General features: G+C 42.9%; 54 protein-coding genes (2 of these 54 running past the window's edge). 15 read left to right on the top strand and 39 right to left on the bottom strand.

From position 1 onward, the window contains the following. Positions 1-1302 carry the 5' portion of an NAD-dependent DNA ligase LigA gene (ligA, locus tag J5566_RS04975; RefSeq protein ID WP_208562358.1) on the bottom strand. 657 nt of this gene lie to the left of the window's left edge, so the window shows 1302 of its 1959 coding nt (coding positions 1-1302); the start codon lies at positions 1300-1302; its stop codon lies beyond the left edge, outside the window. A 124-nt stretch (positions 1303-1426) separates the two neighbouring features. Here ligA and J5566_RS10680 point away from each other — a divergent pair, with 124 nt between their 5' ends. From J5566_RS10680 to J5566_RS04950, 6 genes are all read left to right on the top strand, one after another. After that, a complete protein-coding gene (locus J5566_RS10680; RefSeq protein ID WP_279630949.1) occupies positions 1427-1558 on the top strand; it encodes an SPJ_0845 family protein in 132 nt (43 codons plus the stop codon). A gap of 5 nt (positions 1559-1563) precedes the next feature. After that, positions 1564-2469: a permease gene (locus J5566_RS04970; protein ID WP_208562357.1), complete on the top strand. Its 906-nt coding sequence runs from the start codon at positions 1564-1566 to the stop codon at positions 2467-2469. Further along, a complete protein-coding gene (locus tag J5566_RS04965; protein WP_208562356.1) occupies positions 2466-3281 on the top strand; it encodes a TIGR03943 family putative permease subunit in 816 nt (271 codons plus the stop codon). The genes J5566_RS04970 and J5566_RS04965 overlap by 4 nt, the downstream gene beginning before the upstream one ends. Positions 3282-3359: 78 nt before the next feature. After that, on the top strand, positions 3360-4847 hold the full coding sequence (gene zwf / locus J5566_RS04960) for a glucose-6-phosphate dehydrogenase (RefSeq protein WP_208562355.1): 1488 nt from the start codon (positions 3360-3362) through the stop codon (positions 4845-4847). Between the two features lie 42 nt (positions 4848-4889). Continuing rightward, entirely contained in the window at positions 4890-5564 is a 675-nt protein-coding gene (locus J5566_RS04955) for a DNA alkylation repair protein (protein WP_208562354.1), read from the top strand. Position 5565: 1 nt separating this feature from the next. Further along, positions 5566-6123 carry a GNAT family N-acetyltransferase gene (locus J5566_RS04950; protein ID WP_208562353.1) on the top strand — a complete coding sequence of 186 codons (558 nt, stop codon included), beginning with the start codon at positions 5566-5568 and terminating at the stop codon, positions 6121-6123. A 28-nt stretch (positions 6124-6151) separates the two neighbouring features. Here J5566_RS04950 and ftsY read toward each other — a convergent pair whose 3' ends face one another. From ftsY to rnc, 5 genes are all read right to left on the bottom strand, one after another. Further along, entirely contained in the window at positions 6152-7426 is a 1275-nt protein-coding gene (ftsY, locus tag J5566_RS04945) for a signal recognition particle-docking protein FtsY (protein ID WP_208562352.1), read from the bottom strand. A 1-nt stretch (position 7427) separates the two neighbouring features. Then, positions 7428-8240 carry a Cof-type HAD-IIB family hydrolase gene (locus tag J5566_RS04940; protein WP_208562351.1) on the bottom strand — a complete coding sequence of 271 codons (813 nt, stop codon included), beginning with the start codon at positions 8238-8240 and terminating at the stop codon, positions 7428-7430. Further along, the gene (locus tag J5566_RS04935) at positions 8230-9042 is read right to left on the bottom strand and encodes a Cof-type HAD-IIB family hydrolase (protein ID WP_208562350.1); all 813 of its coding nucleotides are present in this window, start codon (positions 9040-9042) and stop codon (positions 8230-8232) included. Before J5566_RS04935 ends, J5566_RS04940 begins: the two co-directional genes overlap by 11 nt. 79 nt (positions 9043-9121) lie before the next feature. After that, on the bottom strand, positions 9122-12661 hold the full coding sequence (gene smc / locus J5566_RS04930) for a chromosome segregation protein SMC (protein ID WP_208562349.1): 3540 nt from the start codon (positions 12659-12661) through the stop codon (positions 9122-9124). 2 nt (positions 12662-12663) lie between these two features. Further along, positions 12664-13350 (bottom strand): ribonuclease III, encoded by a 687-nt coding sequence (rnc, locus tag J5566_RS04925; RefSeq protein WP_208562348.1) that lies wholly within the window; start codon positions 13348-13350, stop codon positions 12664-12666. 175 nt (positions 13351-13525) lie between these two features. Between rnc and J5566_RS04920 the strand changes: the two genes are divergently transcribed. Beyond that, complete coding sequence (locus J5566_RS04920) at positions 13526-14524, top strand: acyltransferase family protein (protein ID WP_208562347.1); 999 nt, start codon at positions 13526-13528, stop codon at positions 14522-14524. A gap of 21 nt (positions 14525-14545) precedes the next feature. On the opposite strand, the gene J5566_RS04915 is transcribed toward J5566_RS04920, so the two are convergent. Next, positions 14546-15586 (bottom strand): ArsR/SmtB family transcription factor, encoded by a 1041-nt coding sequence (locus tag J5566_RS04915; RefSeq protein WP_208562346.1) that lies wholly within the window; start codon positions 15584-15586, stop codon positions 14546-14548. 11 nt (positions 15587-15597) lie between these two features. Beyond that, complete coding sequence (locus tag J5566_RS04910; protein WP_208562345.1) at positions 15598-16869, bottom strand: MFS transporter; 1272 nt, start codon at positions 16867-16869, stop codon at positions 15598-15600. Between the two features lie 273 nt (positions 16870-17142). On the opposite strand from J5566_RS04910, the gene J5566_RS04905 reads away from it, so the two are divergent. Next, on the top strand, positions 17143-18630 hold the full coding sequence (locus tag J5566_RS04905; RefSeq protein WP_208562344.1) for a DUF1846 domain-containing protein: 1488 nt from the start codon (positions 17143-17145) through the stop codon (positions 18628-18630). Positions 18631-18712: 82 nt separating this feature from the next. Here the strand turns inward: J5566_RS04905 and ptsP are convergent, their stop codons facing one another. The 5 genes from ptsP to acnA form a co-directional block, all read right to left on the bottom strand. Next, on the bottom strand, positions 18713-20446 hold the full coding sequence (ptsP, locus tag J5566_RS04900) for a phosphoenolpyruvate--protein phosphotransferase (protein WP_208562343.1): 1734 nt from the start codon (positions 20444-20446) through the stop codon (positions 18713-18715). Positions 20447-20450: 4 nt separating this feature from the next. Beyond that, positions 20451-20714, bottom strand: coding sequence for a phosphocarrier protein HPr (locus J5566_RS04895; protein WP_018378296.1), 264 nt, complete (start codon positions 20712-20714; stop codon positions 20451-20453). 142 nt (positions 20715-20856) lie between these two features. Next, complete coding sequence (gene icd, locus J5566_RS04890; RefSeq protein ID WP_208562342.1) at positions 20857-22050, bottom strand: NADP-dependent isocitrate dehydrogenase; 1194 nt, start codon at positions 22048-22050, stop codon at positions 20857-20859. 3 nt (positions 22051-22053) lie between these two features. Beyond that, positions 22054-23172 carry a citrate synthase gene (locus J5566_RS04885; protein ID WP_208562341.1) on the bottom strand — a complete coding sequence of 373 codons (1119 nt, stop codon included), beginning with the start codon at positions 23170-23172 and terminating at the stop codon, positions 22054-22056. Further along, on the bottom strand, positions 23169-25841 hold the full coding sequence (gene acnA, locus J5566_RS04880) for an aconitate hydratase AcnA (RefSeq protein WP_208562340.1): 2673 nt from the start codon (positions 25839-25841) through the stop codon (positions 23169-23171). The genes J5566_RS04885 and acnA overlap by 4 nt, the downstream gene beginning before the upstream one ends. 309 nt (positions 25842-26150) lie before the next feature. Here acnA and nrdH point away from each other — a divergent pair, with 309 nt between their 5' ends. The 3 genes from nrdH to nrdF all read left to right on the top strand — a co-directional run bounded on the left by nrdH (position 26151) and on the right by nrdF (position 29963). Next, a complete protein-coding gene (gene nrdH, locus J5566_RS04875) occupies positions 26151-26369 on the top strand; it encodes a glutaredoxin-like protein NrdH (RefSeq protein WP_208562339.1) in 219 nt (72 codons plus the stop codon). Positions 26370-26412: 43 nt separating this feature from the next. Next, a complete protein-coding gene (nrdE, locus tag J5566_RS04870) occupies positions 26413-28572 on the top strand; it encodes a class 1b ribonucleoside-diphosphate reductase subunit alpha (protein WP_208562338.1) in 2160 nt (719 codons plus the stop codon). Positions 28573-29003: 431 nt separating this feature from the next. Next, entirely contained in the window at positions 29004-29963 is a 960-nt protein-coding gene (gene nrdF, locus J5566_RS04865) for a class 1b ribonucleoside-diphosphate reductase subunit beta (protein WP_208562337.1), read from the top strand. Positions 29964-30078: 115 nt separating this feature from the next. On the opposite strand, the gene J5566_RS04860 is transcribed toward nrdF, so the two are convergent. From J5566_RS04860 to metG, 14 genes are all read right to left on the bottom strand, one after another. After that, positions 30079-30837 carry a DUF3169 family protein gene (locus tag J5566_RS04860; protein WP_208562336.1) on the bottom strand — a complete coding sequence of 253 codons (759 nt, stop codon included), beginning with the start codon at positions 30835-30837 and terminating at the stop codon, positions 30079-30081. A 54-nt stretch (positions 30838-30891) separates the two neighbouring features. Then, complete coding sequence (locus J5566_RS04855) at positions 30892-31110, bottom strand: helix-turn-helix domain-containing protein (protein WP_172043469.1); 219 nt, start codon at positions 31108-31110, stop codon at positions 30892-30894. 12 nt (positions 31111-31122) lie between these two features. Further along, positions 31123-31689 (bottom strand): DUF3267 domain-containing protein, encoded by a 567-nt coding sequence (locus tag J5566_RS04850; protein WP_208562335.1) that lies wholly within the window; start codon positions 31687-31689, stop codon positions 31123-31125. Further along, on the bottom strand, positions 31664-31897 hold the full coding sequence (locus J5566_RS04845) for a hypothetical protein (protein WP_208562334.1): 234 nt from the start codon (positions 31895-31897) through the stop codon (positions 31664-31666). Before J5566_RS04845 ends, J5566_RS04850 begins: the two co-directional genes overlap by 26 nt. Positions 31898-32107: 210 nt before the next feature. Beyond that, a complete protein-coding gene (locus J5566_RS04840) occupies positions 32108-33043 on the bottom strand; it encodes a carbohydrate kinase family protein (protein ID WP_208562333.1) in 936 nt (311 codons plus the stop codon). 126 nt (positions 33044-33169) lie between these two features. Next, the gene (gene alaS / locus J5566_RS04835) at positions 33170-35788 is read right to left on the bottom strand and encodes an alanine--tRNA ligase (protein ID WP_208562332.1); all 2619 of its coding nucleotides are present in this window, start codon (positions 35786-35788) and stop codon (positions 33170-33172) included. A 378-nt stretch (positions 35789-36166) separates the two neighbouring features. Then, positions 36167-36652, bottom strand: coding sequence for an LURP-one-related/scramblase family protein (locus tag J5566_RS04830; protein WP_208562331.1), 486 nt, complete (start codon positions 36650-36652; stop codon positions 36167-36169). 192 nt (positions 36653-36844) lie between these two features. After that, positions 36845-37849, bottom strand: coding sequence for a peptidylprolyl isomerase PrsA (gene prsA / locus J5566_RS04825; RefSeq protein WP_208562330.1), 1005 nt, complete (start codon positions 37847-37849; stop codon positions 36845-36847). Between the two features lie 60 nt (positions 37850-37909). After that, a complete protein-coding gene (locus J5566_RS04820) occupies positions 37910-38629 on the bottom strand; it encodes an O-methyltransferase (RefSeq protein WP_208562329.1) in 720 nt (239 codons plus the stop codon). Positions 38630-38705: 76 nt separating this feature from the next. Then, positions 38706-39248 (bottom strand): DUF6630 family protein, encoded by a 543-nt coding sequence (locus J5566_RS04815; protein WP_208562328.1) that lies wholly within the window; start codon positions 39246-39248, stop codon positions 38706-38708. A gap of 48 nt (positions 39249-39296) precedes the next feature. Further along, positions 39297-39773, bottom strand: a complete 477-nt coding sequence (locus J5566_RS04810) for a hypothetical protein (protein WP_208562327.1) — start codon at positions 39771-39773, stop codon at positions 39297-39299. 1 nt (position 39774) lies between these two features. Continuing rightward, positions 39775-41577 (bottom strand): oligoendopeptidase F, encoded by a 1803-nt coding sequence (gene pepF / locus J5566_RS04805; RefSeq protein ID WP_208562326.1) that lies wholly within the window; start codon positions 41575-41577, stop codon positions 39775-39777. Positions 41578-41649: 72 nt separating this feature from the next. Beyond that, the gene (locus J5566_RS04800) at positions 41650-42591 is read right to left on the bottom strand and encodes a competence protein CoiA (RefSeq protein WP_208562325.1); all 942 of its coding nucleotides are present in this window, start codon (positions 42589-42591) and stop codon (positions 41650-41652) included. Between the two features lie 61 nt (positions 42592-42652). Beyond that, the gene (gene metG, locus J5566_RS04795) at positions 42653-44710 is read right to left on the bottom strand and encodes a methionine--tRNA ligase (protein WP_208562418.1); all 2058 of its coding nucleotides are present in this window, start codon (positions 44708-44710) and stop codon (positions 42653-42655) included. Positions 44711-44809: 99 nt separating this feature from the next. Between metG and J5566_RS04790 the strand changes: the two genes are divergently transcribed. Further along, complete coding sequence (locus J5566_RS04790; protein WP_208562324.1) at positions 44810-45403, top strand: DUF1361 domain-containing protein; 594 nt, start codon at positions 44810-44812, stop codon at positions 45401-45403. A 133-nt stretch (positions 45404-45536) separates the two neighbouring features. After that, entirely contained in the window at positions 45537-46130 is a 594-nt protein-coding gene (locus tag J5566_RS04785; RefSeq protein ID WP_208562323.1) for a DUF1361 domain-containing protein, read from the top strand. Between the two features lie 38 nt (positions 46131-46168). Here J5566_RS04785 and J5566_RS04780 read toward each other — a convergent pair whose 3' ends face one another. The 9 genes from J5566_RS04780 to J5566_RS04745 form a co-directional block, all read right to left on the bottom strand. Beyond that, on the bottom strand, positions 46169-46627 hold the full coding sequence (locus tag J5566_RS04780) for a hypothetical protein (protein ID WP_244228953.1): 459 nt from the start codon (positions 46625-46627) through the stop codon (positions 46169-46171). A gap of 30 nt (positions 46628-46657) precedes the next feature. Further along, positions 46658-47071 carry a hypothetical protein gene (locus tag J5566_RS04775; RefSeq protein ID WP_244228952.1) on the bottom strand — a complete coding sequence of 138 codons (414 nt, stop codon included), beginning with the start codon at positions 47069-47071 and terminating at the stop codon, positions 46658-46660. A 77-nt stretch (positions 47072-47148) separates the two neighbouring features. Further along, positions 47149-47274, bottom strand: coding sequence for a hypothetical protein (locus tag J5566_RS10675; protein WP_279630947.1), 126 nt, complete (start codon positions 47272-47274; stop codon positions 47149-47151). A gap of 134 nt (positions 47275-47408) precedes the next feature. After that, entirely contained in the window at positions 47409-47576 is a 168-nt protein-coding gene (locus J5566_RS04770) for a hypothetical protein (protein ID WP_208562322.1), read from the bottom strand. Positions 47577-47614: 38 nt separating this feature from the next. Next, positions 47615-48118: a hypothetical protein gene (locus J5566_RS04765; protein WP_208562321.1), complete on the bottom strand. Its 504-nt coding sequence runs from the start codon at positions 48116-48118 to the stop codon at positions 47615-47617. Beyond that, a complete protein-coding gene (locus J5566_RS04760; RefSeq protein WP_208562320.1) occupies positions 48108-48980 on the bottom strand; it encodes a hypothetical protein in 873 nt (290 codons plus the stop codon). The genes J5566_RS04765 and J5566_RS04760 overlap by 11 nt, the downstream gene beginning before the upstream one ends. Then, positions 48973-51072, bottom strand: coding sequence for a DNA (cytosine-5-)-methyltransferase (gene dcm, locus J5566_RS10760; RefSeq protein WP_208562319.1), 2100 nt, complete (start codon positions 51070-51072; stop codon positions 48973-48975). Before dcm ends, J5566_RS04760 begins: the two co-directional genes overlap by 8 nt. A 38-nt stretch (positions 51073-51110) precedes the next feature. Beyond that, positions 51111-51416, bottom strand: a complete 306-nt coding sequence (locus J5566_RS04750; RefSeq protein ID WP_208562318.1) for a hypothetical protein — start codon at positions 51414-51416, stop codon at positions 51111-51113. 198 nt (positions 51417-51614) lie between these two features. Then, a complete protein-coding gene (locus tag J5566_RS04745; RefSeq protein ID WP_208562317.1) occupies positions 51615-52226 on the bottom strand; it encodes a DUF3885 domain-containing protein in 612 nt (203 codons plus the stop codon). A gap of 113 nt (positions 52227-52339) precedes the next feature. On the opposite strand from J5566_RS04745, the gene J5566_RS04740 reads away from it, so the two are divergent. Further along, positions 52340-53212, top strand: coding sequence for a CPBP family intramembrane glutamic endopeptidase (locus J5566_RS04740; protein ID WP_208562316.1), 873 nt, complete (start codon positions 52340-52342; stop codon positions 53210-53212). A 20-nt stretch (positions 53213-53232) separates the two neighbouring features. Here J5566_RS04740 and J5566_RS04735 read toward each other — a convergent pair whose 3' ends face one another. The 3 genes from J5566_RS04735 to J5566_RS04725 all read right to left on the bottom strand — a co-directional run bounded on the left by J5566_RS04735 (position 53233) and on the right by J5566_RS04725 (position 57380). Continuing rightward, complete coding sequence (locus tag J5566_RS04735; protein ID WP_208562315.1) at positions 53233-54114, bottom strand: DUF975 family protein; 882 nt, start codon at positions 54112-54114, stop codon at positions 53233-53235. Positions 54115-54228: 114 nt separating this feature from the next. Next, the gene (locus J5566_RS04730) at positions 54229-55626 is read right to left on the bottom strand and encodes an amino acid permease (RefSeq protein ID WP_208562314.1); all 1398 of its coding nucleotides are present in this window, start codon (positions 55624-55626) and stop codon (positions 54229-54231) included. Positions 55627-55724: 98 nt separating this feature from the next. Continuing rightward, on the bottom strand, positions 55725-57380 hold the full coding sequence (locus J5566_RS04725) for a hypothetical protein (RefSeq protein WP_208562313.1): 1656 nt from the start codon (positions 57378-57380) through the stop codon (positions 55725-55727). Positions 57381-57536: 156 nt separating this feature from the next. Here J5566_RS04725 and J5566_RS04720 point away from each other — a divergent pair, with 156 nt between their 5' ends. Continuing rightward, positions 57537-57671: the start of an exodeoxyribonuclease III gene (locus tag J5566_RS04720; RefSeq protein ID WP_208562312.1), read on the top strand. Its footprint extends 696 nt past the window's final position; the window shows 135 of its 831 coding nt (coding positions 1-135); the start codon lies at positions 57537-57539; the stop codon falls past the right edge of the window.

The following is a 57671-nucleotide window of genomic DNA, read 5'->3' as shown; positions in this document are numbered from 1 at the left end:
AGCATCACGGCTGGAAAAGTGTTCTAGTTTGCTCATCAACTGACTAGGGCAGATGGGATTGATACAACGGAGGGCCACTTCATCTTCGTAGTGTTGCAAGTCGCTCTGACAAGACGGACAGTGACTTGGAACAGGCATGACTTCCTGCTCAGACCGATATTTATCTACCACTTTCAGAACAGCGGGGATAATGTCCCCAGCTTTGTAGACAATGACCGTATCACCAATACGGATGTCTTTTTCTGCGATGTAATCAACATTGTGCAGAGTGGCGCGACTGACTATCGTTCCAGCTAGCTGAACAGGGCTGAGGTTGGCAGTCGGAGTAACGACACCTGTTCGACCGACGGTCCAGTCAACTGACAGGATTTGGGCTTCTTTTTCCTCGGCTGGAAACTTGTAGGCCACTGCCCAACGAGGTGCCTTAACGGTAAAACCTAGTTCCTCTTGGATAGCTAGGTCATTGACCTTAATCACGATACCGTCGATTTCATAGGGCAAATCTTCTCGACGCTCTGCCATTTTTTCAATAAAAGCCCAAACATCATCCATGCTGTCGGCCAACTGGTAGTCGTGATTAGTCACAAAGCCCAGAGCATCCAGTTTTTCCAGCACTTGTGACTGGCTGGTCGCTTCAGAGGGGCTAGCCTCTTGGTAGAGGAAGGTAGCGAGACCACGCTGGGCCACCACTCCCGTATCAAGCTGGCGGAGGGTCCCTGCTGCTGCATTTCGTGGATTGGCAAACTCTGCCTCACCTGCCTCCTGACGTTGTTGGTTGACGCGGTCAAAGGAGGCCTTTGGCATATAGCATTCGCCACGGACAGTAACATCGACCGCCTGAGGCAAGGTCAGGGGAATGTCTGCCACACGCTTGAGGTTTTCGGTGATATTCTCACCGACACTACCGTCACCACGTGTCGCACCTACTACTAGACTGCCTGCTTCATAGGTCAGGGAAATGGACAAACCGTCAATCTTGAGTTCACAGATATAGGTCGCCTGTGGAAATTCCTTGCGAACACGTTGGTCAAAGGCATCCAATTCCTCACGTGAAAAGGCATCCTGCAAGCTAAAAAGAGGATAGACATGGCTATATTTTTCAAAACCGTCTAAAATTTTGCCACCAACGCGGTGGGTCGGACTGTTAGGCAATACCAAGTTTGGATGAGCCATTTCCAGTTCCACCAATTCTCGATAGAGCTTGTCATATTCAGCGTCGGAAACGCTAGGTTTATCTAGTTGATAATATTCTTTGGCATACTGGTTGAGCAGTTCCACCAGTTCTTCAATTCTTGTTTTCATATTGTACATTATATCATGAAAAATAAGGGACTGGTCATTTAACACTTGGATCTGCTTTAGATTTTTTAGATAAATTTGATAAAAAACGGTATAATAAAATCAACATAATTTTTGGAGGTGGCTTATGCCTGTTACTTATAAACGTCAAGATGATTTAGAGAAATTATTTGAAACCTTTGCATCATTTGATGAGATGGAAAAAGTGGAATTTCCGGATCCAAAATCAGCTCCCCAGCAAGATGAAAGTGCTGAGTAGGCCATATGTTTGGTTTTGAAAACTTGCCTACTTCCATCCTGCAAGCTGGTGCGATTTTCCTATCCATTATCATCGAGGCCCTGCCCTTTGTTTTGATTGGTTCCATCCTGTCCGGTTTCATCGAGGTTTTTGTCAGTCCTGATCTAGTTAGATGCTTTCTGCCTAAACAGCCAATTTTAGCTGTTATCTTTGGAAGTTTTGTTGGTTTAATTTTTCCTTCTTGTGAGTGCGGTATCGTCCCTATCGTCAATCGACTCTTGGAGAAAAAAGTCCCACAATACACCGCCATTCCCTTTTTAATCACAGCTCCTGTGATTAATCCAATTGTACTGTTTGCGACCTTTATTGCTTTTGGAAATTCCTGGATCTTTCTTATCTATCGTGCCCTTGGCTCACTATTGCTTGCCATGGTAGTGGGCTTGATTTTGGCTTATTTTGTCAAAGAGCCTATACTAAAGCGTCCTTTAGAAGACAATCGCCAGCATAGCTTGGTGACAAAATCAATTTGGAAAAAAATAGGACATGCTCTTATACACGCCATTGATGAGTTCTTTGATACGGGGCGTTATTTAGTATTCGGTTGTTTATTTGCCAGTCTGGTGCAGGTCTATGTTCCGACAGCCTTGTTAACCAGTATCGGACACAGTCCTCTAACAGCAATTTTACTGATGATGGTTCTTGCTTTCCTACTCTCGCTTTGTTCAGAAGCAGATGCTTTTATCGGAGCATCTTTGCTGTCTAGTTTTGGTTTTGCGCCAGTAATGGCCTTTCTCATCATTGGCCCTATTGTCGACGTCAAAAATCTTCTGATGATGAAATCCTATTTCAAATCATGGTTCATCGGTGCTTATGTCGGTCTAGTGTCTTTACTTGTCCTTGTCTATTGCTGGTTGATTGGAGGTCTAGTATGATTCGATTTTTGGTATTAGCAGCATATTTTGAAATGACCATGTATCTCTACGTGTCTGGTAAGTTGGACCAGTACATCAACTTGCACTACACCTACTTGGCATTTTTATCCATGATTCTCGCTTTTATCTTGGCGCTAGTGCAATTAGTTGTCTGGATGAAGCAATTGGAAACCCACAGTCATTTAACCAGTCGGTTGGCAAAAGCATCTAGCATCTGCCTTCTACTGATTCCCTTAGCAGTTGCCTGGCTTTTTCCAACGGTGAGCCTCGATTCAACAACTGTCGCCGCCAAGGGCTATCATTTCCCTTTAGCTGCTGAAAATGACACTGCTACTCAGGCCCAAGAAGGGACAACCGTGCAATACCTGAAACCAGATACATCCATTTACTTTACAAAATCCACCTACCAATCTGAAATGCGTGAGATTGCTGACCATTATTTAGCCCAGGAAAAAATCCAGATTACCAATGAAAACTATATGGAAGTCATGGAAGCCATCTATGATTTTCCAAGTGAATTTTCAGGAAAAACGATTGAAATGGTCGGATTTGTCTACAATGACCCTGACAATAGCCAGCAATTTTTCCTCTTCCGCTTTGGCATTATCCACTGTATCGCTGACTCAGGTGTCTATGGTTTATTGGTGACTGGCACCAACCAGACCTTTTCAGATAATAGTTGGGTCAAAGTAGAGGGGACAATTAAAGTGACTTACCATACAGCCCTTGGACAGAGTTTGCCAACCATAGAAACCCAAAGTATCCAATCGGTCCAGGAACCTGACAACCCCTATGTTTATCGCGTTTTTTAAGAAAATCCTTGCAAAAAGTGAATTTTCTGACAATTTGTGGTATACTATTACTGATATTCAACAGATAGGAATGAAATTATGTCATCACATGTATTGTTTACAATTTTTGGTGCTAGTGGCGACCTTGCCAAGCGCAAACTCTATCCATCCCTCTTCCGTCTTTATAAGGCAGGCCATATCCGAGAAAATTTTGCAGTAATTGGTACAGCTCGCAGACCTTGGACCAAGGAATTTTTTGAACAAACTGTCATTGAATCACTAGGTGATTTGCCTGACACACCACGTCAAGCTCATGAATTTGCAAGTCATTTCTACTACCAGAGCCATGATGTAAATGATACCGAACATTACGTTGCTCTTAGAAAATTACAAGATGACTTATGTGAAAAATACGACACTCAGCACAACAAAGTCTTCTTCTTATCCATGGCTCCTGAATTCTTCGGAACCATTGCCAAACATCTCAAATCTGAACAAATCGTTGATGGACAAGGTTTTGAACGCTTGATTATTGAAAAACCTTTCGGAACTAGCCTTGCTACAGCTACCAAACTCAATGATGAATTGGCAGCAGCCTTCAATGAAGACCAAATCTACCGTATCGACCATTACCTAGGTAAGGAAATGGTGCAAAATATCTTTGCGGTTCGCTTTGCCAATATCATTTTTGAGCATATCTGGAACCGTGATTACATTGATAACGTTCAAATTACATTTGCTGAAGCGATTGGTGTTGAGGACCGTGGGGGCTACTACGATCATTCTGGCGCCTTAAAAGATATGGTGCAAAACCATGCCCTCCAAGTTCTTTCCCTTTTAGCAATGGATAAGCCAGCCAGCTTCAAAGAGGAAGATGTCCGTGCGGAGAAAATCAAGGTCTTCCAACACCTTCGTCAGCCTTCTGATGAGGACCTCAAGCGCAACTTCATCCGTGGCCAATATGAAGCAGGTTCCATCGACGGAAAAGACTATGTTAGCTACTTGGATGAACCCAATATCGCAGAAGGTTCTCAGACGGAAACCTTTGCAGGAGGTGTCTTCTTCGTTGATACCGACCGCTTCCGTGATGTTCCCTTCTTCTTCCGTACAGGTAAACGCCTGACCGAAAAGGGTACGCGCGTGACCATCACTTTCAAACATGCGGAAGATATTTTTGGTCAGCCTTCTGAAGCCAATGTCTTGACCATCTTCATCCAACCAACTGAAGGCTTTATGCTCTCTATCAACGGTAAGGAAGTTGGTTCCCACTTTGCTCTTACTCCTGCCAAACTCAACTTCCGCCACAATGCAACGGCACTTGGTAATTCACCTGAAGCCTACGAAAAACTATTTTTCGATGTGCTAAATGGTGATTCTACTAACTTTAGCCATTGGGAAGAAGTGAAAGCAAGCTGGAGCTTGATTGACCGCATTGTTGATTTGTGGGCAAATAACCAAGTCCCACTCCACACCTACCCAGCAGGAACCATGGGACCTGAAGCAGCCTTTGATTTGCTAGAAAGCTACGGCTGCAAGTGGGTTTGGACACCTGATGTCTGGTATCGTGAACGTGGCTTATTGAAATAATATATGAAAACTGGAGCCATCCAGTTTTTTTCGGAGATATTTATGACTGAACTAAATACCATTCTCACCCAACTTGAAGCAGCCAGTCATGCTGGCACCCTCAAGCGCTATGAAAAAATTGGCGAAACCAAGCCCTACTACGGCGTTCCTATGGGAGCTATTTCTGGTATCGCCAAGGCCTATAAAAATCGACTGGACTTGTTTGTTCCACTCTGGCAAACAGGGGTCCTAGAGGCACAATATTTAGCCATTCAAATTGCCAAAAACAAGCCTGACCAGCTTCCCCAAGCTGACCTAGAAAACTGCCTCAATGGAGAGGTTTCAGTCAATGTCTTAGACAAGCTGGCTTCTATCATTCTCAGCAAACGAAAAGACAGCAGGGTTTGGGAAGAAACCTTGCTTGCCCAAAAACCAGCTATCTTTCAACGCCTAGGCTGGTTCCTCCGTGCCAAATACTTTGCTGGCAAATCCGCTTCAAATCAAGAAATTGAAGAAACTCTAGACCAAATTCGCCAGCATTTGCAAACCGCTGACCCGCTTGTCCAATGGACCATGAACCAATGCTTGGTGGAGATTGCAGTTGCCTATCCTGACTATCTGGAGCAAGGTCTTGCAATCGGTCAGGAACTTGCTGTCTATTCCGATATGAAGGTGCCAAAAGGCTGTACTTCTGCCTATGCTCCCGACTGGATTGAGGCATTGTTGAGGAGGAAATGAGATGCAACATAAAGGAACTCAGATTTTAGAAACAGAACGACTAATTTTGCGCCCTTTTCAAGCAACAGATGTTGAGCCCGTTTTCCAAAACTGGACTTCAGATGAAAAGGTTAGTACCTATCTGACCTGGCCAACTCATCAGACACTCCAAGATACTGAAGACTACGTCCAGTTCTGTCTTCAATCCTATTCACAAGAAAAAGCGTACAGGTGGGTAATTGAGCTCAAAGAAAATCAGCAACCTATTGGAGATATTTCCGTTGTCAGCCTTGATGAAAGAGTCCAAGCTGCTGAATTGGGCTGGGTGTTAGGCAGTAAATGGTGGGGACAAAATTATATGCCCGAAGCGCTTGAAGCAGTCACTCACTTTCTGCTGGAAGAAGTTGGTTGTTTACGGATTACGGCTGTTCACGATAGTGAAAATCGTCCTTCTGGTCGTGTCATGGAAAAAGTTGGTATGACCTATGAAGGAACGCTCCGACAAGCCGCTCGAAACAATCGTGGTATTGTGGATATTGCCATTTACTCCCTACTGCATACAGATAAGAAAAGTCGCTAGTTTTTCAACTAACGACTTTTTTTCAATATTACACCAATCCCTCTAAAAGTCCACGCATGAACTCTTCGGATTTAAATTCTCCAATGTCATCGATTTTCTCACCGAAACCTATCAGTTTAACAGGAATATCCAACTCCTGACGAATAGCCAGAACGACGCCACCTTTTGCAGTACCGTCTAGCTTGGTCAAAACAAGACCTGTCAATGGAGTAATTTTCGCAAATTCCTTGGCTTGACTAAGGGCGTTTTGTCCTGTCGAGGCATCTAGCGCTAAGAGGGTTTCATGCGGTGCATCAGGCAGAGTCCGCTTGATGATGCGACCGATTTTTTCCAGCTCTGCCATGAGGTTTTCTTTATTTTGCAAGCGACCTGCTGTGTCAATCATGAGAATATCCACGCCTTCTGCCACGGCACGTTTTACCCCATCAAAGACCACGCTGGCTGGGTCTGACTTTTCAGGACCAGTGACCACTGGCACATCGACACGACGTCCCCACTCGACCAGCTGGGCTACCGCACCCGCACGGAAGGTGTCCGCTGCGACCAACATAACCTTCTTGCCAGCCTGCTTGTACTTGTAGGCCAACTTACCGATAGACGTCGTCTTCCCAACACCGTTGACACCGACAAAGAGCATGACCGTTAGGTCGTCTTGGAAGTTGATCTGCTCGCTGAATTGACCGTCTTTTTCGTAAATATCCACTAACTTTTCGATGATAACCCGGCGGAGTTCTTCCGTCTTTTTAGCCTTCTGTAGCTTGGCTTCATAGCGGAGCTCCTCTGTCAGCGTAGAAGCAACTTGCACACCTACGTCTGACAAAATCAGCATTTCTTCCAACTCTTCGAAAAATAATTCATCAACCGAACGGAAGTTGGCAAAGAACTCATTGAGCCTTGCCCCAAAGCCTGTACGGGTCTTTTTCAAGGTCCGCTGGTACTTGTCCTGCTCACTTTCTTGCTCTACTGGAACAACTTCCTCAACAGGCTCTTCTTTGGCCTTGGTTTGAATAGCTGGGTCAAGCCCCAGCTCCTGTGCTTCTTTGACACGGGCCGCAGCAGCCTCCTTGGCAGCATAATACTGGGCCATCATATCCAAAGTCCGTTGTTTTTGAGCTTCTTGCTCTGCTGAGAGGTCTGCATTCTCCGCAGGATCCTCTGCAACAGCAGTTTCTTGAGCAACTGATTCAGTTTCAGATACTTCTGTGTCTTCACTAGAATCTAACTGTTCCGTCTCCACTTCCTCAACAAGAGAGACTTGCTCTTCTTGTTTTTCTTGTCCAAATAATCGATCAAATAATCCCATACTAGTCCTCGTTTAATACATAATGTTCGATTGCCCAGGCAATCCCATCCTCATCGTTGGTTTTTGGCAGAACAAGCTTGGCAGCCGACTTGATTTCATCAGTTGCGTTGGCCATGGCAACACCCAAACCTGCCCATGCGATCATAGACAAGTCATTACCTTCATCACCACAGGCCATGACTTCTGACTGGTCAATGCCTAGATGAGCTATCAACTTAGCCAAACCATTTGCCTTGTGGACACCTTTGGGGCTCCACTCAAGTAAAATATCACGCGATTTGAAAATCTCAAAACGTTCGTGCAATTCCGCAGGAATTTTCGGAATTTGTGCATCCAAGAAATCTGCATCTACTGCTGATACTGCCTTATTGTAAACGAAGTCCTCTGGCAATTCGTCATCAGTCACCTTGATTTTATTCAAAAGAGGGTTAGCAGTTAAATAGAGAGATTCGTGGGCAGCTGGTAGAGAGTATACATCCCCTCCATAGACTGCATCAAGTGGCAAATCTAACTCATTGGTCACCTGACGAATGGCACGCACTTCCTCGATGGTAAAGCCTACCTTATCCAAAACCCGACCTGTATTTTCTTGAACCAGACCACCATTAAAGGTAATGGAATACTGTTCTTCACCCAGCAAATCCAATTCTTCCAAAAAAGCGCCAATGGCTTGTAAGGGACGGCCAGTTGTCAAAACCACATAGACACCTCGATCACGTGCAGCCTTTAAAGCTTTTTTATTGGCCTCTGAAATCCGTTTATCCGATGTCAGCAAGGTTCCGTCCAAGTCCAACGCAATCAACTTAATTGCCATTTACTAATTCCTCCATGTATTCTATGACAGATTCATCATCACAATGACCAATGACTAGGTCTGCTTGAGCCTTTACCTCATCTATGGCATTCGCAGTTGCGATTGAGACTGCTGCCTGTTTTAACATCTCCAGATCATTTTGGTTGTCTCCAAAGGCAATTAGATCATCTCCTGTCAATCCAAAGTGTTGGCACAACTTAGATATGCCAATTCCCTTGTGTACACCTGACAAAATAATATCAATCGAAGTAAATCCAGTCGTTACCGCAGTTAATTGTTGAAAATGTTGATTTATCCATTCTTGCGCTTCTGCTCGAATATCCTCACCAATATAAAGATTTAACTTGATAATATCTTCTGAAATATCCTCAAATCGTGGAAGCAGGACAATGTCTTGGTAATAATCTGATAGCTCCTTGTATAGCTTATCTTCTAAAGTTTCCAGCATATAAGATGCCTTCAAGCCAGACAAGGTAACATGTTGTGGAGCCACATAACCACTCTTAACCAGCTTTTCCACCAAGGATAGATAAGTCTCTGGCTCGATCGGATCATCTAAATAAATAGTTTGATTTCGATAAACGACTACAGCCCCATTTTCAGCTACCAAGGCAATATCATCTAAAAATTCCTCGAACAACTGTTTGAGACTCGGCAGAGAACGCCCACTTGCTGCTACAAACAAGTAGCCATTTTCCTGAAATTTCACTAGCAAATTCCGCAGGCGAGTGGCATCAAATCCATGGTCATTTCGCAAAAATGTCCCATCCATATCTGTCGCGATTATTTTCTTATACGTCATCTTCTTCCCCTTTTCCTACTCCTTATATTATACCATATCCACAGACAAAACCCTTGAGAAAATCCCAAGGGTTCTAAGTCTATTTTGCAAAATCCTCCACATCTTTCAGTTTAACCGAAACAATCTTGGACACGCCAGATTCCTGCATGGTCACCCCATACATGGCATCCGCCGCCGCCATAGTCCCTTTCCGGTGGGTCACGACGATAAACTGGCTATCCTTGTCAAAGCGATTGAGGTAGTCCCCAAAACGCTTAACATTTGCCTCATCCAAGGCTGCCTCCACCTCGTCCAAGATGACGAAAGGAATGGTCTTGACGCGGATAATGGAAAATAGCAGAGCGAGGGCCGAGAGGGCTTTTTCGCCACCAGACATCAGGTTGAGCGATTGGATTTTCTTACCCGGAGGCTGGACAGATATCTCCACACCCGCAGTCAGTATGTCTGGACTGGTCAACATCAAGTCCGCAGAGCCACCGCCAAACATCTGTTTGAAGGTCGTTTTGAAACTTTCGCGAATGGCTTCAAAGGTCACTTTGAAGCGTTCCTTGACTTCATCATCCATCTCATGAATAGTATTCAAAAGCAAATCACGCGCCGACAAAATATCCGTACGCTGTTCATTGAGGAAGGTCAGACGGTTATTGACCTCATTATACTGCTCAATAGCATCCAAGTTAACTGGTCCCAAGGCACGAATAGCTCGCTCCAAGTCCTTGACCTGTCCCTCTGCCTGAGCCAGATTCTCCACTGCTTTGGCCTTACTTTGAGCTTCTTCAAAGGTCATCTTGTATTGCTCACTTAGATTGGACAGCAAGCCCATGAGCTTGTCGCCAGCCTGCTCACAGTCCGCTTCTAGCTTAGCCTGCTTGCGAATCAGATCATCATTCTTCAAACGAGCCTGGTCCAAGCGACCTTCTAAGTCTTCAAACTGCCCGTCAATATCTTCCAATTCAAACTTGAGACGAATCTGAATTTGATTGGTTTCTGTTTGTTTAGCAAGGGCTGCTTGCAGTTGGTCTTGTAAAACATCAATGCTGGTATCATCCATAGCAACGGTTTTCTGATTGATGATGTCTTCTAACAGACCGATTTCCTTTTCTGTGCTTGCTACTTCTTCCTGCAACCGTGTCAGGTCTGGCTGCTCAAAACCAAGCTGACTGACAAACTGGGTCTGGTCCAATTTCAAGCTAGACAGTTGACCTTGTAAGTTGGTCAGATTTTCTTGAATGGCATCGCGGTTGTTCTTAACTTCTTCAATCTGCTGGTTGAGCTGATCCTTCTTCGCTGCCAAGACTGTTAGGTCTTTCTTATAGCCAGCTTCCAAGTCTTTCAGTTCTGTCAAAATAGTCGGACTGGTCTGGCTAACTTGGAGGTCATATAGGCTCTTGATTTGTTGTAAACGAGCTTCTGCTTGCTCATGACGGAGACGAATTTCTTGCTCTGCCAGACGAGCTTCTTCGCCTTGGCTTTTAATCGTTTCAAGCTCTTGCCGAGCCTGGTCCAGACTAACTTTTTGGTCAGTCACCTTGTCTTCTTGGGTTTTCAACTGACTAGAAAGCTCTGATATTTCTCCAAGTAACTGGTCCAACTCAGGTTTGATGAAGGTGGTGTTATTGGTGCGATTGCTACCGCCGGAAAAGGCTCCTCCCGGACGGATTTCAGAGCCGTCCAAGGCCACCATCCGCACTTGGAACTTGGTTGCACGAGCAGCTTGGTTGGCATTGTCAACCGTGTCAAAAATGGCAATGGTTCCCAGTAAATTTTGAAAAATATTGCTGAGTCGCGGCTCATAGGTCACCAAATCGCTGGCCAAACCAAGAAAACCAGTCGCTGTCGTCAAAGTTGCCTCGTGATGACTGGCAATCTGTCGAGGCTTAATGGTGGTCAGTGGCAAGAAGGTCGCCCGTCCCTGCCGTTGCCGTTTGAGGAAGGAGATAGCCGACTTGGCAGTCGCTTCGTCCACTACGATGATATTCTGACTGGCACCGCCCAAAGCGATTTCAAGAGCCATCTGGTAGCAAGTATCGAAGGTCAAGTGTTCACTAACTGCACCGACAATGCCTCCGATAGACTGGGCATTCTGCAAGACTGCCTTGACACCCGCATAGAAGTTGGAATGGTTTTTCAGAATCGCTTCTAGGCTAGCTTGTCGAGCCTGCTTAGCCTTGACCTGATCCAAGAGGTCAAACATCATTGCCTGTTCTTTTTGGTAGGTCTGTTCTGCTAACTGAACAGCCTGAGCCTGTTGTTGATAGTCTTTCAAAAGCTGACTAAGATTGGATTCTGCCTGGCTTCGCTCATCCTGGCTCATTTCAACCTCTACCGCTACAGCTTCCTTTTCGTCCTGCAAGCGACGGACTTCTTCTGACTTGCTTTCGGATAGACGAATCTGGTTGGCAATGTCCTGCTCTACCTTGGTCAAGCTGTTAGACAGATCTGCTTCTTCTTGCAAAAGCCCCACATACTGCTCACGCAGGTGGTCCAAGACCTGCTCAGGATCTTCTGAGAAGTAGGCAATTTCTTTTTCCAACTCTGCAATCTGACCCTTGATAGTAGCCAATTTGCTGTTCAGATCTGCAATAGTTTCTGTTTTTCCTGCAACCTGCTGGCTGAGCTTGTCCCGTTTCTCTTGCAAGGTCTGCAAGCGGTCTTGGGCTTCTTGCTTGCTGGATTCGTTCTGGCTGGATTCTAGCTTGTGGACTTCGATTTTCCGTTCCAGGTCACTGATTAGCTTGGTCAGGTCCAAGAGAACAGCCTGCTCTCTCTCCACTTGCTCGGTCAAGTGGTGCCGTTGCTGTTTCAAATCTTGATTTTCCTGCTCCAAGTTTGAACGGAGCTCATAATAGTTGGTTAAATCCGCCTTAACGGCTTCCAACTCCTCCTGATTGGCTGTCAATTTTTCACGACCAGCAAGGACCTGAGCAACCAAAACGTCCAGATACAGCTCCTTACGCTGTCCATCTAGTTCCAAGAATTGTTTAGCCGTCTGGGCTTGTTTTTCCAAGGGTTTGACCTGGTTGTCAAGCTCGTAGATGATGTCTTCCAAGCGATCCAAATTATCCTGAGCCTGAGCCAGTTTGCTTTCGGTTTCTTTCTTACGGGTCTTGTACTTGAGTACCCCTGCCGCTTCTTCAAAGATCGCCCGACGCTCTTCTGGCTTGGAATTAAAAATCGCCTCTACACGCCCTTGGGAAATGATAGAGAAGGAATCCCGACCCAGACCTGTATCCATGAAGAGATCATGCACATCACGCAAACGGACCTTCTTGCCGTCAATCAGGTACTCACTATCACCAGACCGATAAATATGGCGTTCCACCTTGATTTCCTTGGACTTATCCGAAATAAAGCCACTGGCATTGTCCAAGGTCACCACTACCGAGGCATAGTTCAAAGCCTTACGACTTTCCGTCCCCGCAAAGATAACATCTGGCATTTTTCCGCCCCGCAAGCTCTTGGCAGAAGACTCTCCCAAAGCCCAACGCAGACTTTCCGTAATATTGGATTTTCCAGAACCGTTTGGCCCCACCACAGCGGTCACCCCACGGTCAAAAACCACCTTGGTCTTATCTGCAAAGGACTTGAAGCCTTGCATTTCAATTGATTTCAGATACATACTTATCCTCTGGCCTCCACCGCATTTTTGGCAGCAGCCTGTTCCGCTAATTTCTTGGAACGACCATTTCCACAACCAATGACCCGCTCCTCTGCCAAGACTTCCACCTCAAAGATCTTGTCATGGGCCGGTCCCGATTCAGAAACCACTCGGTAACTAATGGCGATTTCCCCGTTGACCTGCAAGATTTCCTGCAAGGCTGTCTTGTAGTCCGTTACCCGCTCGAAGTTTCCGACCTCTAGCTGCGGAATCATGACCTGATACAGAAAAGCCTCCACGGTCTTTTCTCCCTTGTCCAATAGCAGAGCTCCCAAGAAAGCCTCGAAAGCATCTCCTAGAATGGTATCCCGATTGCGGCCGCCAGATTTCTCCTCACCCTTGCCCAGTCTGATATAACGATCAAAACCGCAGGCACGAGAGAAACCAGCCAGAGACTCCTCCCGCACAAATGTCGAGCGAAGTTTGGACATCTCCCCTTCTGGAAAATAAGGGTATTTCTTGTACAAATATTTGGAAATAATGAGTTGAAGAACAGCGTCTCCTAAAAATTCCAGGCGTTCATTGTGTGAAATTTTTAGAAGGCGGTGCTCATTGGCATAAGAAGTATGGGTAAAAGCCGTTTCCAGCAAAGCTAAATCCGAAAAATCAATCCCAAACTCAAGAGCCAGCTTTTTTTGTAATGCGTGCATCTCCTGCTCCTTTCTAGTTTACCTGCTTAGGCAGGCTATTTACTATTATACCATATTTTTCACTGGACTTCTCCTCTTAACTTAGCTTTCCTCAAGTAGACTATCTCCTATTCTTGTAAACATTTACATATCCATCCTTTTTCGATAAAATGGAAGAAAAAAGAAGGAAGTTAACATGCCAAACAAACCAAAACCACTCAACACCTCGCTCCTCTCCCTCTTTCAATTCGTGGGAGCTGTTCTAGTCATTGCCCTCCATTGTCGCAGACTATTTGAAGCAGACCAGCTCCACTTCATCCAAAAATCCATCTTTAGTCGCATGGTCGTTCCCTACTTCATGGTCACAGCCAGCTTCTTCCTCAGACGCAACTACCCCAGCCTCTCCAAACAATACCTCATCCGCTACAGCAAACAATACCTGACTTGGTCCATCCTATACCTCCCCTTCTACCTCATCTACCTAACACTCCAAGAAATTCCCCTCCCCTACTATCCCCTCGCACTCCTGGTCGGTCTGACCTACACCGGCACCAGCTACCAACTCTGGTACATGCCTGCTTTCTTTCTAGGTCTTATCCTCGTCCATTTTTCCTTGGAGAAATGGGGCTGGCGCATCACAGCTTGTCTAGCCTGCCTTCTCTATCTTCTAGGCTCAGTCGAAACCTACGCCTCCTACCTGGCAGAATCGATTTTCCTGACCGCATTTGACAGCTACAAAACCTTCTTTTTCACCAGCCGCAACGGTCTCTTCTACGCACCGATTTTTGTCATGACAGGCTTTTATCTAGCCGACAAACTCAATCAACCCATTTTCCAATACCGACAAAAAAACAAACTACTTGTCTGCATAGCTCTTTTAACTTTTGAGGCTACAATCATCTATCTCAATCAGGGCTACGACAAAAACTTTCTATTTAGCCTGATTCCATTCACAGCCTATCTAGTCGCCTGGACCCTAACTACAGACCTCTTCCGCCAAAAGGAATTTCAATTTCTCAAAGAATACGCCAGCTATTATTATTTTATCCATGTTATCCCAGTCGAAGTCAGCTTTTTCTTCCTAGAAACTAGTTCCCTGACCAAAATACAGAAAGGCTGGCTGGTTTTCTTTATCACCATCATCACTTGCCAACTGCTCAGCTGGTTAATCATTAAGCATAAAAGAACCTTGTAAGACTAAACTTACAAGGCTTTTTTACAAATCAAAATCCTCTTTCAACTTAGCAATTACCTCTTTGAGCAGGTCGCGATTAACACTGTATTTGACATCGCTATTTTTTGTATTGAAGAGAAGTAAGTCACCGTTAATCAGCTTTTGGGTGTGGAAAGACACTGCCGCCCCTGTAATAGCCAGGCGTTCTGCAATGTCCTTGCTCTTGGCATGGGGCTTGGTCAGTTCCACCAAGACCTGATAACGCGTGCTGTCGCTGATGACTTTAAGAGCCCTTGTCAAATCATCCAGATCCAGCTCATCATTGGACAGCATAATCTGGTCGATCCGACAGGAAGCCAAAAGAGCAACCTTCATAGTGTCAAATTCTTCATTGCCGTAATAGGCAAACCAGAAACACCATGGACTGAGGACAAAAAATGGAGCATTTTCCACTCCCAAGCTATCCAAGCTGGTCATGGCTAACTGCTTGGATTCTCTGTAGAGTTTTTCAATGTCAAAATCTCTAGCAAATTCTTCCCTCTCCGCCCTTGCCTGCTCAAAATAGGGCTGGTAGATTGGGAGTAGCTTGTTCAGGAGATCGACAGACCGCTGAACTGTTTCCAGGGGATTACGGATAGCCAATGACCAGTACCACTTATCTGCCGGCTTTTTATCCGTTTTTTCCAAAAGTTCCATGAGGCTGAGGGTCTTCTCACGATGTCCGTCATTTTCAGACGCCAACATGGTCCGCATGGCATCTTCTACCTCTTCTTGCGATAAGGCCAAGATCAGCTGACAAGCCTCCTCGACTGTCTTTGGATCCTGCCCATCATTCAAGAGATAAAAATAAAGACTATGCAAAATGTTAAAAATATGTCCCCACACAAAGACTTGATTGACTTCCTGAAGAAAATCTGTCAACTTTTCTTCAATCTCATCACGAATATCCAAGGCATCTTTGAGAATGTCTTTCTCTTTCTGTGAAAAATCCGCTTCAAACGGCTCCTCACGCTCCTTGACAATCAAGGGAATAAAGAACTTTTCAACAATTTCGCTTCGGTAATCACGATAATCTAATTTCATACACATACTTTCTAAGCTTTAACAACTACTTCATTTTTAGGCCTACGCCCCACAAGAATAGTATAGCTTACTAGTCCTACAGAAAGCAAGAGGAAGATGAGGGAAATGCTTGTAACAGATAAGATTGTTACCATAAGGGCGACCAAGGCTTGACCTGCAAGCATCCCAATATTAAATATAGTCCCCATTCCTGCATTGATGGTCGCCAATTTATCTTCGGGTAGTTCATTCATTATCAGGGCATACAATTTGGGATTGATAATACCAGTCGTCATGGTAGTGACTAAGATAGTCGCCATCACAATATAAATATTATGAAGGTAGAAGCCAACAAACAGGATGACCGACAAAACTGTACAACACTTGAGCAGATTTGACAAGCTGATATGTTTGAAGAAAGCCATACCTAGACTAGATCCAAGGATGTAGCCGACAGAAAATAGATTAAAGACCAAAGCAAGAGTTATGCCAGAATTGACAATCACGAAGTCTGAAAATTCCTTCATAGACAGGATAACCAAGGGAGATATGGCAGAAAAAACTGTATTTATGCCCGCAATGGTCAGAATTGAAACCTTTAGCAGTGGAATCTTTTGAACGGCTTGATAAGATTCTTTGAGACTCTGACGCATCTCCTTGATAATGCCTGCTTCTGTTTCAGTTTGATCAGCCTCTTGGATTGGATTTTCTTTCAACAACTTGGCAAAAGCTGGACGCAGACCTGCCATAATCGCAAGGCTGACCAAGAAGGTTCCAGCGTTGAAGAAGGCTAGGTTTTGATAGGACATAAATCCGATCAGGATGGCACCGCTGGATCGAAAGACAATCATCAAGATTCCGCCCACGGTGTTCTTAAAGGCCATAGCAGTTTCACGGTCTTCTGCCTCCAAGACCCGCAGGCTAAGTGGCATATAAAGGCCGTTTTCATACTGACCAGCCAAGTCAGATAGGAAATTGACCACACAAACGACTGCTACAACCCAGAGGGCTGGTGTAAAACCCATCAAGAAACCAACAAGGGCATACAAGCCGACACGAACCAGCAGGGTTGCAAGAATGGTATCCAGTTTATTTTTAGTCTTGTCCGCCCAAATCCCGATAAAGAGGCCAGCCAAAATCGGCAAGGTTTCAGATGCGGTAATCATAGCCAAGGCAAACTTGGTATCTGGTAGAAGTAAGACATAGTTCATCAGGGCTAGGTAGTAGAGTGTGTCACCAAAGTTGGAAATCAAATCCGCTACAAAGCTGGATAGAAATAATTTATTGTGAATCAACTTTTTCATAAACATCTCCTTAAACATCAATTAAATATTTACTTAATATTATTTTACGCTTTATTTAAATAAAGTCAATATTTAATTTTATAAAAATTAAATATTTTTTAAGCAATTGTTTAATTTCCTTACTATCTGACTTTTTCTTGACAAGATTAGCACAGTTTGTTATAGTATTGTTCGGGCACCTCATTTGAGAGGTCGGAGAAAAGGCTCCCTAGTTTTAGGGAGCTATTTTTTGTTTTCCCAGAGATAAATACACATTTGGAGGACATATTTATAATGAAAAAAATCGCATTTGATTCAACTAAATACTTGAATTTGCAACGTGATCACATTTTAGAGCGTATTGCCCAATTTGAAGGCAAGCTCTATATGGAATTTGGTGGAAAAATGTTGGAAGATTTCCACGCAGCCCGTGTACTTCCTGGCTATGAACCAGATAATAAAATCAAACTCCTCCAAGAGCTAAAAGATCAAGTAGAGATTGTCATCGCCATCAATGCCAGCAATATCGAACATTCTAAGGCACGTGGCGACCTAGGCATTTCTTACGACCAAGAAGTCTTCCGCTTGATTGATACCTTCAATGATATTGATATTTATGTTGGTTCTGTGGTCATTACCCAGTACCGCAACCAACCAGCAGCAGATGCCTTCCGCAAACAGTTGGAAAAACATGGCATCAAGTCCTATCTCCACTACCCAATCAAGGGTTATCCTTCTGATATCGACCACATCATTTCACCAGAAGGTATGGGCAAAAATGACTACATTGAAACCAGTCGCAATCTGGTTGTCGTCACAGCACCTGGACCTGGTTCAGGGAAATTAGCGACCTGTATCTCCCAGCTCTACCATGACCAGTTAAATGGGGTAACTTCTGGCTATGCCAAGTTTGAAACCTTCCCAGTTTGGAACTTGCCACTCCACCACCCAGTAAACTTGGCTTACGAAGCAGCAACTGCCGACCTGGACGACCTCAACATGATTGACCCCTTCCACCTGCAAACTTACGGCAAAACTGCGGTCAACTACAACCGTGACATCGAGGTCTTCCCTGTCCTCAACCGCACCTTTGAACGTATTTTGAACAAATCCCCTTATGCTTCACCAACTGACATGGGCGTTAACATGGTGGGCTATTCTATCGTAGATGAAGAAGCTGCTATTGAGGCTTCCAAGCAAGAAATCATCCGCCGCTACTATCAGACACTCGTTGATTTCAAGGCAGAGCGGATTGGTGAGCAAGCAGTTAAAAAGATTGAACTCCTCATGAATGAAGTCGGCGTGACACCAGCCGATCGTAAGGTTGTTATCGCTGCACGCGAAAAAGCAGAGCTGACAACTAGCCCTGCCCTTGCTATTCAGTTGCCAAATGGTGAGATTGTCACAGGTAAGACGTCCGACCTCCTCAAGCCAACTGCAACTGTCCTACTCAATGCCATCAAGCAAATTGCTAAAATCGATGATGAAACACTTCTCATCGAACCAAACTACATCCGTCCAATTCAAGAATTGAAGGCAGATTATCTGGATAAGACAAATACACGACTCGATGCAAGTGAAATCCTTAACGCCCTTGCTATCACCGCACAAGACAGCCCTCTTGCTGCACGTGCCATGAAAGAATTGGGCCAATTAAATGGTAGCGAAGCCCACTCAACCGTTATCCTATCCGATGAAGACAAGAGCGTTCTCCGTAAACTAGGTATCAACTTAACCTTTGATCCTATCTATCAGCACAATAAGTTTTATCAGAAGAACTAAAGACTAAAATAGACTTGCCCCGGCAAGTCTATTTTGTGAACAGTAAAAAAAGCAAGGATTCAATCCCTGCTTTTTTCAATGATTAGTCGAAATCAACATACTCTTTTTGAAGTTCAAGAACTTCTTCTGCCGTAGCACATTCTGTCAAAGCACGGTGAGCATATTCTTCCATTTTAGCGGTGTCAAGTGTCTTCATGAGACTACGTGTACGAAGTACAGAAGTTGCGCTCATAGAGAACTCATCCAAGCCCATACCTACAAGAAGTGGAACAGCTTGTTGGTCACCAGCCATCTCACCACACATACCAGCCCATTTGCCTTCTGCATGTGCAGCTTTGATAACGTTGTTGATCAAGCGAAGGATAGACGGGTTGTAAGGTTGGTAAAGGTATGAAACTTGCTCGTTCATACGGTCTGCTGCCATTGTGTACTGGATAAGGTCGTTTGTACCAATTGAGAAGAAGTCAACTTCTTTAGCAAATTGGTCTGCAATCATTGCTGCTGCAGGGATTTCAATCATGATACCAACTTGGATATCGTCCGCAACTGCTACACCTTCTGCCAACAAGTTCGCTTTTTCTTCTTCAAGGATTGCTTTTGCCGCACGGAATTCTGTCAACAAGGCAACCATCGGGAACATGATACGAAGTTTACCATGTACTGATGAACGAAGAAGGGCACGCAACTGAGTACGGAACATCTGGTTACCAGTCTCAGAGATAGAGATACGAAGGGCGCGGAAACCTAGGAATGGGTTCATTTCGTGTGGAAGATCGAAGTAAGGAAGTTCCTTATCACCACCAATATCCATTGTACGAACCACAACAGGCTTGCCGTTCATACCTTCAAGAACAGCCTTGTAAGCTTCGTATTGCTCGTCTTCAGTTGGGAAGTCTTGTGAATCCATGTACAAGAATTCTGTACGGTAAAGACCAACTGCTTCTGCACCGTTATCATTTACACCTTCAACGTCTTTCGGTGTACCGATATTTGCTGCCAATTCAAAGTGTTTACCGTCAGCTGTAACTGTTTGAGCATCTTTTAACAAAGCCCATTCAGCTTTTTGTTTGGCATAAGCTTCACCGGCTACTTTGAATTCTGCAATCTGTTCTTCAGTTGGGTTGATAATAACATCACCTGTGATACCGTTAACAGCAAGAACATCGCCGTCTTTAACAATTTCAGTGATGTTATTTGTACCCAAAACAGCAGCGATTTCAAGTGTACGAGCCATGATAGCTGAGTGGCTTGTACGTCCACCAATGTTGGTTACAAAGGCTTTTACAAACTGTTTATTCAATTGTGCAGTATCTGAAGGTGTCAAGTCATGCGCGATAACAATTGACTCTTCATTGATAGCAGATGGGTTTGGAAGACGAACACCAAGAAGGTTAGCCAAGACACGCTTGGTTACGTCGCGAATATCTGCCGCACGCTCTTGCATGTATGGGTTGTCATCCATACCTTCAAAGATCGCGATAAACATATCCGTTACTTCTTTCAAACCAGTTTCTGCATTTGTTTTCTTAGCACGGATTGTTTCTTTAATCTGACCAACCATTTCTGGGTCAGCAAGAACCATAAAATGCGCATCAAATACAGCTGCGGCTTCTTCACCAAGGCTAGCTACTGCGTTCTCACGAATAAGAGAAAGCTCGTTTTGCGATGCTTCAAGAGCTGCATCCAAACGAGCTTCTTCTGCATTTGTATCTTCAACTGTAACAGTTTCAAATGACAAATCTGGCTGAACGAGTAGATATGCCTTAGCAACGGCAACACCGTCAGATGCTGCAATTCCTTTAAGCATTTCTGTCATATTCTTATGCCAATCCTTCTTTGTCCATTGTTTCAGTGATTGCTGCGATTGCGTCGTCAGCATCAGCACCTTCAGCAGTGATTGTTACGTCAGCACCTTGGCCAACACCAAGACTCATAACACCCATGATAGACTTAAGGTTTACAGACTTATCTTTGTAGTTCAAAGTGATGTCTGAAGCGAATTTACTAGCTGTTTGAACAAGCAAAGTTGCTGGACGTGCGTGAATACCAGTTTCTGCCACAATGTGGAAATCTTTTGAAGCCATAGTTGGATTCTCCTTTATTTTATCAAAAATTGTAGGTTACCCAATGATAACCCTTACAAAGAGCATTATACCACTTTTTGAAATCATTTTCAAGATTTTTTTGTCCACTTTCAGATTTTCAACTGATTAAAATAGGAGAAATTTAATTTAGTCCCCCAATCACTTCTATTAAATAATCAACAAATTCAGATGTGGATCTTGCCTCCACCTTAGAGGGCTGAGCCAGGTCAATCGTAAAGACTTTACTAGAAAATGCATTCTCAAGCGCTCGCACAATTTCGTCTGCCGCTTCTTTCCAACCGATATATTCCAAGAGCATTACTGCAGATAACAATAAGGAAGATGGATTTGCCTTGTTCTGACCCGCAATATCTGGAGCAGTGCCATGAGTCGCCTCAAAAATAGCATGTCCCGTCTGGTAATTGATATTGGCACCAGGAGCAATGCCAACCCCACCAACCTGAGCCGCCAAGGCATCACTAGCGTAGTCACCGTTTAGATTGGTCAAGGCAACAACCTGAAATTGTTCTGGGGCTAGAAGAACCTGCTGCAAGAAATTATCAGCAATGATGTCATTGACAATCAATTCCCCACTCGCTAGCTGGTCTGCATATTCAGCCTGAGCCAACTCATAGCCCCATTTTCTGAAGCCACCTTCTGTAAATTTCTGGATATTGCCCTTGTGAACCAAGGTTACGGTCGTCAATTTTTCTTTCAAGGCATAGTCAATCGCAGCCCGAATTAGCCGTTGACTGCCTTCTTGCGAAATGGGTTTGATACCGATACTGGAGGTTTCTGGGAAACGGATCTTGCTAACACCCATTTTTTCTTGTAGAAAAGCTAGCACTTGAGCCACTTCCTCTGTTCCTTTATCCCACTCAATACCCGCGTAAATATCTTCTGTATTCTCACGGAAAATGGTCATCTGTGTCTTTTCAGGCTCCTTGAGAGGACTCGGCACCCCCTTAAAATAGCGAATCGGACGGACACAGGCATAGAGGTCCAAGTCCTGTCGCAAGGCAACATTGAGAGAACGATGACCTTTCCCAACAGGTGTTCCAAGAGGACCTTTGATAGCCACCAAAGTCTTCTTCACTCGTTCAATAGTCTCATCTGGCAGATAGGTACCGAGAGCTTCAAATGCCGCTTCTCCTGCCTGGACCTGTTCCCAGACAATACGGCGACGACCTCCATAAGCTTTCTCTACTGCCTTATCTACGACAGCCTGCGTAGCCGGCCAAATATCCTGACCAACTCCGTCCCCTTCAAAATAGGGAATAACTGGACTATCTGGCACCAGCAAGTGCCCGTCTTTCATTTGAATCAATTCTGTCATCACTTACCTCTTTCCAATAGGCAGATAGGTCAGATTGCGTGCACCTAAATAAGAAGAACGCGGGCGAATTAGCTTGTTGTTCTTGCGTTGCTCTTGTACGTGGGCAATCCACCCTGCCATGCGGCTCATGGCAAAAATCAATGTAAAAATATCACTGTCAATACCGAGAGCATGGTAAACCGTTGCCGAATAAAAATCGACATTGGGAATCAAGCCCTTCTTATGTTTGATGAAGTCTTCTACTTCCTGAGACAACTGATAGAAGGCCTCGTTTTCTGTTCCAAGCGTTAAATCTCTGGCCATTTCCTTCAGATATTTTTGCCGTGGGTCTTCCGTCCGATAAACGCGGTGCCCAAAGCCCATGATCTTTTCTTTGGAGTCTAATTTTTGCTGTAAGTAGCCTTCTGTATCCCCGCTTTCCTGAATAGCTAGAAGCATATCGAAAACTCGCTCGTTTGCTCCGCCATGGAGCGACCCCTTCAGCGTACCAATAGCTGTCGTCACGCAGGAATAGAGGTCTGTCAGGGTAGAAGCCGTCACCCGTGCCGCAAAAGTAGAGGCATTGAGCTCATGGTCTGCGTGCAAGACAAGGGCCTTGTTGAAAGCCTTGACCTGTAGCTCAGTCGGCTCCTCACCTGTCAGCATATAGAGGAAATTGGCCGCAAAACCCAAGTCTTCCCTTGGCTCGATAGGGGTTAGCCCCTGACGGAAACGGGCAAAGCTGGCAATAATGGTCGGAACCTTGGCCATAATCTGAATGGACTGGTCATAGAGGGCTTCTAAAGAACTTTCCTCAGCCCGCACATTGTAAACACCGAGAAGAGAAACGGTAGAACGAAGGACACTCATGGGGTGGAGGTGCTTACGGGATTGGATTAAAATACACTGTTCCACCGCATCAGAGATAGCATACTCCGATCGCAGACTTTTTTCAAAGTAATTCAGCTCAATCTGGGTCGGCAAATGCAGATTCCACAGAAGATAAATGACCTCCTCAAATGAAGCATTGTTGTCCATCAACTCCGAAATATCATAACCTGCATAGGATAGTGCCTCATTTTCAATGGCACAAATCCGTGTTTCACAGGCAATCATGTCCTTCAAACCTTGACTGTCTGTCATACTGCTCCTCCTAATTTCTTTCTAACCACCATGGGTAAAATGCCTCCGTGACGGTAGTAACGAATATCTGCTACTGCATCGAAACGCAGGCGAACTTGAAATTCTTTGGTCTCTTCTTCCGAAATCGCCCGAACTTGAATCAACTGGCCAACTTCTGGCTCTGCTGGCAAATCAATATTATAGCGTTCTAAACCTGTCAAACCAAGACTTTCGGCTGTCTGTCCTTCTAAGAATTGCAAAGGTAAGACACCCATCATAACTAGGTTAGAACGGTGGATACGTTCAAAGGATTCTGCCAAAACAGCCTTAACTCCCAGCAAGCTAGCTCCCTTGGCCGCCCAGTCTCGACTAGAACCCATGCCGTAGTCTTTTCCTGCAATGACCAAACTACCGATACCCGCCGCCTGATAAGCCATAGCTGCATCATAGATTGGCACGATGTCACCTTGGTACTGGGTCCAGCCGCCAATTTTCCCGTCCGCCAGTTCATTCTTAATGCGGATATTAGCAAAGGTTCCGCGCATCATAACTTCATGGTTCCCCCGACGGCTACCATAGGAGTTGAAGTCCATGAAGCCAACACCATTTTCTTCCAAATAGCGTGCTGCTGGACTTGTCCGAGCAATATTTCCTGCTGGGGAAATATGGTCGGTAGTAACTGTGTCTCCAAACTTAGCTAGAACAGCTAGATCTCGCAACGGTTCCAAAGTCAAATCCTCTTTCAAATTGTCAAAGTAAGGCGGATTTTGAATGTAGGTTGACTGTTTATCCCACTGATAATTTTTACTTGCTTCTGTTTCAATCGCATTCCAAGCCTGACTGTCTGTGAAGACTTGTTTATATTCTTCCTTGAACAAATCTGGCGTAACATAACGTTCGACATAGGCATCTACTTCATCCCGACTTGGCATGATATCTGCCAAATAAACAGCCTGCCCTGCTTTGTCAAAACCTAAAGGCTCGCTAGTCAGGTCGCAATTCATGTTACCAGCCAAGGCATAGGCAACAACGAGTGGTGGACTAGCCAAGAAATTGGCCTTGACCAAGGGGTTAATCCGCCCTTCAAAGTTGCGGTTCCCCGATAGAACGGCCGATACCAGCAAATCCTCCTCTTTGATAGCCTCAGCTACTTCTGGCAATAAATCGCCCGAGTTTCCGATACAAGTAGTACAGCCGTAGCCGACCAAATTAAAGCCAAGGGCATCTAGGTAGGTCTGCAAACCTGAGTCCCGCAAGTAGCCAGTAACAACCTTAGAACCTGGTGCCAAGGACGTTTTTACCGTCTTAGCAACAGTCAAGCCTCGCTCTACAGCATTTTTGGCTAAAATCCCTGCTGCGAGGAGAACGTATGGGTTTGAAGTGTTGGTACAAGAAGTAATGGCCGCAATGGCAACATGCCCAGTCTGAATATCCTCCTTATGACCTGAATGGAAGGTGACGGTTGCCGTCTTTTCTAACTCTTCCTTTTCCAAACCAAAACCACGCACCCCTGCTTCACGGACAAGACTAGCCTGAAACTCTTCCTTGGTATGTGCCAACTCAATCAAATCCTGTGGCCGTTTTGGCCCTGAAATGGACGGGGTCAAGCTGGACAAATCCAATTCAATAACCTTGGTATAGGTTGGAATATTTTCTGTATCATAGAAGAAATGATTAGCTTTGGCATAGGCTTCTGTCCGTTCAATTTGCTCTTCTGAACGATTGGTCAACCGCATATAATTGAGGGTTTCCGCATCGATTGGGAAATAGCCACAGGTTGCTCCGTATTCAGGAGCCATATTGGCAACCGTCGCACGATCTGCCAAGGTCAAAGAAGCAAGACCAGGTCCGAAAAACTCCACAAACTTGCCAACAACCTTTTCCTGACGTAAAACTTGAGTGACCTTCAAGGCTAGGTCTGTAGCTGTTGCTACCTTAGGCATGTGCCCCACCAGACGCACGCCAATCACTTCTGGCACTGGAAAATAGGAAGCCTCACCCAACATAGCCGCCTCAGCTTCAATCCCTCCGACACCCCAACCAAGCACACCAATCCCGTTGATCATGGTGGTATGACTGTCTGTTCCGAACATGGAATCAGGATAGAGCCAGCCGTCTTTTTCAATAATGACATCACTTAGAAACTCAATGTTGACTTGGTGGATAATTCCAGTCGCAGGCGGAACTGCTCGGTAGTTGTCAAATGACTGCTCTGCCCATTTTAAAAATTGGTAACGCTCTTGGTTTCGTTCAAATTCCAAGGCGATGTTTTCTTCCAAGGCTGTCCCTTTCCCAAATACATCTACCTGCACACTATGGTCGATAACTAGGTCAACAGGAATCTCTGGATTGATAACTTCTGGATTGCCCCCTTGTTTGACAACGGCATCACGCATAGAAGCTAGGTCAACAACAACTGGCACACCAGTGAAGTCCTGCAATATAACTCGGCTTGGCTTGAAGGGAATTTCTCCCTGCGGAGCAGTTGCCTGGTAGGCAATCAGATTTTCGATGTGAGATTTCACAACATCGATACCGTCTTCTTTACGGAGAAGACTTTCTAAAAGCACTCGAATAGTATAGGGAAGTGTATGAATATCCACCCCGCTAGCCTGACAGGCTGCCTTCAAATCGAAATATCGATATTCATCTTTTCCAAGATATAAGTAACTTGTAAACCTTTTCTCCATTTGAATCACCTCGACATTTTAGGTTTATATATTATACATGATAACTTAATAAAATGACAAGGCTTTCATCACTTTACGTGTAACATCATGTAACATCAACGTGTTTTATTTACCTTACATTAATATAGGATAAAGAATGTAAACATTGAAAAATGGCCTAGCATCAACAGTTTACACAATATATAGTGTCACTTAAAACAATAAACACAATATTTAGTTTATTAATCTTGACTTTAACCACGAAATCTTGTATTCTAGACTGGTAACGAAATCGGGATTTTTATACCCAAATAATAAAGGAGAACGTGAATGGTCACTATCTATTCAAAAAATGACTGTGTGCAATGCAAAATGAGCAAGAAATTTCTTGACCAACACAATGTAGCCTATACAGAAATTAACTTGGACAAGCAACCAGAATACATCGAACATGTGAAAAGCCTAGGTTTTTCATCTGCTCCTGTCATCGAAACAGAAACAGAAAGTTTTTCAGGTTTCCAACCAGCAAAATTAAAGGCACTAGTTTAAAAACTACCTCCTTAGCTACTATTCATAGAAAGAGATTGCGATTATGAGTTTGAAAGAATTAGGCGATGTGTCCTACTTCCGTTTAAATAACGAAATCAACCGTCCTGTCAATGGACAGATTCCTCTCCACAAGGACCAAGAAGCTGTTAAGGCCTTCTTCAAGGAAAATGTTATCCCAAATACCAAACAATTTGATTCCATTTTGGACAAGATTGCTTATTTAGTAGAAGAGAATTACCTTGAAAAAGAATTTTTGGACAAGTATAGTCCAGAATTTATCATCAAAATCGATCAATTCTTGAAAGACCAAAACTTTCGCTTCAAGTCCTTCATGGCAGCCTACAAGTTTTACAACCAGTACGCCCTCAAGACAAACGACGGTGCCTACTATTTGGAAAGCATGGAAGATCGCGTTCTCTTCAACGCCTTGTATTTTGCAGAGGGTAATGAAGAGTTGGCACTCAACTTGGCCAACGAAATGATTCATTTGCGTTACCAACCAGCTACTCCTTCCTTCCTCAACGCAGGCCGTGCCCGCCGTGGTGAGTTGGTATCATGCTTCCTCATCCAGGTCACAGACGACATGAACTCCATCGGACGTTCTATCAACTCTGCTCTGCAATTGTCCCGTATCGGTGGTGGTGTCGGTATCTCCCTTAGCAACTTGCGTGAGGCAGGCTCTCCAATCAAGGGGTACGAGGGTGCAGCATCTGGTGTTGTCCCGGTTATGAAACTCTTTGAGGACAGCTTCTCCTACTCTAACCAACTTGGACAACGCCAAGGAGCTGGAGTTGTTTACTTGGATGTTTTCCACCCAGATATTATTTCCTTCCTTTCGACTAAGAAAGAAAATGCCGATGAGAAGGTTCGTGTGAAGACCTTGTCGTTGGGTATTACTGTTCCTGATAAGTTCTATGAATTGGCAAGTAAAAATGAAGATATGTACCTCTTCAGCCCATACTCTGTGGAATTAGAGTACGGTGTACCATATAGCTACCTTGATATTACTGAAAAGTACGATGAATTGGTAGCAAACCCACGCATTCGCAAGACAAAAATCAAGGCACGTGACCTAGAAACTGAAATTTCTAAACTTCAACAGGAATCTGGCTATCCTTATGTTATCAACATTGATACAGCCAACCGTAGCAATCCTGTTGACGGCAAGATTATCATGTCTAACCTCTGTTCAGAAATTCTTCAAGTTCAAACTCCAAGCGTCATCAATGACAAGCAAGAATTTTTAACATTGGGTACAGATGTGTCATGTAACCTTGGTTCGACCAACATCGTCAACCTGATGAAATCGCCTGACTTTGGACTTTCTGTCCGTACCATGACACGTGCTCTTACTTACGTGACTGACCATTCGCACATTTCTGCGGTGCCGTCTATCGAGGCTGGAAATGAACGTGCGCATTCTATCGGACTTGGTGCTATGGGACTTCACTCTTACTTGGCCCAGAATCTGATCGACTACGGTTCAAAAACAGCTGTGGAATTTACCAATATCTACTTCATGCTCCTCAACTACTGGACCTTGGTAGAATCAAACAATATTGCCCGTGAACGCAAGGCAACCTTCCATAATTATGACAAATCAAAATACGCGGACGGTACGTATTTCGACAAGTATGTGACTGGTGACTACCAACCTCAATCTGACCGTGTGAAAGAACTCTTTGAAGGCATTTTCATTCCAAGTGGACAAGATTGGGCTGACCTCCGTGAGAAAGTCATGGCAGATGGTCTTTACCACCAAAACCGCCTGGCTGTTGCACCAAACGGTTCTATCAGCTACATCAACGATGTTTCTGCTTCTATTCACCCGATTACCCAACGGATTGAAGAACGCCAAGAGAAAAAAATCGGTAAAATCTACTATCCAGCAGCTGGTTTGGCAACGGAAACCATTCCATTCTACAAGTCTGCCTACGATATGGATATGCGCAAGGTCATTGATGTCTACGCAGCTGCAACTGAGCACGTGGACCAAGGTTTGTCCCTCACTCTTTTCCTACGCAGCGAGCTTCCAAAAGAACTCTACGAATGGAAAAAAGAGAACAAGCAAACAACGCGTGACCTCTCCATCCTCCGTAACTACGCCTTCAACAAAGGTATCAAGTCAATCTACTACATCCGTACCTTTACCGATGACGGCGAAGAAGTCGGTGCAAACCAATGTGAGAGTTGTGTAATCTAAGATGTGAGGGCGTCAAAAGGACACAGCAAAAATAGGAAATACCGCAGAGATGTCTTGCATCTCAAAGGGATTTATCTTTTTTGCCAAGTCCTTAGCCCGAACTCGATTTCAAGACACTAACATTCATTGATGCTAAAGCATCTAATGAATGAACGGTACTGACTATTTGGTCAGTACCTAAGTGGCTTACTACCTCACTAACTTCGAAACTGAAGAAATATCGTCTTCAGTTTCTGCGTGTCGTAAGACACTTATGCTAAAGTAACCAATGAATAAACAGTACTAACTATTTGGTCGGTACCTAAGTGGCGCTTACTAGGCAGGAAAAATTGTGACATTCACAAACCAATCTAAAGAACGTCCTTGGGGCGTTTTTTAGCAGAAAATATGATACAATAGTATAGATATTTCGATAAAAGAAAGTGATAACTATGGAAACCTACTACAAAGCCATAAACTGGAACGCTATTGAAGATGTAATTGACAAGTCAACCTGGGAAAAGTTGACTGAGCAATTCTGGCTCGATACACGTATCCCATTATCAAACGACTTGGATGACTGGCGGAAACTGACTGCCCATGAAAAAGACTTGGTTGGTAAGGTCTTCGGTGGATTGACCCTCCTGGATACCCTTCAATCTGAAACAGGTGTCCAAGCTCTTCGAAACGATATTCGTACACCGCACGAAGAAGCTGTTTACAACAATATTCAATTCATGGAGTCTGTTCACGCAAAATCCTACTCTTCTATCTTCTCAACCTTGAACACCAAGTCTGAGATTGAAGAAATTTTCGAATGGACCAACAGCAACGAATACTTGCAACGCAAGGCAAAGATTATCAATGAAATCTATGAAACTGGTACACCACTTGAAAAGAAAGTAGCCAGCGTATTCCTAGAAACCTTCCTCTTCTACTCTGGTTTCTTCACGCCACTCTACTATCTTGGTAACAACAAACTGGCCAACGTTGCGGAAATCATCAAGTTAATCATTCGTGATGAGTCTGTTCACGGTACCTACATTGGCTACAAGTTCCAACTTGGTTTCAATGAATTGTCCGAGGAAGAACAGGACAAACTTCGTGACTGGATGTACGACCTGCTCTACCAACTTTATGAAAATGAAGAAGGCTACACGCGCTCCCTCTATGACGCAGTCGGCTGGACCGAAGAAGTCTTAACTTTCCTTCGTTACAACGCCAACAAGGCTCTCATGAACTTGGGACAAGACCCGCTCTTCCCTGACTCAGCGGATGATGTCAACCCAATCATCATGAACGGTATCTCAACAGGTACTTCTAACCATGACTTCTTCTCCCAAGTTGGTAACGGATATCTACTTGGTGAAGTTGAAGCCATGCAGGACGATGATTATCTTTACGGTTTGTAAACCATTCAAAAGCACATTAAAAGTTTCACTCTAACGAGTGAAACTTTTTTTATTTCTTTTTAGAAAAGCTAGTGCATCTCTTCTGACTTGGACCTGATGAGTCCATTTGAGCCCGTTAACGGTAATAATCTTGAACTGACTTAACCTGCAACAAATTGATATAAATATGTACGATGGCCACCAATAAATACCCCAAGACCTGAGCCTGTCCAGTCGCCGCACTAACCGCAAAAACCAAGACATAAAGCAGAGGCAGGATACTAAAATTCAAATTAAACACAATTTGATGACTGTTTACATAGTAGGCCTGTCTTTCTCCCTCATCCAGCGAGTTAAGGTAATCCACCATATCCTCATCCGTTGCAAACAAAGATAGCTTGTAATGACGGACCAAATTGTTCAATTTAACAAAAATAAACTGCAGACCAATCATGACAAGTAACATGCCAATTTCAAAAAATGAAAAGAAAAAACTTATTCCTACTTTCTTAGCTTGAATATCATTGCCAAGTAGGAGACAGACAACAGTTAAACTCGCTAAAACATTGACGAGTATAGACAAATAACCCAATTGCCGATGCGAATGATTGTACAAGCGTTCATACTCATCTTCATTATCTTCTGAACAGGATTGAAAGGCTTTCTGGTATGCTAGTAAGCGATAAATCACATAAGCTGTGACAATGAGAAGACCTACTTCAACACAACGCAAAGCAATGAGCAGGTTTTCCATGGTCAAGAAAGCTGGCAACTGTTCAAATTCCCTGATTGCTTGAATAAAACCTGCAAGTGCACCGATTAATATTCCACTTATAAAAAGAAGGCTATTTCGACGAATCCTTGCCTTTTTCTTAGTTGACTGATTTGATACCATATTACTTCTCCTTTACTGCTACTAAAAAACTAGGTGAGACACAACGAAATCTTGTCATGATTCTTCCCCTTCCACAAGTTGAAAAACCGATTCAAGCGGTTCATTGAAAATTTGTGCTATGCGCATGGCAATAACCACCGAGGGCGTGTATTCCCCACGCTCTATCAGACTAATGGTCTGCCGTGATACTTCTGCTAATTTTGCCAACTCAGTCTGGTTGAGGCTATCCCGTGCCCGCAACTCCTTGAGCCGATTTTTTAAGACATATTCCATGATGTTTCCTTTCTAGGCTTGGTAGATAATCAAGCCTGTTTCTTTATCTTCGACAGCTATTTTTTCCTTGGCAAACTTGACCAATAAGAGATAGGCATAGTAGAAATCGCCTGCACAAGAGGCAGCGTGCATGGTTGCCAACATAAAGTAAAGAATAACATTCATCATCCCAAAACCTACCAGCATGGTCAAGGCCAAACTAATCACAACAAAGGGTGCTAGAGAAATCACTAACATTTTCATCCGATTGTAGAGCGAACCTGGACTGGTCGCATAGGCCATAGCCGATTTCCATATAAACCCATATTTGACAGGATTTTCAGGACAAAAAATCTTGAAGAAGATACCGTGAATAGCCTCGTGTACAATAATCAAAAGAAAATACAGAAGCAAGCCCAACCATAGCTCAAACAAGTTCAAGTCAACCTTTACCGAACTATTAACGATCAACAAAGAGCCAATCTTTTCAAACAGGAAAGCAAATGGAATAATGAGTACAAGAGCGAGAATATTCAATCCCCACATAAGCTGCCTATTTTCCATGATATTGACTTCAAATAATTTCTTTTTCGCTTCCATTTTTCTTCTCCTTTGCTTTTTTGAGAAATATATCGAAAATCCATATAGACCACATCGACATTAACAGTGACATCATGTCCATCTCCTGACCGTATACAATTGTTTGAAACAACCTATACAGCAAGTAACAAGCAACTAAAACCTGAAGTCCCCGAACAAGACTTGTCCCTGAAAGCAAAATTCTATTTTTATTGCCATTGAACTTCATACTATTCCTCCTGTTTTCTCATGTTCGATGACTATTTTATCATTTTCTTATTTCGATATCATTGTAACACTTCTTTTTCTTTTTGACAATTATCTTTGTCAAAAAAATAATAATTTTTGTCATAAAGTTTATGAACATTGTCAAAATGACTAGAATACCATACAAAAAAGACCTAAATCGGTCTTTAGATTCTAATTAATAGGTAACAATTTAGCATTTCTTATGTTTCATCAAGACATTTGATGAAAGATTATTCAAACACATTTTCAACTCTTCGTATATAGGAGTTGGTAAGTGTACTCCCTGTGTAGCCACAACATGACTAGCAACACGATTTGCAAATACTAGGGAGTCCGCAACTGATTTTTCAGTAACTAAGGCAGCCATCATTGCGCCAACATGACTATCACCCGCACCAATTGTATCTTTTACAATAGCAGGAAAACTTGGCGCCTCATGCCACTCTCCATCAAAAGCGATGGCTCCATTAGAACCCTTGGTCACAATGATAAGCTGCTGGGTTCTATCGAATAAAACCTGAATAGCCTTTTCAATATCTATTTCTTGAGCAAGACTCATTACCTCCTGCTCATTCAGATGAAGGATGGGAGATAGGGCTAATAGCTGTGACATTCGATTGGCTGGAATTAGATTCCCTCTTGGTCCAGGAGCAAAAATCAGTTGCCGACCACACGTTTTCAACCAGTCAACTAAGGCTTGACCTGTTTCTTCCTCCACTTCTAATCCACAAATATAGACAAGGCCATACTGAGATAGGTCATATCCATCCAACCAAGAAGGACTGAAACTATACTCCACTCCATGATCAGACAAAAATGTTCGTTCGCCATCCGACTCCACAAAGCAGTAACAACAACCATTTGCACCTTCTATTGAAATTGGCGTTTGAATCCCCAACTGATTTAGACCCTCTTTTACAAATGTTCCATATGTGCCAGTCCCAACGGGTGAAATGAAATCATATTCTACTCCGAGATGATGGAGAATACTGACAACATTAAATGCACAACCGCCAAGAGACATGACTTGTTTTTTTATATGTGCATCACCCTGTCGACCAGGTAATCTATCCAAATAGATCATTACATCGCAGACTGTTGAGCCGATGACTAAACATTTTCCCATTTTTTCCTCCGTTTAATAATAGACCATTCAGTTAGAATCGATTATTCTTAATTGCTAAAATATAGACAGGCATATTATACCAAAAAACTCCTTCATCCAGAGGATAAAAGAGTTTGATTTGTTTAATTACAAGTTTTCCGCAACGCTGTTCAAGAGGTTTTGGATAGCAGACGCATCGCTACCACCTGCCATAGCCATGTCCGGCTTACCGCCACCACGACCTGCTACGATTGGCGCTAGGACTTTGATGAGGTTTCCTGCATGTACATCGCTTGACTTACTTGCCACAAGGACATTGACCTTGTCGCCGATGGCCGCAACCAACACCAAGACATCCGAGTAGTCTTTCTGCTTCCAGTTGTCAGCGAAGGTACGGAGAGCACCTGCATCTGAAACTTGGACCTGGCTAGCAATGTAGCGGACACCATTTGCCTCTTTAACATCTTTGAAGACATCTCCAGCAGCTGCTGCCGCTGCCTTTTCTTTCAGACTAGCATTTTCTTTTTGCAAATCGCGGAGCTCCACAGCCAGTGCCTCCACTTTTGTCGGCACTTGGTCGATTTGTGGCACTTTAAGGGTCTGCGCAACAGCTTTGAGAGCATCCTCGCGGTCACGAAGAGCTAGGAAAGCTTCCTTGCCTGTCACCGCTAAAATACGGCGGGTACCTGAACCGATTCCCTCTTCTTTGACAATCTTGAAAAGACCGATTTCAGCTGTATTGCCAACGTGGGTACCACCACAAAGCTCGATAGAATAGTCACCGATTGTAACCACACGAACCACTTTGCCATACTTCTCACCAAAGAGGGCCATAGCCCCCATTTCTTTAGCCGTATCAACATCCGTTTCAACTGTGACAATATCCAAGGCTTCCCAGATTTTTTCATTGACTTCATTTTCAATACGACGAAGTTCATCAGCTGTCACTGCTTCAAAGTGTGTGAAGTCAAAGCGGAGGAATCCTTCCTCGTTCAAGGAACCAGCCTGGGTTGCATGCTCACCGATGACATGGTGAAGAGCGGCATGAAGCAAGTGAGTTGCTGTGTGGTTTTTCTCAACGCCACGACGACGGTTGCTATCGATTTCAAGTGTGTAAGTTTGACCAAGCGAAATGCTGGCAGAGAGTTCTACGGTGTGCAATGGCTGACCATTCGGCGCTTTCTGCACATCCACAACTGTCGCAACGACATCACCTGAATCATTTTTAATGACACCACGGTCGGCAACCTGACCACCCATTTCAGCGTAGAATGGTGTTTGGTCAAAGACAAGGAGGGCTTGACCTTCTGACACAGCTTCTGTCCGCTCATTGTCCGCGATAATGACTTCCAATTTGGCATCTAGGCTATTTTGTCCATAGACAAAGGTTGAGCTTTCGGTAATACCTGCCAGGGTTTCATTTTGCATACCCATTGAGCCACCTTTGACAACGGCAGCACGGGCACGGTCCTGCTGTTCCTTCATGGCAACCTTGAAGCCTTCATGGTCAATCTTATAGCCCGCATCTTCTGCCAATTCCTCGGTCAATTCCACAGGGAAACCGTAGGTATCGTAGAGTTTGAAGATATCCTTACCTTCAAGAGTGTCCTTACCAGCTGCTTTCAAGTCAGCCAAAAGTTCCTCTAGGTGACCGCTACCAGCGTCAATGGTGCGAGCAAAGGTTTCTTCCTCACGCTTAACGATTTTCTCGATAAAGTCACGTTTTTCAAGCACTTCTGGGTAGTAGCTTTCCATGATATTGCCAACCGTTTCCACCAACTTGTACAAGAATGGCTCAGTGATACCCAAACGGCGACCGTGCATGACAGCACGACGGAGAAGACGACGAAGGACATAACCACGACCTTCATTTCCTGGAAGGGCACCGTCACCGATGGCAAATGACAAGGCACGGATGTGGTCTGCGATGACCTTGAAGCTCATGTTATCGCCGTCTTGGTCATAGGTCTTACCAGAAATCTTCTCAACTTCACGAATGATTGGCAAGAAGAGGTCCGTTTCAAAGTTAGTCTTAGCTCCTTGGAAAATAGCTGCCAAACGCTCTAAACCTGCACCCGTATCGATGTTTTTATTTGGCAATTCCTTGTATTCAGAACGCGGAACAGCTGGATCAGCGTTGAATTGTGACAATACGATATTCCAAATTTCGATGTAACGGTCGTTTTCAATGTCTTCTTCCAGCAAACGAATGCCAATGTTTTCAGGGTCAAAGTCTGTACCACGGTCGAAGAAAATCTCCGTATCTGGACCAGAAGGACCTGCACCAATTTCCCAGAAGTTATCTTCAAGTGGAATGAGATGGCTTGGTTCAACACCAAGAGCAATCCAGCGGTTGTAAGAATCCACATCGTCTGGATAGTAGGTCATGTAGAGCTTGTCTTTTGGAAAGGCAAACCATTCTGGGCTAGTCAAGAGCTCAAAGCCCCACTCAATCGCTTCATCACGGAAATAATCTCCGATAGAGAAGTTACCAAGCATTTCAAACATGGTGTGGTGACGAGCTGTCTTACCAACGTTTTCAATATCGTTGGTACGGATTGATTTTTGAGCATTGGTAATCCGTGGATTTTCAGGAATGACAGATCCGTCGAAATATTTTTTAAGGGTTGCCACACCAGAGTTGATCCAAAGAAGTGTCGGATCGTTGACAGGTACAAGGTTTGCGGAAGGCTCAACAGAGTGGCCTTTTGATTTCCAGAAATCCAACCACATTTGACGAATTTGAGCAGAAGATAGATTTTTCATAAGTTAAGATACTAAGGGCGTTAAGCGGACACCGTCAAAATAGGAAACCTGACTAAGACGCTTGCGTCTAGGAAGGGTTTCTCTTTTTGACAAAGTCCGTAGCCCGAGTTCATTTCAGAATAAACTCGATGCCCTTTCCTTTCATTTAGATATTTTGAGAAGTCAGCATTAGAAAGAAGCGAGCCTTCCGGGCGGGGTCAATTTAACGAAACAGTTAAATTGAACATTTCCTTTCATATAATGATAATTAAAGCGAACGGACCTAGCCCGAGTTCAATTCCAAATAAACCCAGTGCCCTTTCCTTTCGTTTTTGATTAGACTGGTTCAATTTAGCAAGCTAGCCAACTATACCAATTTTTTAAAATTTTATGTTAGGGTTAACTCGATGCATCTTCCATCATTTCGACATAGTCGATTGCGATCACGAGGGAGATAACCAAATCTGCATAGGAGTCCTCCAATACAGTAACGGAGTAATGAGAAGTTAGATGAAAGAGTTCTTTGGAGATTTCAGCTATGAGCATACCATCTGGCCTTTTCAAGCGAAAATCTAAATCCCAGATATTTCCGTCTAGGATTAAACCTAGATTTTCCACGCTATAGCGATCCTTGAAAAAAGTAAATTCCTTTTGCAAGTAGAAAGAATGACCATCTACCATATCAATGGTAAACTGGGGCAGGAAGGTCAAAAACTTCTTAGTAATCTGACAGACTTCCCCACCTCTGGAATTGGTCACGATAAATCGTTTTGGAATTTCGAGAAAAGAGCCCTCCACTTGATAAGCAAGATTCCCAAAACTATCACGAATATCAAATTTTTCACCACCAAAGGTAAAGCGCTGTTTCACTTGAAATTGCTTCATGATAACCTCCAAAAAAATAACAAGAAACCAAACGAAGGGCGAAAAACCGCGGTACCACCTTCATTCAATGACTTGTCATTCTCATTTCATAACCTGTATTCAATTGTAGAAATTAAGTAGCAAGAAGGAAGTCTGTCTTGGCTCGCAGCAACCGCCAAGTTTCTGAAATCAGAACATTCCTTCCAATCTTAATTATTCACCTGAAGAACTTGATTCTGTCGTGCTAGATGCTTCTGTTGAAGAACTAGAGGCTTCTGTTGAAGAGCTCGACGTAGAAGAACTTTCAGTAGTGGATGTGATGTATTGTGATAGGACACTTTGGAAGGCTGCATCTTTCACTTTCACATTTGCATCTTGAAGAGCTTGTGAAACAACTCCTGCGATGAAGGTTGAATCAGCTTGTTTTTCTGTTAAAATAACTTCTTTCAAGATGTCTTTGTAATCTTCCCAGTTTGAAGATTTTTCTGTTTTGGTATTCAATTTCACAACATAGTAAGATGTTGTGTAGGTTGTCATATCAACAACCGTTACAACTGATGCTCCCACTTGACCTTCATCCAAGGCAAAGATTGCTGTTTGAACTTCTGTTGGGATATCTGTTGAAGTTGAATCAAAGGTAACAGTACCTCCATCTTCTTTAGTAGTTGAATCCGTTGAGTTATCTTTTGCCAATTGAGAAAAATCAGCACCCTCTTTTTGAGCTTCAGCCAGAATTTCTTTAGCTTTTGCTTCATCATCTAGTTTAATGATTTGTGCTGTTACTTCTGGCGTATATGCATCATATGCTGCTTGGTAGTTTTCGTCTGTCAACTCTTCTTCAGCTGCCAATTTCACTGCGTATTCAACCAATTTATTGGTACGGATTTGCTGTTTGTAAGTTTCAGCTGTCAACCCTGCTGATGTCAAGGCTGCTTCGAAAGAATCGCCGTATTGTGAAGCCATTGTGTCGAATGCTTCATTTACTTCCGCATCTGTGACTTTATCGCCATATTTTTCTTCAAATACTTCTGTAATAACCATAGACAAGAGAACTTGTTGAGCAGAAGAATTTGTCTTCACCTGTTCGTAGAACTCAGAAACAGTAATCGTTTGACCCTTCATGGTCACGATGTCAGTGTCCGTAGAACTTGAGCAAGCTGCAAGAGTCACTGTTGCCAACAAGGTAACTGCTCCTGCAATGAGTTTTTTTGTCTTCATGTATGTGTTACTCCTTTTTTCTTTAACCCAATTATTATATCATAAAAGCTTAAAACTTGCTTAATTTTCATCAGTCAAGAGGGCAACTTCATCCACATTTTTACGGATTAAAAGCAAACCATCACTGATGGAGACTAGGCTGGCTGTCAAATCCGGGTGTTGCAAGGTTGCGTCAAATAATTTATGCAAACCTCGATAAATAGTTCGCTGCCCACGTCTCACCTCTTCGATTGGCAAGGCAACATCACCACCTTGGAAAATATCATCAATCACAATCATGCCACCCTTTTTCAGCTTTTTCAAAACTTCTGGCAAAAAGACGATATACTTAGATTTTGCGGAATCCATAAATACAAAATCATAAGAGCTATCATCCAAGCCGGGCAAGATATCCTGCGCCTCACCTTCCAAAAGTTGAATCTGTTTTCGCTCATCGAACTGAGTAAAATTTCTCTTGGCCAAGCCAATCATCTCCTCATTGCGATCAATGGTCGTAATCCGAGCATCAGGGCAATTATCAGCCATTAGTAAGGCAGAAAAACCAATCGCGGTCCCAATTTCCAAGATGTCCTTGGGCTGAATAGACTGCAAGAGCACTCGGAAAAAAGCAACAGTCTCATGCGGAATCACAGGAATATTTTCTTCTTGCGCAAAGGCCGCTAGTTCCTTCAAAAATCCTTTATTAGGCGCCTGTTTTGTACGCATAAAATCCACAATTTCTTCCTTAACGACTGGACGGCGCATATTGTGGTTTGCATTTTTTGAATAAGTTTCAACCATAATCTTCAGTATAGCACAGGAACAGCATAGGGTCAAGAATGACAAGAAAAAACCACCTCCCATAGGAGGCGGTTACTTAGCCCGCAATATGAATGCTAAATCCAAGTCGTTCTGACAAATAGCTGAGCTTCTGGATTTGATCTAGCTTGCTAAGGAAGAAGTAATTCTTCCCATCATTGAGATAGATGGCACCTACTACCGCATCTTGCAAGAGCAAAATGTGGTTGATATTGGAAATCCATTTCAACTGACTATCTCTGGTGTCCAACTGGAAGAGCTTAGACCAGAGAGTGATTCCTGAACGCTGCATAAAGGGAACTTTGTCAAATCCTTGAATGAAGCTAGACAAAAACTCAGTCTGACCAGTCACAACAATATAGTTGCGTTGGATGAGCAGATAGACCATAATATACCATAGATTGTTCTTTTCTGAGTCCGTAAATTTTTCCAACAAATCTTGGAAGAACTCAGGCGCAATCAAGGTTTCCAGATGGTCCAATAAAGCTTCTGGATCTTGTGCAAAAACAATTTCCTTGAGTTGACGGTATAAAACCTCATCACCTTCTGATAGAATATCCGCAATCTCAAAAATATCTTGGAGAGATTCTTCTGTAAACATGCAAACTCCTTTCATTATTTCATTTGTCGCTATCTCGACATTGCTTTTTTAATAAAACTGTACATCATCCGAAAATTCCCAAGTGACATGAGGGGCTTGCTCTTGAATAAAATGATAGACATCATTGAAGTCAAATTCTGCTAATTTACCCACAGGCATACTGATTAAAAACTGACGATTCTCTCCATAAAAGAGGAAATCTTTTTTCAAGATGACATACTGTAGCCCCTCGCTCTGACGAACCACATATTGAATAGAAACAATATCTTCCCAACTAAAGTTAGACCTTGGCCCAAACATGGTCGGACGTAGTTCGACACCCTGTTCTCCAATCACAAGGGCTGGTGCTTGTCTTCTGATAAAAATCCCCCAGCCAGTAAAAACAAGGGCTGAAATCAATAAAACTAGAGCCATTAGGAACCGATGCTCTCCAGTATTGGGGTGAGTCAGTAAACCCAGGGCAATCACAAATAAACAAGCTGCCGTCGCAAATGGAATCAGACTAGAGCGGTTATAGGAAATCATCTTATAGGTGCACACCTTTCTCAACGAGAGCTTCCAACTCTGTCAAGCGGGCTTCAAAGACCTTGAAGGCATCGTTGAGATAGTCTTCCTTGGTCATATCCACGCCAGCTTTTGCAATGACATTGAGTGGATAATCAGAGCTACCAGCCTTGAGATAATTGAGGTAGTTTTCCTTGTCCTCTGGGCTACCATTGACAATCTTGTCTGCCAAAGCAGACGCTGCCGCAAAGCCAGTTGAATATTGGTAAACATAGAAATTGTAATAGAAATGTGGAATACGAGCCCACTCGTACTGAATCAATGGATTTTCTTCCGCAGACAAGCCGTAATACTTCTCGTTAAGCTCACCATAGAGCTGGTTGAGGAAATCAGCGGTCAAGACTTGGCCTTCCTGGTCAGCCTTGTAAATCGCCTGCTCAAACTCAGCAAATTGGGTTTGGCGGAAGACAGTTCCACGGAAGCCGTCGAGGTAGTGATTGAGAATGGCAAAGCGGGTCTTGTCGTCTTCTACTTCTGCCAAGAGCTTCTCTGTCAGGAGATTTTCATTGGTGGTCGAAGCAATCTCAGCCAAGAAAATAGAATAGTGACCATAGACATAGGGCTGGTTCTGACGAGTCAACATAGAATGAAGTGAATGCCCTGTTTCGTGAATCAGGGTGTACATATTGTCCAAATTGTCCTGCCAGTTGAGGAGCATGAAGGCGTTGGTGTCATAGGCACCACCCGAATAAGCTCCTGAACGTTTACCTTCGTTGACATGGACATCAATCCAGCGGTTTTCAAAGGCTTCTTTGACGATAGCTGCGTACTCATCACCAAAGATGTTCAAGGTATCCGCACAGGTAGCCAAGGCCTCCTCATAAGTAACTTTTGTGTCTGTGCTAGAAAGCGGTGTGTACATATCGTACATCTTAAGGTCGTCAATACCCAAGAGTTTCTTACGCAAATTGATGTAGCGGTGCAAGAGCGGGAGGTGCTTGTTGACTGCTGACACTAATGTATCGTAAACGGACTCTGGGATAAAGTTGGCAGAAAGGGCTGCGTGGCGGGCTGAATCGTACTTCCGCAAACGAGCTTTCAGGTTATTGACCTTAACGTTAGACTGAAGGGTCTTGGCGTAGGTATGCTGGAACTGCTCGTAGGTTTCGTAGAGTGCCTCATAGGCCTCTTGACGCACTTCGCGGTTTTTGGACTCCATAAAGGAGATGTAGTTGCCGTGAGAAAGGGGCACCAACTTGCCGTCCTCATCTGCGATTTCTGGGAAACGCAGGCTAGCATTATCCAAGACAGAGAATGTTTCAGATGGTGCTTCAAAAATCTCACTGGTCGCCGCAAGAACTTCTTCTACTTCTTGTGACAAGATGTGATCCTTGGCTGCCAAGAGTTTTTCAAACTGGTGGTTGTACTGAGTAAGAGCTGGCTCTTCTGCCTTGAAAGCCTCTAGTTGCTCCTCAGTAATGGCCATAAATTCTGGCTCATAGAAGGCAAAAGCCTGTGAAAAGGCAGAATAGAGGGTCATACCTTTAGCTTGGAATTCCTGATATTTCCCTTCACGAGTATCTTGGTCATTTTTCATATTCGCATAGACATAGAGCTTTTCAAGCCTACGAATCAGACCAAGCTGGGTTTCGCTAATCTCCAAAAGGCTCTTAGCTGAGTCCAACAAGTGACCTGCAAAGGCCTTAGCTTTTTCTGTTTCTGCTTGGAGATCAGCCAACTCGGCTTCCCAAGCCTCATCTGTTGGGAAAATAGTCGCTAAATCCCACTGGTATTTTTCTTCGATTTCATGACGTTGTTTTGACATAATAAATCCTCCGTTCCCAATATTTTACCACAAAAAAGCCCCACTTACCATCGGAAAGTGAGGGTTTTCATTCTAATTGTTATAATAAATTACTGGCGGAAAAACCACTTGCTGTCGCTTGTTCTTGACACTTTCATAATGCTGGTCAAAGGCTGGGTAGAGGGAGCTTAAGTCCTGGCGAATTTGGGCAAAGCCAATAGCAGAGCGGGGAAGTCGGATTTGGGGATAGAAGTCATCCAGAGACTGACTAAGCAAGTTTTTCCCTTGCTGATAGGCTTCCGCCTGCAAGTTCATCCACTTGGGAACGCGGTAATAGAGCTGTTTGGCGACATAGTTCAGCAAGTCCATATCCATGGGACAGGTAAAATGGGACATGGTTTGCTTGGCAAATGGCAAACGCAGAATAGCCAGCAAATCTCCCTGACCAAATGGGAAGACCTTGGTCAACTTGTGGACCTTTCCCTGCCAGTCCTCGTGAATCAGGTAGTGCAACCGTAGCTCCTCCTTGTCCGCATCCAACTCCCACAGATGAAAGCCCATATTCATACTAAAATACAGAAATTGTTTGTGGAGATTGGTCAATCGTTCTCCAAGCCAGAGGTTCTTGCCCAAGAGCCACAGAACCGCCATACCTGCCTGCTGATAGGCCTTGGTCCGCTCCTGCAAGCGTGAGATGGACAGACGTGAACATTGCACCTCTAAGGCTATATTTTGATTGACAAGGAGGTCTGCAACTTGCTGTATCTGGGGTAGAGGGACCTCAAGTTTCACTACCTCTTGCTTCCTCAGCCAATCATACAGGATGGTTTTTAATTCCAGATGCTGGGCGGATTCATTCTCGGACCAGAAATCGCAATCCCGTAAGGTTTGGTGGGCAAAATGCGAACGCAGAATTTTCCCAGACCGGTAACGGACCCTGCCAGAGCAGGCTGGGCAGAAATAGTCCCCCTTTTTCACCTCTGGTTTTTCCAAAAGATTGACGGTTTGTCCTCTTTGATCGATGGCTACTAGCATAGACTCTCCTTTTCTTATAAGTTCGCAAAAAAAACACCCAGCTTAGCTGAGTGTTGAGAATTTACCCAATCTGACTGCCGTTTGGCACAGATGGATCTACTGTTAAAAGTGTCAAATTGCCGTCGTGTTCGGCTGAGAGGATCATACCCTGGCTGAGCAAGCCCATCATCTTACGTGCCTTGAGGTTGGCAACGATTTGGACTTTCTTGCCGACCAACTCTTGCTCATTTGGATAGTACTTGGCGATACCAGACAGGATTTGGCGGTCTTGTCCATCACCCGCATCTAGACGGAACTTGAGCAACTTGTCAGAGCCCTCCACCTTGGCTACTTCCTTGACTTCGGCTACGCGGATTTCAACCGCATCAAAGTCCTCGAACTTAATGGCGGATTTCTCGTTTTTAAGCTCCACATCAGCTGGGTTCCACTCCTTTTCTTCCTCTTGGGAAATAGCAGAGCTACCACCCATTTGAGCTTGGATATAGGTGATTTCCTCTTCCATATCCAGACGTGGGAAGATAGGCATGCCTTTTGCGACCACTGTCAAACCTGCTGGAAGACCTGCAAAGTCAAGACTTTCAAGGGCAAATTCTGTTCCCAAACCAAGCTGTTCCATAATGGCATTAGACGTCGTCATCATGAATGGCTGAATGAGGTGAGCCACAACACGAAGACCTGCTGTCAAGTGAGCCATGACTGCTGCCAACTTGTCACGGTCGGCTTCGTCTTTTGCCAAGACCCACGGTGCTGTTTCATCGATGTACTTGTTGGTACGGGAGATGATATTCCAGACCGCTTCCAAGGCGCGTGGGTAGTCAACAGCTTCCATATACTTGTGGTAGCTTGCCAAGTTTTCAGCTACTACTGCCGCCAAGTCCGCATCAAAATCAGTCACGTTAGCAACAAAGGTTGGGACCTGACCGCTGAAATACTTGTTAATCATAGCAACTGTACGGTTGAGTAAGTTTCCAAGGTCGTTGGCCAGTTCGTAGTTGATACGACCAACATAGTCTTCTGGCGTAAAGGTGCCGTCAGAACCAACTGGCAGACTACGCATGAGGTAGTAACGAAGTGGATCCAAGCCGAAACGCTCGACCAACATTTCTGGATAGACCACATTGCCCTTAGACTTAGACATCTTGCCGTCTTTCATGACAAACCAGCCATGAGCAACCAAGCGGTCTGGCAACTTCATGTCCAACATCATGAGCATGATTGGCCAGTAAATGGAGTGGAAGCGAAGAATGTCCTTACCAACCATGTGGTAAACTGTTCCATTCCAGAACTTGTCGTAGTTGGCGGTTTCTTCCTGACCATAACCCAAGGCAGTTGCGTAGTTGAGTAGGGCATCAATCCAGACATAAACAACGTGTTTTGGATTGGACGGTACAGGTACACCCCATGTAAATGAGGTACGGGATACTGCCAAATCTTCCAAGCCTGGCTCGATGAAGTTTTTCATAATTTCATTGAGGCGGCCGTCTGGCTGGATAAAGTCTGGATGAGCATTGAAAAACTCGACCAATTTATCCTGATACTTGCTGAGGCGGAGGAAATAGGATTCTTCTGACACCCAGGCAACCTCGTGACCGCTCGGAGCGATACCACCTGTTACCTTGCCGTTTTCATCTCGGAAGACCTCTTCTAATTGGCTCTCGGTGAAAAATTCCTCGTCCGATACGGAGTACCATCCAGAATACTCTCCCAAGTATATGTCGTCCTGCGCCAGCAATTTTTCAAAAACAGCCGCCACCACTTCCTCGTGGTAATCATCAGTCGTGCGGATAAATTTGTCGTAAGAGATGTCGAGCAAGTTCCAGAGCTCTTTAACGCCAACCGCCATGCCGTCAACGTAGGCTTGTGGTGTCAAACCAGCCTCTTTTGCCTTCTCCTCGATCTTCTGCCCGTGCTCATCAAGCCCTGTCAGATAGAAGACCTCGTGGCCCATCAGACGCTTGTAGCGAGCCAAGACATCGCAGGCAATAGTCGTGTAGGCCGATCCGATGTGAAGCTTACCGGAAGGATAATAAATCGGTGTGGTAATATAAAACGGTGTTTTTGTCATATTTTTTCCTTTCAACTCAGGGCAAATGAAACCCTGTTCTTGATAACACCCCATTTTATCATATTTTTGTGCAAAAACAAAGCGACTTCCCATCCACAATCCTTCTAAGATATGTTATACTAGAAGAAGTTATGAAAAAGAATGGGGTTGTCTATGTTTTCACCTAAAAATCTCTTAATCCATCTATTTTTTGTTATTATTTGTGTCGGAATGCTCTTAAATGACGTTCAAAATACCGGCCTGATGTGGAATATGCTATGGGCCTTGTTGGCCTTGGACTTTGCCATCCTAGTTCGCCAGAATGATCACCTTGCAAGTAAACTGCTTATCACTCCTTTCTGGCTCTTCTTCTATCCAAATACCTTCTATGTGTTAACTGAGTTAGTCAATATTCAATTTTCCAGCACTGCCCTTTGGGAACGTAATAGTTTACTCTTATTCATGCTTTATATCCCAAGTATCTTATTTGGTATCATGGCTGGTGTTGAGAGCTTAGAAGCTATTTTCAAGGGATACAATATTAAATTTTACGGACTACGTCTCTTAATTATCGGCAGTCTGTCTCTATTTGCTAGCTATGCTATTTATATCGGTCGCTATGCCAATATTCGCTCCTGGGATATTTTCACGCGCCCAGTAACAGTATTTACTAGCATGATTTCTGCAATAAGTTGGGAAACCTTCCCCTTCATTTTTGGATTCACCCTCATACAAATCATGGTGCTGGTTTTTGCAGTGGATGAATAAACTCTAAAGAAACAGGTTGCTGTTTCTTTTTTTAATCCAAGCTTAAACAAGTCCTGACAGTTCGATATCAAATACCTATTTTCCATGAGAATGTGATATACTAGCTTTTATATTTTAATGAGAGAGGTTTGTCATGTTTACAAAGAAAAATATTTTTATCCATATTTTTTTCCTCATCATTGCTGCCGGTCTAAAGCGTTACGGTGTCACTGCACCTGACTTGACTTGGAATATGTTTTTAGCCTTAGTGGCACTTGATTTTGCTATCCTCACCAACCACACAAAATCTAATATCCTCAAAATCATTGCTGGGCTCCTCTGGCTCTTCTTCTACCCCAATACCTTTTACATGGTGACGGACATCGTCCACATGCACTTTGCCAACACAGTCCTCTGGCAACGGGACAGCATGATCCTTTTCATGCTCTATGTCCCAAGTATTTTCTATGGGGTTATGACTGGCGTGGAAAGTTTGCGGCTGATTTTCTCTGCCTTCTCTATCAAGTCCTACTGGATCAGGCTATTTCTGATTGGTGGTCTTTCCCTTCTATCCAGCTTTGCCATTCACATCGGACGCTATGCACGGCTCAATTCATGGGACATCTTTACCAGACCAAGCCTAGTCGTCAGTGAAATGATTGAAGTCATTTCCTGGGCTGCCCTGCCCTTCATCCTGGGCTTTACCTTTATACAAATCATGGTCTTGGTCTTTTCCATAGACGAATAACAAAACCGGCAACAGCCTTGTACTGTTACCGGTTTTTCTTATCCAAAATGGAGTTGTTCAAATAGATCTTCCAAGTCGGCAATGATCTCCTGATGAAAATCCAAATAATAGGTTTTCTGGTCAGAATTAGGAAGTTTTTCAATATCTGCTAAAATGTCCTGATAGCGTCGAAGAAGCTTCTTACCAGCCACTTTATCTATCTCATCCATTTCACCGATACCAGCTGCTATGTCATCTAAGTTGTCATATTTTGTCAGCATAGCCTCAGTCCACTCCCGCTTGTCCTTGTTGAGAGTGACAATCTTTTCTGTCATCCATTCTTCATACCTTTCCTCTTCTGTCAAAGACTGGCTATTAGCGGCGGTCTTAGTTACTCGGTCGGATTTACTAGAACGAAGGTAATTCCGATAAAACCAGACGGCAAAAAGAATGACGAGAATGATATTGACTGGAAAAACAAAGCTAAGGGCGAACAGTAGGGTCAGCCACAAGATCAACTTGAAATCTCTTGCCGCTTTCTCTGCATGTCAGTCGGATTTACTAGAACGAAGGTAATTTCGATAAAACCAGACGGCAAAAAGAATGACGAGAATGATATTGACTGGAAAAACAAAGCTAAGGGTGAACAGTACGGTCAGCCACAAGATCAACTTGAAATCTCTTGCCGCTTTCTCTGCCTGTTTGTTCTTCTCCTCCCACTCGTCCAATATAGCCTGGGCTTGGGCAGCATAGGTTTCAACCAATTTTGCCAGTCGTACCTTTTTATCTAGGTCGTCTTCCAGTTCCATTGCCAGATAGGCTTGATTGGCCCGATCCTTGGCTGCCTCATAGGTCTGGACAGTCCCCAAATAGGCCGCATTGCTATTCATCTGATTCAGCAAGCGATCCGTCTGCCCTTTGATAAAAGTCCGATCGCTTGATGTTAATTTACGGTAAGGCATAACAACCCCCTCCTGAATATCTGAAATATACTACCATTTTACGATAGGTTACATTCTTTTGCAAGGCTTCAATATCATTATTTCCTTCTGCCAAACAATAGGCATAAAATGACCCAACCACCTGCCAATGCGATAATGATTACAGGTGAGGACCAGAGTAAGATAAAAATCCAAATAAAGAGTTTCATAAAGAGTTCTTCCATTTGTCTTTCCTCCTACTTCCTACGTCTGAGACCAATCGCTATGGCGATACAGCCCACCAGATAACAAATCGCAAATGTAAAAAATAGAAATGCTCCCATCATAAATATTCTCCTTTGTTTTAGCTGATAAGATATCATAAATTTAGTTGTTTAAAAAGCTCATTTATTTTTTGTTCAATCTGTTCTAATTCTACCACAAACCATTCAGTAACGGAAACTATTTTGCCAGTTGGAGAAATCGTTTCTAGTTGGACGCGTTTATCGTAGAAGGCATCCTGCTTTACAGCATTAAGTGTGCCCATCTTCTAATTCAAGCAATCCCTTTTTAAACCACAAAACTCTATATTTTAGGTATGATAGAATGATTATCTACTCCATCCTTCGAAATATCCCATCTGGCTACATTAATTTTTTTTATTCGTTTTCCACTCCCATAATCAAGCAAATCTTCTCTTTTTAAATTGATTAAAACTTTTTGTAGGCTCCCTAACCCATCAGATGATAATAAATATGCTTCTTCGGGATTACAAAGTTTACAATATATCAATAATTGTCCTAAATTTTGAAGAGTTAACGCTGTCTTTTTCGCTTCAACAAAATAGATTTCAGCTCTATCTTTCCATCTTACAATCCCCAAAACATCAATTTCAATTTTCAATCCAACAACTTGTGGAAAATATTGTATTACATCATATTTATTTAAAATTGAATCTAAATATACGGAGTGACAATCTAATACAAATACTTCACACCTCTTGTTTTTAAACTTTTCCCTAAGGTATGTATCTAACCATTTGACCATACCTGGGTATAACTCAAATTCACTTCTTACCTTATTCGCCATATCCTAACTCTTTTGCTAATTGAGTCCATGAATCAAAATGCTTTCCTCTTATTTTTTCTGGTAAACTATCATCATTTTCCATTGGGTGAATCGGCTTGCTTCTTAACCTAACAGCTTTCTCCCAATAGAATTGATGGGTTTTATTTTCATCTAAATAATCAAGTAATTCTTCTGCATATCGTTCTAATGCCCTTTGCTTGTGAACAACATTAAATCCTATAGGTAGAAACTCATTTGCCCATATTTTAACCTGGTGTTCCTTTTTCCAATATTTCGTTTTTCCTTGCCTATATTTTTTTAAATTAGAATCTCTGAAGTTAGGATGACCAAAATCTATTGTTTGAACGGGTATATCTAATGTTTTCAACATATTAGCTATATCTATAACAAATTGCCAGTTACCAGGAATCTCAATGTACACTCTATGACATCCATCTTGACCAAAAGCCAGATTACTTTTCCTAATGTAGCCAGTCACGTCTGCTACCCCTCTGAGCAATTCCTTCTTCTCATCAATAGTCATATTAAATAATTCATCATTCATTACCATAGTTGAATGGTGAACACCATTTCCAATAAATCTGAGAATCTCTCTCATAGTATAATCTTCATTAGACTTTGTAAAAGACACCCTTGTTACATTCTTTGTTTGTGAAATAGGCAGTGAATGTCCTAACAGCGGCTCAATAATACTTCTAATATCAGCTAAACTACTTTTTACATATACTGAAACTTCTAACCCTTCATCATCTCGTAAATTTTTATGGGGTAGCTCTATCGTAACTGTGGTGTAATTGGTATCCCTTTGTACTTCTCCATTTCCTAATATCATACCTACTAAATAAGCCATTTGATTATTCATTTTCAATTACCTCACCCTCATTATTGACAAAATTTTCATAAATCTGATCAGCAATAGCCTTCGCCATAAGCGGTGGCACTGCATTACCAATTTGTGTTCTAATATCAACCTTACTACCATAGAAAATAAATCTATCATCAAACGACTGAATTCGTGCGGCCTCTCTCGGTGTAATAGAACGATGTAAAAATGGATGATTGTTTGTACCATTTGATGCTGCATCAAATCTTGTATCTATAGTAGGGGATGGCTCATCCCACTTCAATCTACCCCACGTTGATTTATATTTTTGTTTTCCTAAAAGTTTTTTTGGAAGATATTCCTTACCTTTTTCTGGTGGAATCATGCTAAGTTTATGAATTGCAATTTCAGAATGATTGGAGGCTTTATGGTTATATAGTTTCACACTATCTTTCCTCATAAGCTTTTGATATTCTGTTCTTGCTTCTGTGATATAACTCTGTTCAAAATCACCCTCATTTGAATTCAAATACGCTAAATCTTCAATAGCATCTCGAACTGTTGTTAAGCTTTTGACTGTTGGCTCTGGTAACGAAATTGCATTTTTTTTACTACATAAGAAAATGACTCTCTCTCTATTTTGTGGAACACCGTAATCACTTGCTCTAAGTATGCCTACACTAACTTCATAACCTAGTTTCTTTATCTCATTTATAATTTGTTCTTTAAACCAACCGTTTGATGTCGACATCAAATTTTTTACATTTTCTATTACAAAAACTAATGGTTGCAACACCTTAACTAAATGAAGAAATTCTATAAATAAAAAATTCCTAGGGTCCTCTAACCCTAACTTCTTACCTTTTAACGAGAACCCTTGACATGGTGGTCCACCAATAATCATATTTACTTTATTTTTTTTCGAAAGATCTATTATTTTTTTCTTTATCTCTTTGTCCTTTATATCTCCTATAATCAATTCTGAGCCTGGGATATTTTTTCTGAACGTCTGTGCGACCTTTTCGTTAACATCTAATGCAACTTTTGTTACAAAATGAGGATTTTTATGCATTCCATACGACATACCTCCTGCACCACAAAATAAATCAAGTATTCTAAATTCCATTTCTTTATCACTCTCTCGTCTTTTTATCAATATTCGCTTAAACATTTCTTTACCATTTATTTTTGGTTTAAAAAGATCATACTCATTATCAGAACCATGATTTGCCTCTCCAACAATTTCAAATATTTCATCATTATGGTATTTCAAATATGTAAGTGGCACACCCATTATTCCATAATAATCCATTGGTATTTCTGAAACTCTGTAAACGTGAATTGCATCAAAATTATCATACTTCGGATAATTACCTTCTATGAATTTGTGAGTCAAAACAAGCTTCTTTTTGCTATTAGTGGGAACCTCTAAATTTGTAAGCCACATTGCATTTCCTAAACTTCTCCATTTTTGACCAAATTCGTCCACCCAAAACCTTGTTTTTCTTGGTTCAGTACTATCTGGAACCCTAAATGACATATCTCCAAAATGGTAGCCTACACGAGCTTCATTCTTCTTTATATAAGGAAAAATTTCTTTGTATGTTATTGCATTTTGGTTGCTAATCAAGAGATATTTCTTATGATACTTAGTTAGCAATGAGAATAATTCTGAAAATTTAGAAAAAGGTGGATTTGTCACTACAATATCAGAATCGATTAAATACTTTATAGATTCTGGGCTTCTAAAATCTCCGTCACCAGTTAGTTTTCGAAGCTTTCTATCATTTACGAGCATGTCAAAGAGCTTGTTTTCATCTAAACAATCAATGATAGCAGGTGACATTTCGTCAATCTCCAGAATAAGCCCCCTGCCATCTTCACTTGAATGAATCTCCGAGTTGGCATATGAAATACATACCAGTTTTTTTAAGTTGAATCGATTGAAATTTTTCAGAAAATATTTTGCAAAAGCGGAATCATATGGGTTGTCACAATTACAAAGTACTTTTTTTCCAATGAATTGAGATTCATAATGTTGTACTTCACTTTCTACGGTTTTATAATCTGTATACCATTCATCTGTATTATTCCCACTGTATTTTGCTTTATTTAATATTGAGTTTCCCACTATTAAAACCTCTTGCTATCCTTTTCTGCCTATTCATATTACGTATTTTCAACCTCACACACTTTATAATTTATGAAATATCTCATTCTAAGTTGTGATTTTTTATCCTTGATTGCTTCTTCAATCTCAGCAACACCTGCCACAACCGACTTGTCAGTAGGAACCGTCTTGAAGTAGAGCTTGTTCTTGATTTCACCACTTTGTTCTTTTCGGATACGGGTGATAGTCGCTTTTGGAATATCATAAAAAGACAAGAATTCATAGATAAAAGAAGCTTGGTCTAAACCAACTTCCAGTAACTGCTGAATCTTGTCTTCGATTGTAATAATATCAAACTTTGCCATAAGATCTCCTAGCTTTTCCTAACACATTTGTATTAGTACAAAAGGAGCGTTTGATGAAAAAATAACCCACGTTATTATACTAAATACACCATTCAGATTCCTAATCTTATTTTGTGATAGGACTGTTGTTATTAGGGTTTGACTGAAAGTCAAACCCATGGTATACGTAGTATATCATGGGCATTTTTATATTAGTTTTTAAAAATCCATCCTCCTCACCATCTCCTCCATATCATAATCAAAAAGCAGGTCATGACAATCTGTAAAAAGCTGGCGACGCTTGTCATCATCCACCACCGCGATATCCACTCCCCTATCATCATAGCAATGATACAGAACCTTTTCCTTGCTAGATAGAAAGATAAGAGAAGCAGAAAGGTAGTTAAAGCCACCATGGTCAGCCTTGATAATCTCCCACAAGAGAGCTTTCAAATCTTGGTCAGCGACCGGAAAAAGATAGCGTTCATAGACCAGCACTTCTCCCGTCCAGTCCTCCACTTCAATCAAGTCAGGCTCAGGACACTTGTTAAAATTAAATTTCGATGTAAAATGCCAGAGGTAGGTGTCTATATCCCTATCTTCCTGTCGAAGCAGCGAAAGAACCACATAGTCGTATGCTGAACTAGCCCGCCCCAAAAGCTCAACCGCACGCGCATAAGCCCTATCCAGATACACTTTTCTAGAAAGCTGCTCAGCCTCATCCGCAGGACCAATCTCAAATCGGAGCGCCACAGGGGTCGCATAAAAAAATGGACCTACCAATTGGTGTTCTCCAAATTGAAAATCTGCTAGCCAATCCTGTAATTGCATAGATTATCTCCTTGTATACTTTTGTATCATTATAACACGCTAATCGAGATCCCGTCTAGTTTTCCATAGGAAAATATGATAGACTGGTACTAAACACAAGCAAGGAGAATAGTATGAAGATAGCATTCATTTCCGAAAAAGCCAAATCATCCTTTAATTTAAATTTGTTCCTATCCCCTGTAGTCGGTCTTTTACTGACTCTTGTTGCGGAAATGATTGGCTATTTTGCCTTGATGCCCTTTATAGTTGCCTTTGAGGAAAATACTTTTATAACACTTTGCTTTGAATTATTTGCCTTTGCCTTTATCAGTTTAGCTGTCATTCTGTGGGCAAGAAAGGTAGAAATCAGCCCCTGGCTTGGAATCGGTTTGACCAAAACGAGTGCCGTCAAGGATTTTCTTCTGGGATGGGGCTTGGGAGCAACTATGTTGATTAGCTGTGTTGCCTTGATGTGGGTCTGTGGTGCCATTGAATTTGTTAGCTTCCATTTTTCACCACTATTTTTGGGACAATTTTTGATTCTAATCCTGGCTTGGTCTATCCAAGGAACAACGGAAGAATTACTAACCAGAGGTTGGATGTTTTCATCTCTAGCAGCTCGCTACAATCTACCGGTTGGTATCCTCATTTCATCACTCTTTTTCACTGCACTCCACTTGGGAAATGACGCCATCTCCATCATTCCTCTCTTGGATCTGACACTCTTTGCCCTCCTCGCCTGCCTGGTTATGCTAAAGACAGGAACTATCTGGCTGATTGGTGGCTTACATGCTGCTTGGAACTGTTTCCAAGGCAATGTCTTTGCCTTTCCTGTCAGTGGAACTCATGCTGGCCAAGCCTTTATCCAAGTTCGCACTTTAGGACCGGAGTGGCTATCAGGTGGTGATTTCGGGGTCGAAGGCTCCATCATCAGCCTCTTGGTCCAATCCCTAATTATCTGCTGGTTAACCTACGATTTATTTTTAAAGAAAAAGAAGCCTGCTTAACAGGCTTTTTTTTTTGAGCATTATTTTGTTGCAGTCAGAAAAAATGTCTGATACAAATCAGCAGACTGGCTTTTGCGATCTTCATAGAAAAGGGCTTGACACGTCCAATAATAGGGTATTACATAAATCGCCAAGAGACCGAATGTCAATAGTATACCAATCCACCAGAAGAAGAAAGACAAATCCAAAAGAAAGAGTCTCATGCGATGCCCTTTCATCAACTGCCAACTTTGTTTCATCAGTTTGAAGGGATTTTGAAATACCCCAGCTTCCAACTGATCATACAACAAGAAGTACATAGGCTTCAGGCTCAAGTCAACATAGAGAAATAAGAGTATGCCAAAGACTGTCAGACCCAGACTAATGAGACCGACGCTCGTGGTCACAAGTGGACTAAAATCGGGCAAATTCCCGTAAGACAGAAAATAGAGATTTGGTGTTAGAATTAGACCGAGTCCAGTGACTAAGCCGACAATCAAAGGAAGGGAGGCTAGATAGAGACAAAACTCCTTCACCATGGTCGCTAAGACAATCGGCACAAAACGTGGTCCAAATAGAATGCGGAAACTCTCCTTATAAGAAAGCTGACGCGTCACTTCACGAACCCGTTGCAAAACCTGAAACAGGGTAACTAGGAAGAGCAATTCAACAAGGAATTGAAACAAAAAAGTATATTCAATCCCAAAATCAAGCGTCACATGCTGGAAGTGAGTGCCGTCATTGTAAACAGGAATCTGCTGATAAAAATAACGAAATTTACTCACCAATAAGATGGAATTGAGCAAATGATTGACTAGTTCAACTAGTAAACCCAGCAAAACTGGAACTAAAAAGATTCCAATCAGACCATCTGTACTTGACCAAATTGCTCGAGCACGTTCACGAATCGATTGATTTGTCATAGACTTTCCTCCTCTCAATCGGACCTATCTTTTATATGTTTATTATAGACCATCCAATATTTTTTTGCAAGACAATATAGGCAAGAAAATCCCTGTATGGAACAGGGATTTAACTTATTTCAAATGATTGAGTTCGGAATGCTTGTAGCCGTAAAAGAGATAAATACCTGTTCCGATGAGCAAGGCTAGGAAGAAGGCTAGCCAAGTTGCCAGTCCATATTGAAACATAAAGGACAAGCAAATCAAGATAGAGATGATTGGCAAAATCGGAACCAATGGAGTAGAGAATTGTCCTTCTTTTGCCGGGCCTTCCTTCTGTCTCAATCGAATAATCCCTGCGGCCAAGAGAATCAGATAAGCCAGAGTACAGATATTCAAGAAGGAAGCGATGGATGCAAGAGGAAAAACGCCTGCACAGATTGCAGCAAAAATGCCAACTAAGATGGTTGCATTTTTTGGCACCTTGCTCTTTGTGGTTAATTGACTGAGAGATTTTGGCAAGAGACCATCGCGGCTAATGGAGTAAACCATTCGCGATAGAGCGTAAGTCATCGAAATACACACTGTAATGAGAGTCAAAATCGCAACAATCGAGACATAAGATGCTGCCCAACCCATGCCCACTTGTCGCAACGCAAAGGCAACCGCATCCGCTACATTCAACTGACTGTAATGAACCATCCCAGTTAGGACCAGAGTCACTAGGATATAAAGAATGGTGACAATGGACAGGGAAATAACAATTCCCTTGGGAACATTTTTTTCAGGCTGCTTCACTTCATCGATTGCAAGAGAGATAGACTCAAAGCCTAAGAAAGCAAAAAACATGAGCGAGGCACCGGCCATAATTCCCGCCTCACCACCATAGAAAGCACCAAAGCCATAGGGGGCAAAATTGGACCAATTCGCTGGTTGAAGATGACTGATTCCAACGAGCAAAAAGAGTGCTAAGGCAGAAAATTTCAGAATAACCAGGGCAGAATTGAAACGAAGAGCTGCCTTAGAATTTAAGAGAACTACCCCCACTACAAAACCAAGTACCAAGACAGGAAGGATATCGATATAGGTCCCTGCTTGAGGATTAAAAGTGCCATTCAAGGCAGTAGGTAAGGTAATCCCCATATTGACTAAGAGCCCCTTCAAGTAGGCTCCCCAACCAGAGGCAACACTCGAAACAGCTGTTAAAAATTCCATGATGGTCAACCAGCCCGCTAACCAAGCAGGAAATTCCCCAAAAATGGAATACAAGTACCCATAGGCACCCCCATTTGCTGGGATGCGAGAGGCATATTCAGCATAAAACAATGCTGTCAAACCAACTGAAACCGCCGCGATTAAGATAGAGATGACCAAGGCAGGGCCTGCATATTCTGCAGCTGCCAACCCCGTTACAGTAAAAATTCCCGTTCCAACCATGGAACCAATTCCAAGAAGAATCAGGTCAACCAATCTCAAGTGACGGTGCATGGCTGTCTTTGAATTTCCCAAAGTTTTCTTTCGAAATAGATTCATGTAATCTCCTTTACACAATTTTTTCAAACTGAATCATTATACCATGAAATAAGCATCTTAGCACGAAAAAATGAGCTGATTTCAATCAGCCCATTGGATTATTTTGTTTCTACGGTAAATTGATTGAGGTAGTTATTTTTAGCCAATTGACCGGTGAAATGATCGCCAACTTTCATAAATGGCAACTGGTCTGTCGCATCTTCACTTGCTTTCACTTTATAAATCGTTCCCTGAGATTGCAAGTAATAAACAGTTGTTCCTCCAATCATCTGACTTCCTAAGGCCTCAATAGTTCCTTCAATCACTTGAATATCCTGACTTGCGGTCGAACCATCACTAGAGACACCTGCCAGACTGGAAGCATCTGAACCAGACACCTGTGAAATCAAGCTCGTCAAATCGTTATTGACTGTTACTTGCTGGTAATCTTCTGCATCGACCAAAGCATAGGTTTTAACCAGTCCTGCATCATCTTTCAAGGAAACCAGGTAATAGGCTTTGTCAGAGAATTTTACCAGACTAGGTGCAGTTGCCTGATAGCCTTTTTCCTGCACCTCCCCTTCTGCTGATTCTTGTGCTGCCGTTTCTGTCGCAGACGCAAGCTTGTAGTTAGTGATTTGGCGGGTCCGCATATTGACAAGAATAAAGCCCAGGTTAGAAGAATCTGCTGTTGCGGAGGTAATCCCTGTGTAGAGATATATATCTGAACCAATGGTAATGTAGTTGTAACTATCCGTCGTATTTTTCACGCCAGTTTGACTGAAAATGGTGTTCCAAAAGCCATTCTGATAGGTATAGTGATCATCCACACGACTGATCACATTTGTGGCAGAATACACTCGGTCCACCCATTCTGGGATGTCTGCAAGATCATAGCGCTTGCTTTCACCTGTCACAGCATCCAAGACAACTGCTCCAACTGGGTCGTTCGAAGATAGTCCAAACTGTGGCTGATAGATGGTCGCAATGTAATAAGGGTTTCCTTCGTCATCTACTTCAAAGGATGGTTTGCCAAAAATGGTCGTTGGGTACTGGAAGCGGAGGTGGCGCATGGTGTCATTCATCAGGTACTCAGAATCGGAGTAATGCATGGCCTTGCTGAGTTTTGCCAACTCTGCCTTACCTGTCGTTTGATTTACCTTAACATAGTATTCAATCCCATCTTGATGATTGCTAATCCACTTCCAAATGCTCTTGTACTCAAGCGGTGAAACCCGATAGGGCTGCTGACCAATGGTAATCTGACGGTAATCATCTGAAATGCCAAACTGAGAAACCTTATCAATGGTCCCTAAATAGGTATCACCGATTTTCTCTGCAGAAGCCCGATCCAAAAGGGCTAGCTTTGAAATATCCGTTTCTGGAAAATCCTCCTTAAAATCCGCATCCTGGACCGTCACCACATTGGCATAATCTTTGGCACGAAAAATCCGTGAATTTGCAAACCCTAGCACCATCAAGGCAAGAATAACGAAAATCCAAGCCCGACCTAACCAAACCAAATGGGCAGGCAAAGACTTATTCAACTCATAGGTTTCTACTTGCCGATTTCTACCAGACAATTTACTGGCCTTTTGGACCAATCCCTGTGGACTGGAAAAGAGCAAAATCAACCAAGTAAAGCCCAGAGATTGCAATAGGAAAATCCAAAAACCTAAACTGTAGATACTAAGAGCTGGCAATTGGAACCAATAATAGACAAGCATTTCCAAAACGAGTGCCAACCAGGCAAAGCCGATTACTGTTCTTTTCATCCTAACCTCCAAAAACAAAGATTTACTTGCTACTATTGTATCATACTTTTAATACTGCAACACAAAAAATACAACGATTTTTCCAGTTCCTAGATTCGCTTGGTCAAGAGATTTTTGGTATAATAAAACACGATAAAACTAGAAAAAGGAACCCATATGAAACTCATTTCTTGGAATATTGATTCCCTCAATGCTGCTTTGACAGCAGAATCTCCACGCGCCCTCCTATCCCGTGCCGTCATTGACACGCTAGTTGCAGAAGATGCCGACATTATTGCCATTCAGGAAACC

This window comes from Streptococcus suis (assembly GCF_017601095.1).
Classification (GTDB): Bacteria; Bacillota; Bacilli; order Lactobacillales; family Streptococcaceae; genus Streptococcus; species Streptococcus suis_Z.
Note: the sequence above shows the minus strand (reverse complement) of the source record. Positions and strands in the feature narration are given on the sequence as shown.

Bases quoted from the DNA above. Each gene is read 5' to 3' on its own strand.
- ptsP (WP_208562343.1), bottom strand. From the start codon at position 20,446: ATGACAGAAATGCTTAAAGGAATTGCAGCATCTGACGGTGTTGCCGTT.
- J5566_RS04970 (WP_208562357.1), top strand. From the start codon at position 1,564: ATGTTTGGTTTTGAAAACTTGCCTACTTCCATCCTGCAAGCTGGTGCG.
- J5566_RS04845 (WP_208562334.1), bottom strand. From the start codon at position 31,897: ATGAAGTTCAATGGCAATAAAAATAGAATTTTGCTTTCAGGGACAAGT.
- zwf (WP_208562355.1), top strand. From the start codon at position 3,360: ATGTCATCACATGTATTGTTTACAATTTTTGGTGCTAGTGGCGACCTT.
- J5566_RS10680 (WP_279630949.1), top strand. From the start codon at position 1,427: ATGCCTGTTACTTATAAACGTCAAGATGATTTAGAGAAATTATTTGAA.
- J5566_RS04895 (WP_018378296.1), bottom strand. From the start codon at position 20,714: ATGGCTTCAAAAGATTTCCACATTGTGGCAGAAACTGGTATTCACGCA.
- J5566_RS04920 (WP_208562347.1), top strand. From the start codon at position 13,526: ATGCCAAACAAACCAAAACCACTCAACACCTCGCTCCTCTCCCTCTTT.
- J5566_RS04745 (WP_208562317.1), bottom strand. From the start codon at position 52,226: ATGCAATTACAGGATTGGCTAGCAGATTTTCAATTTGGAGAACACCAA.
- icd (WP_208562342.1), bottom strand. From the start codon at position 22,050: ATGACAGAATTGATTCAAATGAAAGACGGGCACTTGCTGGTGCCAGAT.
- J5566_RS04815 (WP_208562328.1), bottom strand. From the start codon at position 39,248: ATGTTTACAGAAGAATCTCTCCAAGATATTTTTGAGATTGCGGATATT.
- J5566_RS04765 (WP_208562321.1), bottom strand. From the start codon at position 48,118: ATGGCGAATAAGGTAAGAAGTGAATTTGAGTTATACCCAGGTATGGTC.
- smc (WP_208562349.1), bottom strand. From the start codon at position 12,661: ATGTATCTGAAATCAATTGAAATGCAAGGCTTCAAGTCCTTTGCAGAT.
- J5566_RS04830 (WP_208562331.1), bottom strand. From the start codon at position 36,652: ATGAAGCAATTTCAAGTGAAACAGCGCTTTACCTTTGGTGGTGAAAAA.
- J5566_RS04760 (WP_208562320.1), bottom strand. From the start codon at position 48,980: ATGAATAATCAAATGGCTTATTTAGTAGGTATGATATTAGGAAATGGA.
- J5566_RS04735 (WP_208562315.1), bottom strand. From the start codon at position 54,114: ATGACAAATCAATCGATTCGTGAACGTGCTCGAGCAATTTGGTCAAGT.
- J5566_RS04965 (WP_208562356.1), top strand. From the start codon at position 2,466: ATGATTCGATTTTTGGTATTAGCAGCATATTTTGAAATGACCATGTAT.
- J5566_RS04855 (WP_172043469.1), bottom strand. From the start codon at position 31,110: ATGGAATATGTCTTAAAAAATCGGCTCAAGGAGTTGCGGGCACGGGAT.
- ftsY (WP_208562352.1), bottom strand. From the start codon at position 7,426: ATGGGATTATTTGATCGATTATTTGGACAAGAAAAACAAGAAGAGCAA.
- metG (WP_208562418.1), bottom strand. From the start codon at position 44,710: ATGGGGTGTTATCAAGAACAGGGTTTCATTTGCCCTGAGTTGAAAGGA.
- J5566_RS04905 (WP_208562344.1), top strand. From the start codon at position 17,143: ATGAAAAAAATCGCATTTGATTCAACTAAATACTTGAATTTGCAACGT.
- prsA (WP_208562330.1), bottom strand. From the start codon at position 37,849: ATGAAGACAAAAAAACTCATTGCAGGAGCAGTTACCTTGTTGGCAACA.
- acnA (WP_208562340.1), bottom strand. From the start codon at position 25,841: ATGGAGAAAAGGTTTACAAGTTACTTATATCTTGGAAAAGATGAATAT.
- J5566_RS04730 (WP_208562314.1), bottom strand. From the start codon at position 55,626: ATGAATCTATTTCGAAAGAAAACTTTGGGAAATTCAAAGACAGCCATG.
- J5566_RS04775 (WP_244228952.1), bottom strand. From the start codon at position 47,071: ATGCCTTACCGTAAATTAACATCAAGCGATCGGACTTTTATCAAAGGG.
- J5566_RS04785 (WP_208562323.1), top strand. From the start codon at position 45,537: ATGTTTACAAAGAAAAATATTTTTATCCATATTTTTTTCCTCATCATT.
- J5566_RS04850 (WP_208562335.1), bottom strand. From the start codon at position 31,689: ATGGAAGCGAAAAAGAAATTATTTGAAGTCAATATCATGGAAAATAGG.
- J5566_RS04955 (WP_208562354.1), top strand. From the start codon at position 4,890: ATGACTGAACTAAATACCATTCTCACCCAACTTGAAGCAGCCAGTCAT.
- J5566_RS04820 (WP_208562329.1), bottom strand. From the start codon at position 38,629: ATGGTTGAAACTTATTCAAAAAATGCAAACCACAATATGCGCCGTCCA.
- J5566_RS04940 (WP_208562351.1), bottom strand. From the start codon at position 8,240: ATGGCAATTAAGTTGATTGCGTTGGACTTGGACGGAACCTTGCTGACA.
- J5566_RS10675 (WP_279630947.1), bottom strand. From the start codon at position 47,274: ATGGAAGAACTCTTTATGAAACTCTTTATTTGGATTTTTATCTTACTC.
- J5566_RS04885 (WP_208562341.1), bottom strand. From the start codon at position 23,172: ATGACAGACAGTCAAGGTTTGAAGGACATGATTGCCTGTGAAACACGG.
- pepF (WP_208562326.1), bottom strand. From the start codon at position 41,577: ATGTCAAAACAACGTCATGAAATCGAAGAAAAATACCAGTGGGATTTA.
- J5566_RS04725 (WP_208562313.1), bottom strand. From the start codon at position 57,380: ATGAAAAGAACAGTAATCGGCTTTGCCTGGTTGGCACTCGTTTTGGAA.
- J5566_RS04810 (WP_208562327.1), bottom strand. From the start codon at position 39,773: ATGATTTCCTATAACCGCTCTAGTCTGATTCCATTTGCGACGGCAGCT.
- J5566_RS04935 (WP_208562350.1), bottom strand. From the start codon at position 9,042: ATGACGTATAAGAAAATAATCGCGACAGATATGGATGGGACATTTTTG.
- J5566_RS04915 (WP_208562346.1), bottom strand. From the start codon at position 15,586: ATGAAATTAGATTATCGTGATTACCGAAGCGAAATTGTTGAAAAGTTC.
- J5566_RS04800 (WP_208562325.1), bottom strand. From the start codon at position 42,591: ATGCTAGTAGCCATCGATCAAAGAGGACAAACCGTCAATCTTTTGGAA.
- J5566_RS04740 (WP_208562316.1), top strand. From the start codon at position 52,340: ATGAAGATAGCATTCATTTCCGAAAAAGCCAAATCATCCTTTAATTTA.
- J5566_RS04950 (WP_208562353.1), top strand. From the start codon at position 5,566: ATGCAACATAAAGGAACTCAGATTTTAGAAACAGAACGACTAATTTTG.
- J5566_RS04910 (WP_208562345.1), bottom strand. From the start codon at position 16,869: ATGAAAAAGTTGATTCACAATAAATTATTTCTATCCAGCTTTGTAGCG.
- nrdE (WP_208562338.1), top strand. From the start codon at position 26,413: ATGAGTTTGAAAGAATTAGGCGATGTGTCCTACTTCCGTTTAAATAAC.
- J5566_RS04860 (WP_208562336.1), bottom strand. From the start codon at position 30,837: ATGGTATCAAATCAGTCAACTAAGAAAAAGGCAAGGATTCGTCGAAAT.
- J5566_RS04750 (WP_208562318.1), bottom strand. From the start codon at position 51,416: ATGGCAAAGTTTGATATTATTACAATCGAAGACAAGATTCAGCAGTTA.
- nrdH (WP_208562339.1), top strand. From the start codon at position 26,151: ATGGTCACTATCTATTCAAAAAATGACTGTGTGCAATGCAAAATGAGC.
- nrdF (WP_208562337.1), top strand. From the start codon at position 29,004: ATGGAAACCTACTACAAAGCCATAAACTGGAACGCTATTGAAGATGTA.
- alaS (WP_208562332.1), bottom strand. From the start codon at position 35,788: ATGAAAAATCTATCTTCTGCTCAAATTCGTCAAATGTGGTTGGATTTC.
- rnc (WP_208562348.1), bottom strand. From the start codon at position 13,350: ATGCACGCATTACAAAAAAAGCTGGCTCTTGAGTTTGGGATTGATTTT.
- J5566_RS04790 (WP_208562324.1), top strand. From the start codon at position 44,810: ATGTTTTCACCTAAAAATCTCTTAATCCATCTATTTTTTGTTATTATT.
- J5566_RS04770 (WP_208562322.1), bottom strand. From the start codon at position 47,576: ATGGGCACACTTAATGCTGTAAAGCAGGATGCCTTCTACGATAAACGC.
- J5566_RS04840 (WP_208562333.1), bottom strand. From the start codon at position 33,043: ATGGGAAAATGTTTAGTCATCGGCTCAACAGTCTGCGATGTAATGATC.